General features: G+C 60.8%; 34 protein-coding genes and 4 pseudogenes. 30 read left to right on the plus strand and 8 right to left on the minus strand.

Annotated features, from left to right (window positions below; translation table 11 throughout):
- Window positions 1-79: 79 nt before the first annotated feature.
- Window positions 80-313 (plus strand): annotated as a pseudogene (locus E4P82_RS23980) (transposase); the annotation flags it as partial.
- 4 nt (window positions 314-317) lie between these two features.
- Entirely contained in the window at window positions 318-2,033 is a 1,716-nt protein-coding gene (locus tag E4P82_RS09015; RefSeq protein ID WP_281383670.1) for a putative bifunctional diguanylate cyclase/phosphodiesterase, read from the plus strand.
- Between the two features lie 160 nt (window positions 2,034-2,193).
- Here E4P82_RS09015 and E4P82_RS09020 read toward each other — a convergent pair whose 3' ends face one another.
- From E4P82_RS09020 to E4P82_RS09030, 3 genes are all read right to left on the minus strand, one after another.
- Window positions 2,194-4,131, minus strand: a complete 1,938-nt coding sequence (locus E4P82_RS09020) for a transglycosylase SLT domain-containing protein (RefSeq protein WP_169248571.1) — start codon at window positions 4,129-4,131, stop codon at window positions 2,194-2,196.
- Between the two features lie 68 nt (window positions 4,132-4,199).
- On the minus strand, window positions 4,200-6,884 hold the full coding sequence (locus tag E4P82_RS09025) for a calcium-translocating P-type ATPase, PMCA-type (RefSeq protein ID WP_169248572.1): 2,685 nt from the start codon (window positions 6,882-6,884) through the stop codon (window positions 4,200-4,202).
- A gap of 304 nt (window positions 6,885-7,188) precedes the next feature.
- A complete protein-coding gene (locus tag E4P82_RS09030) occupies window positions 7,189-8,109 on the minus strand; it encodes a lytic transglycosylase domain-containing protein (RefSeq protein WP_169248573.1) in 921 nt (306 codons plus the stop codon).
- 282 nt (window positions 8,110-8,391) lie between these two features.
- Here E4P82_RS09030 and pap point away from each other — a divergent pair, with 282 nt between their 5' ends.
- The 4 genes from pap to E4P82_RS09050 all read left to right on the plus strand — a co-directional run bounded on the left by pap (window position 8,392) and on the right by E4P82_RS09050 (window position 14,511).
- On the plus strand, window positions 8,392-9,906 hold the full coding sequence (gene pap / locus E4P82_RS09035) for a polyphosphate:AMP phosphotransferase (RefSeq protein ID WP_169248574.1): 1,515 nt from the start codon (window positions 8,392-8,394) through the stop codon (window positions 9,904-9,906).
- A gap of 22 nt (window positions 9,907-9,928) precedes the next feature.
- Window positions 9,929-12,178: a polyphosphate kinase 1 gene (gene ppk1, locus E4P82_RS09040; protein ID WP_169248575.1), complete on the plus strand. Its 2,250-nt coding sequence runs from the start codon at window positions 9,929-9,931 to the stop codon at window positions 12,176-12,178.
- Between the two features lie 16 nt (window positions 12,179-12,194).
- Complete coding sequence (locus tag E4P82_RS09045) at window positions 12,195-13,118, plus strand: CHAD domain-containing protein (RefSeq protein WP_169248576.1); 924 nt, start codon at window positions 12,195-12,197, stop codon at window positions 13,116-13,118.
- A gap of 106 nt (window positions 13,119-13,224) precedes the next feature.
- Window positions 13,225-14,511 (plus strand): MmgE/PrpD family protein, encoded by a 1,287-nt coding sequence (locus tag E4P82_RS09050; RefSeq protein WP_169248577.1) that lies wholly within the window; start codon window positions 13,225-13,227, stop codon window positions 14,509-14,511.
- A 109-nt stretch (window positions 14,512-14,620) separates the two neighbouring features.
- On the opposite strand, the gene E4P82_RS21480 is transcribed toward E4P82_RS09050, so the two are convergent.
- Complete coding sequence (locus E4P82_RS21480) at window positions 14,621-14,839, minus strand: hypothetical protein (RefSeq protein WP_211203089.1); 219 nt, start codon at window positions 14,837-14,839, stop codon at window positions 14,621-14,623.
- Here E4P82_RS21480 and E4P82_RS09055 point away from each other — a divergent pair.
- Window positions 14,778-15,116 carry a hypothetical protein gene (locus tag E4P82_RS09055; RefSeq protein ID WP_169248578.1) on the plus strand — a complete coding sequence of 113 codons (339 nt, stop codon included), beginning with the start codon at window positions 14,778-14,780 and terminating at the stop codon, window positions 15,114-15,116. The two genes, E4P82_RS21480 and E4P82_RS09055, sit on opposite strands and share 62 nt — an antisense overlap.
- A gap of 18 nt (window positions 15,117-15,134) precedes the next feature.
- Here the strand turns inward: E4P82_RS09055 and E4P82_RS09060 are convergent, their stop codons facing one another.
- Window positions 15,135-15,818: an alpha/beta hydrolase gene (locus E4P82_RS09060; RefSeq protein WP_169248579.1), complete on the minus strand. Its 684-nt coding sequence runs from the start codon at window positions 15,816-15,818 to the stop codon at window positions 15,135-15,137.
- A 133-nt stretch (window positions 15,819-15,951) separates the two neighbouring features.
- Between E4P82_RS09060 and lptM the strand changes: the two genes are divergently transcribed.
- From lptM to E4P82_RS09090, 6 genes are read left to right on the plus strand one after another with little or no spacing between them, the layout of a single operon-like run.
- Entirely contained in the window at window positions 15,952-16,098 is a 147-nt protein-coding gene (gene lptM / locus E4P82_RS09065; protein WP_169248580.1) for an LPS translocon maturation chaperone LptM, read from the plus strand.
- A 3-nt stretch (window positions 16,099-16,101) separates the two neighbouring features.
- Window positions 16,102-17,349, plus strand: coding sequence for a diaminopimelate decarboxylase (lysA, locus tag E4P82_RS09070; protein WP_169248581.1), 1,248 nt, complete (start codon window positions 16,102-16,104; stop codon window positions 17,347-17,349).
- 58 nt (window positions 17,350-17,407) lie between these two features.
- On the plus strand, window positions 17,408-17,830 hold the full coding sequence (locus E4P82_RS09075) for a CoA-binding protein (protein ID WP_169248582.1): 423 nt from the start codon (window positions 17,408-17,410) through the stop codon (window positions 17,828-17,830).
- A gap of 47 nt (window positions 17,831-17,877) precedes the next feature.
- Complete coding sequence (locus tag E4P82_RS09080) at window positions 17,878-19,452, plus strand: bifunctional GNAT family N-acetyltransferase/carbon-nitrogen hydrolase family protein (RefSeq protein WP_169248583.1); 1,575 nt, start codon at window positions 17,878-17,880, stop codon at window positions 19,450-19,452.
- Between the two features lie 50 nt (window positions 19,453-19,502).
- Window positions 19,503-20,333, plus strand: coding sequence for a diaminopimelate epimerase (dapF, locus tag E4P82_RS09085; protein ID WP_169248584.1), 831 nt, complete (start codon window positions 19,503-19,505; stop codon window positions 20,331-20,333).
- Between the two features lie 34 nt (window positions 20,334-20,367).
- The gene (locus tag E4P82_RS09090; protein ID WP_169248585.1) at window positions 20,368-21,102 is read left to right on the plus strand and encodes a DUF484 family protein; all 735 of its coding nucleotides are present in this window, start codon (window positions 20,368-20,370) and stop codon (window positions 21,100-21,102) included.
- Window positions 21,103-21,109: 7 nt separating this feature from the next.
- Here E4P82_RS09090 and yihA read toward each other — a convergent pair.
- Window positions 21,110-21,767: pseudogene (gene yihA / locus E4P82_RS09095) on the minus strand (ribosome biogenesis GTP-binding protein YihA/YsxC).
- A gap of 179 nt (window positions 21,768-21,946) precedes the next feature.
- Here yihA and E4P82_RS09100 point away from each other — a divergent pair.
- The 15 genes and pseudogenes from E4P82_RS09100 (at window position 21,947) to msrB (ending at window position 38,712) form a co-directional block, all read left to right on the plus strand.
- Entirely contained in the window at window positions 21,947-22,555 is a 609-nt protein-coding gene (locus E4P82_RS09100) for a c-type cytochrome (RefSeq protein ID WP_169248586.1), read from the plus strand.
- 257 nt (window positions 22,556-22,812) lie between these two features.
- Window positions 22,813-24,180, plus strand: a pseudogene (locus E4P82_RS09105) (cytochrome c biogenesis protein ResB); the annotation flags it as partial.
- 205 nt (window positions 24,181-24,385) lie between these two features.
- The gene (locus E4P82_RS21995) at window positions 24,386-24,817 is read left to right on the plus strand and encodes a cytochrome c biogenesis ResB family protein (protein ID WP_246327465.1); all 432 of its coding nucleotides are present in this window, start codon (window positions 24,386-24,388) and stop codon (window positions 24,815-24,817) included.
- Window positions 24,818-24,845: 28 nt separating this feature from the next.
- The gene (gene ccsB / locus E4P82_RS09115; protein ID WP_169248588.1) at window positions 24,846-26,024 is read left to right on the plus strand and encodes a c-type cytochrome biogenesis protein CcsB; all 1,179 of its coding nucleotides are present in this window, start codon (window positions 24,846-24,848) and stop codon (window positions 26,022-26,024) included.
- A gap of 51 nt (window positions 26,025-26,075) precedes the next feature.
- Window positions 26,076-26,708 carry a thiol:disulfide interchange protein DsbA/DsbL gene (locus tag E4P82_RS09120; RefSeq protein ID WP_169248589.1) on the plus strand — a complete coding sequence of 211 codons (633 nt, stop codon included), beginning with the start codon at window positions 26,076-26,078 and terminating at the stop codon, window positions 26,706-26,708.
- Between the two features lie 9 nt (window positions 26,709-26,717).
- Window positions 26,718-27,536, plus strand: a complete 819-nt coding sequence (locus E4P82_RS09125; protein ID WP_169248590.1) for an endonuclease/exonuclease/phosphatase family protein — start codon at window positions 26,718-26,720, stop codon at window positions 27,534-27,536.
- A gap of 24 nt (window positions 27,537-27,560) precedes the next feature.
- Complete coding sequence (locus E4P82_RS09130) at window positions 27,561-28,457, plus strand: fructosamine kinase family protein (RefSeq protein ID WP_246327466.1); 897 nt, start codon at window positions 27,561-27,563, stop codon at window positions 28,455-28,457.
- A 172-nt stretch (window positions 28,458-28,629) separates the two neighbouring features.
- Window positions 28,630-29,775: a succinylglutamate desuccinylase/aspartoacylase family protein gene (locus tag E4P82_RS09135; RefSeq protein WP_169248591.1), complete on the plus strand. Its 1,146-nt coding sequence runs from the start codon at window positions 28,630-28,632 to the stop codon at window positions 29,773-29,775.
- A gap of 204 nt (window positions 29,776-29,979) precedes the next feature.
- Window positions 29,980-30,831, plus strand: coding sequence for a PstS family phosphate ABC transporter substrate-binding protein (locus E4P82_RS09140; protein WP_281383672.1), 852 nt, complete (start codon window positions 29,980-29,982; stop codon window positions 30,829-30,831).
- The gene (locus E4P82_RS09145; protein WP_169248593.1) at window positions 30,828-31,406 is read left to right on the plus strand and encodes a hypothetical protein; all 579 of its coding nucleotides are present in this window, start codon (window positions 30,828-30,830) and stop codon (window positions 31,404-31,406) included. The genes E4P82_RS09140 and E4P82_RS09145 overlap by 4 nt, the downstream gene beginning before the upstream one ends.
- Window positions 31,336-33,801 carry a response regulator gene (locus E4P82_RS09150; protein ID WP_169248594.1) on the plus strand — a complete coding sequence of 822 codons (2,466 nt, stop codon included), beginning with the start codon at window positions 31,336-31,338 and terminating at the stop codon, window positions 33,799-33,801. The genes E4P82_RS09145 and E4P82_RS09150 overlap by 71 nt, the downstream gene beginning before the upstream one ends.
- Before the next feature lie 148 nt (window positions 33,802-33,949).
- Window positions 33,950-36,088 (plus strand): putative bifunctional diguanylate cyclase/phosphodiesterase, encoded by a 2,139-nt coding sequence (locus E4P82_RS09155; protein WP_169248595.1) that lies wholly within the window; start codon window positions 33,950-33,952, stop codon window positions 36,086-36,088.
- Between the two features lie 192 nt (window positions 36,089-36,280).
- Entirely contained in the window at window positions 36,281-36,523 is a 243-nt protein-coding gene (locus tag E4P82_RS09160) for a GlsB/YeaQ/YmgE family stress response membrane protein (RefSeq protein ID WP_169248596.1), read from the plus strand.
- Between the two features lie 131 nt (window positions 36,524-36,654).
- Window positions 36,655-38,236 (plus strand): annotated as a pseudogene (locus E4P82_RS09165) (cation:proton antiporter domain-containing protein).
- 71 nt (window positions 38,237-38,307) lie between these two features.
- A complete protein-coding gene (gene msrB, locus E4P82_RS09170) occupies window positions 38,308-38,712 on the plus strand; it encodes a peptide-methionine (R)-S-oxide reductase MsrB (RefSeq protein WP_169248597.1) in 405 nt (134 codons plus the stop codon).
- A gap of 39 nt (window positions 38,713-38,751) precedes the next feature.
- Here the strand turns inward: msrB and mepA are convergent, their stop codons facing one another.
- Complete coding sequence (mepA, locus tag E4P82_RS09175) at window positions 38,752-39,606, minus strand: penicillin-insensitive murein endopeptidase (protein WP_169248598.1); 855 nt, start codon at window positions 39,604-39,606, stop codon at window positions 38,752-38,754.
- Window positions 39,607-39,948: 342 nt separating this feature from the next.
- Between mepA and E4P82_RS09180 the strand changes: the two genes are divergently transcribed.
- A complete protein-coding gene (locus E4P82_RS09180) occupies window positions 39,949-40,314 on the plus strand; it encodes an effector-associated constant component EACC1 (protein ID WP_169248599.1) in 366 nt (121 codons plus the stop codon).
- 28 nt (window positions 40,315-40,342) lie between these two features.
- On the plus strand, window positions 40,343-41,263 hold the full coding sequence (locus E4P82_RS09185) for a CHAT domain-containing protein (RefSeq protein ID WP_169248600.1): 921 nt from the start codon (window positions 40,343-40,345) through the stop codon (window positions 41,261-41,263).
- Here the strand turns inward: E4P82_RS09185 and E4P82_RS09190 are convergent.
- On the minus strand, window positions 41,239-41,675 hold a 437-nt coding region (locus E4P82_RS09190), incomplete at its 5' end, for a transposase (protein WP_211203087.1). The two genes, E4P82_RS09185 and E4P82_RS09190, sit on opposite strands and share 25 nt — an antisense overlap.

A 41,675-nucleotide genomic window follows, 5' to 3' on the forward strand; every position in this document is an offset into this window, starting at 1 on the left:
GTCAAAAAAATCTGGGCGGATGGTGGTTATAGAGGTGAAAAGTTTGTTCAATGGGTCAAGGAACAGTTTGACTGCATTTTTGAAGTTGTTGAAAAAAAAGAAAACGGATAAGGGATTTCAGGTTTTACCTCGGCGATGGGTTGTAGAGCGAACCTTTGCTTGGCTCGGGCGATCTCGCCGCTTAAGCAAAGATTACGAACGGAAACCCACATCGAGTACGGGCCATGTTTATATGGCCTCAATTCGACTCATGCTGCGAAGAATTTGTAAAGAACGAGTATTATTACAAGGGACTGCTTTAGAGGTAGCTTAGGTAATTGAGTTTTTTCACAGCTTCTTACGCGATCGAACAGAATCCGATCTCCGTGCTGATCACCGACATCAACGGTGTCATCGAGTACGCCAATCCAAAATTCTCCGAAGTCAGCGGTTATCTACTGGAAGAAATTCGAGGAAAAAATCCCTATTTTCTACAAACCAACACCTTGAGCGCCGAAGAATATCAACGCATGAGCCAGTTGGTCATCAATGGTGGTGTCTGGCAGGGGGAATTGTGCAGCCGCCGCAAGAACGGCGATTTCTTCTGGGAGTCCACGCATATCTCCGCGATTCGAAATCCATACGGCGCGATTAGCCATTTCGTGTGGTTGCGCGAAGACATATCGGATCGCAAGCGTGCCGAGGAGCGTATTCGCTTTCTGGCTTATTACGATAATCTGACCCACTTGCCAAACCGATTGATGTTGCAGGAGCGTTTGCGGGAAGCGATAGAAATCTCCCGAATGCACTCGTGCTTGTTGGCGGTGATATTCCTGGATTTGGATCAATTCAAACGAATTAACGACTCGCTGGGCCATCGAGCAGGCGATTTGCTGCTGCAACAGGTGGCTAATCGGCTACAAGAGTGCCTGCGATTCAGCGATCAGGTTTATATCGCTCGCCCGGATACCCCTTTGCCTCAGGATTTGCTGGCCCGACTCGGAGGTGATGAATTTGTCATCGTGTTGACCGAGTTCAATCACACCGACGCGGTGACCCGGGTGGCGCGCAGGGTGTTGGATGTCATGGCCAAGCCGTTCGTGGTGAATAACAAGGAAGTATTCACCAGTTGTAGCATCGGTATCGCCCTGTATCCATACGATGGCGATGATATGGAGGTTCTTCTAAAGCATGCCGACACCGCGCTTTACCACGCGAAGGATCGTGGTCGGAATAATTATCAGATGTTTTCCCCTTCGATGAACGTGGCCGCCACCCAGCGCCTGGTCCTGGAAAGCCATTTGCGCAAGGCGCTACAAAATCAGGAAATGACCCTTTACTATCAACCACAGGTTGTACTGGATAGCGGCCGAGTTACTGGAGTGGAAGCATTGCTGCGCTGGAATAGTCCGGAATTGGGAATGGTATCCCCGGCCGATTTTATTCCGATCGCGGAAGAAACCGGTTTGATCGTGTCAATCGGGGAGTGGGTGCTACGAACCGCTTGCACCCAAGCCCGCGCTTGGCAGACGATGGAAGGACTTTCTGATTTGCGCATGGCGGTTAATCTGTCGCCGCGGCAATTTTCCGATCCCCATTTCCTCAAGCGAATAGCAACGGCCTTGCAAGAAACCGGATTGCAACCGGAACTGTTGGAGCTGGAAATTACCGAAAGCCAACTGATGCAAGAGGGCTTGTTGGAATGTTTGCAGTCACTCAAAGAGCTTGGAGTCACGTTGAGTATCGACGACTTCGGAACGGGTTATTCCAATCTGAGATATCTGCAGCGATTTCCTCTTGACCGACTGAAAATCGACAAGTCCTTCGTGAAGGATATTGACTGTAAATCCAATCACGACACCATTGCCGCCACGGTGATCGCCATGGCGCGTAGTTTACGCTTGAGTGTCATTGCCGAAGGTGTGGAGACGAAGTGCCAGTTAGCCGGTTTGCGCGCGCTGGATTGCGATGAGATACAGGGGCATTATTGCAGTCATCCGCAGCCGCCCGAAAAAATTCTTGGAATATTGAAAAGCCACTTCAAGTTCGATTGACTCGTGCCCGAGTCAAGAGTCGTGTCCTGATGGAGGGAGTGACTCACAGGCACTGACACGGTGAGCGTCAGGTGGTTTGCCTGAATGAGTGAGTAGCCGACGCGCGAGCGGAGATCTCCCCAACCCCCATTCGATTTTTAGGGGTGCCGCCGTGGCATGTCTAGCCAGCTTGTCGGTCGGGTTCCGGCGGTAGCACCGGTTTCATCCTGGCGCCAAGAGTGGTTTTTGGATCTCCTTCCAGGCCCAGCAGGTGCCGATAGACTGCGGCGTATTCCATGACCCGCTGTACATAGGTTCGGGTTTCCCGGTAGGGAATGGTTTCCGCCCAGACATCGGCGGGCACCGGATGGTCGGCGGGTAACCACTGCATCACTTTGTTGGGACCGGCGTTATAGGCGGCGGTGGCCAGTGTCGGGTTGTCCTGCAATCGTTCCAACATCCGGCGCAGATAGTGCGCGCCGTAACGAATATTGGTCTTCGGTTGGCGCAGGTTGGGCATATCGACGGCATCCTGCAAATCCTGGGCAATTTGCTGTCCGGTCGCGGGCATCATCTGCATCAACCCCAGCGCTCCAACCGGGGAGCGGGCGTCGGCACGGAAAGCGCTTTCTTGTCGGATGACCGCATAGATCCAGGCCGGGTCCATGGCATCGGCCTTGGCATTTGCCACGACCTCGTCGTGGTAAGCCAGCGGAAAGCGCAGTTCCAGATCATCCCAATGTTCGGCACGGGCAATGGTAATGATGGCCTGGTGATACCACCCCCAACGATGAGCCAGTCGCGCCGCCTGTTTGAGCGTCGCTGGATCGAACGCTTGGGTGGCCTGTCGCCATTCGGCGTCGGCTTCCCACTCGCGGCCCAGAATGTACAATTCCCGCGCCCGTTGCAGACCGGGGGAACGGGCCAGCAGTGCGTCCAGTTCAGTGGGCGAAACCGACAGCGGCGTATTGGTCATGGCATAGGAGACGCCGAGCCGATCGGCGGCCAGAAAACCGTAATAGTCCCGTTGATTGGCAATGCGCCGATAGATGGATTGGGCGGGTTCGATCTGGCCGAGCGATTCCAGCGCCCGAGCTCGCCAGTATTGCCAGCGCGGACTATCGCGTTCTTCGGGAGGCAGGCGATCGAGCCAATGCAGGGCCGCCGGCCAGTCGCCTTGTCGTAAGCAGACCCGGATTCGCCATTCCCGCACATCCTGATCGACCACCGTCTCCGGCAAGGCCGCCAATCGCGCCAGTGCGCTTGGGTGGTAGTCGCTGGCGATCCACAGCGCCAGTAACCGCTCCTCGATGGCTAGCGGCGGAGCCAGCGACAGGTCGCGTGCCTTGAGCGTATCGAGCGCGGCCAAGGCCGCCAGCGCATCGCGCCGCCGCCAGCGACTCAGGCCGTCCGCCAGAATCGCGGGAACGCGCGGATCGCCGGCCTTGAATCGGGTAGCGTCGAGAACCAGGGTTGGATCGTCGGCGACCGCCAGCCAAGTGTCCGCCAACTCCTGGTCGGTGACCGACATGTCCGCTCGTAAAAACCGCGCAAGCCCCATGTCCCCCGCCGTCATCGCCAGCGCGAAGCGTTGCCAACGGAGTTCGGATGTGGGATTGCCTTCGGCCTGCCAAACCGTGATCACGGGATCGCAGGCGCTGGGCAGCGAACTACCGCGCCGCCAAAGCGTGGCGAAGTCCCGCAAGGCGGCTTCGCTTTGGCCCGCGTTCAGCAACGCTTGCCGCCGCCAGCATTCGAAAGTCGGGTCGCGGCCGGGAACGGCATCGCGCAGGTAATCGTCCCAGCGGCGGGCGCTGGCGAGTTGGCGCAACCAGGCGTTGCGCAAGCGATTGGCCAGTGGCGTATCGGAATAGGTTTGCAGGAAGTCCCGAACTTCGACCGTTGGGAATTCCGTCAGCCGCCGGGAAAGATCCCGGTAACGCAGGTAGGGATACAGTGGATAGTCACGCAACGCCGCATAGTCCACCGACGCGCCCGCTTGCAGCGATTGTTCGGCGATTTGAAAAGCTTCCCGCCGTGTTCGCCAAGAGTCCGTGGCGCCGACATCGCCGCCGAGCCCGATAGACAGAGCGATGACGAGTAGAAAAGGTATGAACATCCCCCTCCCGGCAACGGGAGAGGGACAGGCGCGAAAGTCATTCTTCAAGCACGGAACTCACGATTGCATCAGGTTTCCAGTCGCACTGGGTTGCCGAACCACTGATTCCGGGCGATCTTGCGCACGAGATCGACCGGAATGATCACGACGGCCAGCAGCAGCACATAGACCCATTCCTGCATCGATAAACCGACCGAGCGTAATATCTCGCCACCATAGGTGATGAAGAAGATCTGAATCACCATGATCGACGGGATAATGATGGAGAACAAGCGGTTGTCGAGCAGGTGTTCGAACAGGTTCAGCCCTTGGGTACGGGCGTTGAAGGTGTTGAAGACCTGAATGAACACGAAGAAGGCGAAGAAGGCGGTCAGGAACTTGGCTTGCGCCGCGTCGGAACCGATCTCGTGGCCGCCGGAAAATAGCGTCCGGGTCAGGTTGCTGGTGAGGAACAGAATACTGATGAAGGCGATGAACGCGCCGTTGATCAGGATCGACGACCACATGTCGGTATTGATCAGTTGTTCGTCGCGCCGCATCGGTTTCTCCAACATGTAGCGTTCCAGCGCGGCTTCGCCGGCGAAAGCCAGCCCGGCCAAGGTGTCCATGATGATGTTCAGCCACAGCAACTGGGTCATGGTCAGTGGTAGGTCGAAGCCGAAGAACTGGCCTAGGAACACCACCAGGATGGCGGAGACGTTCACCGTCAACTGGAAGATCAGGAACTTGCGGATCGATTTGAACAGGGTGCGTCCGTACAGTACCGCCTTGGTCAAGGAGGAAAAATTGTCGTCGAGAATGACGATGTCGCCGGATTCCTTGGTCATCTCGGTACCGCTGCCCATGGCGAAGCCGACATCGGCGTTTTTCACCGCTGGCGCATCGTTGACGCCGTCGCCGGTCATCCCAGCCACCAAATTCAATTCCTTGGCCAGCTTCACCAAGCGGCTCTTGTCGGTCGGGAAGGCGCGCGCCACTACGTAAAGATGCGGCAGTTTCTGTTTCACTTCCTCATCGGACAGTTGGGACAGCTCAGCCGAAGTGAGGACAATCGCCTGTGGATCGTCTTCCAGCAGACCGACGTCCTTGGCGATGGCCTGGGCGGTTTCCTTGGCGTCGCCAGTGATCATGATGACGTGGATACCGGCGTTCTTGGCGGTTTTCACCGAGGCATAGGAGGTCTCACGCAGTTCGTCGCGCATCCCGAACACGCCGACCAGGGTCAGATTGGCCGGCAGCGCCTTACTGTCGTCGATCGGCGTTTCGCTCACCGCCACCGCCAACAGGCGCATGGCCCGCGAGGACAGCTCGCGCATGGCCGCTTCCAGAGTGCTGCGATCGCTGAGATCGACGGTATTGCCTTCCGCGTCCAGACAACGCGCGCAGTTTTGCAGAATCACTTCCGGCGCACCCTTGACCAAGGTCAACGCCCGATCGCCGGTGACTTGCGTGGCGGAGAATTTGCGAGTGCTATTGAAGGGAATGAGATCGACGATATCCACATTGCCGGTTTGCGCCAGATAGGGTGTCACGAAACGCAACAACGCCTGCTCGGTGCGGTCGGCGCCGACCATTTTCGGATCGTTCGGGTCGCTGGCATCGATCACCGCGCTGGTGTTGTTGCGCAAGGCGAACCCGGTGGTATCGCGCAGCGTCTGGGGAATGTCGTCCAATTTTTCGTACCGCGCGCCCACGCCGGTGAGAAAGGCGCTGACCGACAGCCGGCCTTGGGTCAGGGTGCCGGTCTTGTCGGTGAACAGGATATTCAGGCTGCCGGCGGTTTCGATGCCCAGCAACTTGCGCACCAGCACCTTGACGCTGAGCAGTTTCTTCATGTTGATCGCCAGCACCATGGCGATCATCATCGGCAAGCCTTCCGGTACCGCCACCACCACGACGATGATCGCCAGAATCGCCGCCGTCACGAAATCCTTGACGATCACTCCGCTGGCCTGTGCCCAGTAAGCGTCGAAACTTTCGGCTTGCAGGAACATGTTGTTGAACATGAAGGCCAGGAAAATCAGGGTAGCGCCGACATAGCCGAAGGTCGAGATATGCCCGCCCAGCACCGTAAGCTTGTGTTGCAGCGGCGAGAGGCGATCCTCGGCCGATAGCAGTTCCTTCATGGTCTGGCCATAGCGGGTCTGGTCGCCCACTGCACTGGCTCGCATCACGCATTCGCCATCGACCAGCAGGCCGGCGCGAAACAAGCGGTGTTCTTCGGCATCGGTCGCCGGATCGGCGCCTTCCGGTAAGGCCGTCTTCTTGACCGGCTCCGATTCGCCGGTCAATGCCGCTTCGTCCACTTCGGCATGGCCGGCGATGAGCAGACCATCGGTCGGAACCGTGTCGCCTGGCTGCAATAGAACGTGATCGCCGACGACCAGATCGTTGATCGAGATTTCAGTTAGATGGCCGTTACGGAACACCTTGACCAGGATCATCGAGGCTTCTTCCAGCAGTTTCTGGAAAGACTGCTCGTTGCTGTGTTCCGACCAGGTGGCGACGAAGGTGGCGATCACCACCGCAAAGGCAATGCCGACGCTTTCGTACCATTCGGCATAACCAAAGACCGTTAGCAGGACCGTGATCAGCAAGGCGGCAATCAGGATGATGATGATCGGGTCTTTCAGGTTGCCCAGCAGCTTATCCCAGAAGGTTTCAGCCTCCTGGCTGGCCACGGCATTGGAACCGTGCTGGGCGCGGGAAGCTTCCGCTTCCTGATCGGTCAACCCTGAATAAGTGAATTTCATGGTGGTTCTTCAACTTGAATGAGTTTGGAGATAGCGCGAAGCGGGTAGCGGCGTGAAATCTTGGGCACAAGCCCTGGATGCAGTCGTCCCGCAAGTTCGATTCTCTCGGGCGTTCCACGGTTCCCGCGATGGAAAACCCTCATTGCGGGGGATTGGCGCGGGCGGTCGTGGTGAGATGGAGCTCGGTTTATCAAAGCTGGGGGGAGGGATAAGAGCCTGCCATACTGGGCGGCTGAGAAATAATCCCGCCAAAGCGCCATCGGGCAACGGTGCTTTTGCGGGAATGACAGGCCGTTTATACCGTTTATCGATCGTTGCCGGCAAACAGAGAATTGCTGGGTGTGACCGTGGGGCGGCGCGTGCTGCTGTTGCCGACGATCACCTGCTGGCCGGTGGGGCGCAGGTAGGTGGTTTGCGGGGTACGCATGGTCCGGTTAGTGCGCGGCGTAATGATGGTCACGCCCCCTCCGGTTCGGCCTGGGTAGTATCCACCGGCGTTGTTCAATGCCAACGAGCCGCCGCTGGCGCCAGCATAATAGAGACCGTCGGTTCGGTATTGCTGGTAGAAACTCAAGACGCGGTCGACGTAAGTTTGGGTCTCCCTGTAAGGAGGGATCTGGTTGCCGTATTTTTGCACCGCGCCTTCGCCGGCGTTGTAAGCGGCCACCGCCAGCCGGGTATCGTTGAACTGGTCCAACAGCCAGCGCAGGTAGCGAGCGCCACCGTGCATGTTGGCAACCGGATCGTAGGCGTTGCTCACCCCGAATCGCTCGGCGGTGCCCGGCATGAGTTGCATCAACCCCATGGCGCCCTTGGGGGATACCGCCCAGGGGTTGTAAGAGGATTCGGCGCTGATGACAGCGTGCATGAGCGCCGGATCGAGCCGGTATTGCGCGGCGATGCGATTGACGTCGGGCGTGTAGCGCTGGCGATTGTTTTCGCCGGTGCGGGATAGCCTGGCGCGGCTGGCACGGCTGGTGTAGTTGCGCGGAGTGATCAGCTTGCCGCCAGGGCCGTACAGATTGCTGGGGGCGAAGCTGGAACTCTGGGCTGCTTTCTTGCTGTAGGCTGGCGTGCGCATCACCAGCTTGTAGCGGGGGTCGTTGGGGACGTTGCTCAGATGCCGTACCCCGTTACTGTCCACGAAGGCGTAGATATCCGCTTGGGCGGGTCCGGCCAGCGCCAAGGCCACCGGAACCAAACCGGCCAATAGCAGCCGCTTCATCAGGTTCTCCTTTTATTATCGAAAAGCTTAGTCATTGGTAAGTGACGACCGGGCGGCCGTCTTGACTCAAGCGGGAGAGTCGAGCGTCTGTCGGTTGATGGAACTAAGATTAACATAATCCGCGCGAACTACACGTTTGCGAGCGCGCCCCGCAAGCCCGCGCGGGGCCTTTCTGGAATCAATACGCTGAATCGTCTAGAGAAAATAAAATATTCCGGTGGACGCCGTCCGGTAAATCCGGCCCGCCCGTTGGGTTTCGCTCCCAGCCTGTAAGAGGTCACGATGTTCAGAACCGCCGAACTGCAACGCAAGCTGCCCAAAGGGGATTATCACCAACAGATCCCCCAGTTGCGGCAGGAGTTGCTGATGATGCAGATGGAATTGCGGGAGGCCGATTTTCCGGTGATCGTGGTATTCGCCGGAGTGGACGGCGCCGGTAAAAGCGAAACGGTCAACAAGCTGCACGAGTGGATGGATTCTCGTTGGCTGGTTGCTCGCGCCTTCGGCGAGCTTTCCGACGAGGAGCGCGATCGCCCGGAATACTGGCGGTTCTGGCGGGAGTTGCCGCCCAAGGGACGCATCGCCTTGTTTCTCAGCTCCTGGTATTCGGTGCCGATTCTCGACCATGTCTACGGCCGCGTCGGCCTGGCCGAGTTCGACGAGCGGCTGGCGCGGATCAAGTCGTTCGAGAAAACCCTGGCCGACGATGGCGCGCTGATCCTGAAATTCTGGATGCATTTGTCCAAGGACGCGCAGAAGGAGCGCTTGCGCAAATTGGAAAAGAATCCGCTGTTGCACTGGCAAATTTCCAAGCGCGACTGGCGACACTGGGAACTGTACGATCAGTTCGTCGCCGCCGCCGAACGCACGATCATGAAGACCAGCACCGGCTTGGCGCCCTGGAAGATCGTCGAAGGTTACGACGCCCGCTACCGGAGCATTTCGGTGGCGATCGCCATCCGCGATGCCATCCGCTTCCGGCTGGAAGAGGCCAAGACGCAAGCGGCCGGTGCCGCCGTTCACCTGCCCGAGCCGTTTCCGTCGGAGTCGGGCCTGCCGCCGGTCACCATCTTGTCACGGTTGGACATGGACAAGAGTCTGTCCAAGGAAGACTACACCGCCGGCTTGAAGCGCTACCAGAGTCAACTGAACCAACTGCAGCGCGCGGCTCGGGAGCGGCGGATTTCCACCATTCTGGTCTTCGAGGGTTGGGATGCCGCCGGCAAGGGCGGCAGCATCCGCCGCATCACCACCGCCCTCGACGCCCGCGACTATCAGGTGATCCAGATCGCCGCGCCCACCGACGAAGAAGCCGCGCACAATTACTTGTGGCGGTTCTGGCGGCACCTGCCGCGCGCCGGCCGGGTCACCATTTTCGACCGCAGTTGGTACGGGCGGGTGCTGGTGGAGCGGATCGAGGGCTTCGCCGGCACCCGTGAATGGCAACGCGCCTACGCCGAGATCAACGACTTCGAGGCGCAGTTGGTGGAAAGCGGCATTGTACTGGTGAAGTTCTGGTTGCACATCACCCCGGACGAGCAGTTGCAGCGCTTCAAGGAGCGCGAGCAAATCGCCTACAAGGCCTGGAAACTGACCGATGAGGACTGGCGCAACCGCGAGCGTTGGGCCGATTACGAACTGGCGGTCAACGATCTGGTGGAGCGAACCAGCACCCATCAGGCGCCGTGGTCGTTGATCGAAGCGAACGATAAGCGCCATGCGCGCGTCGAAGTGCTACGCACGCTCTGCGAGCGGTTGGAGACCGCGCTTGCCGGTCAACCGAAACCACCAAAATGAAAATCTGGAAGGTATGTTTGCCATGACCGAATCCACCGAATCCGTCGCGCATGACGCCGAAACCGTGGAAAGTAAACCGCGCGCGCGTCGCGAGCGGCACGACGAACAAATCACGGTCGAGGAGACGGTCGCGCCGTCACCGCCCGCGATCGATCCCGACGCCCCCGAATGGTATCTGAACCGCGAGCTGACCTGGTTGGCCTTCAACCAGCGGGTGCTGCACGAAGCCCAGGACGCGCGTAATCCGCTGCTGGAGCGAGTCAAGTTTCTGGCCATCGTCGGTTCCAATCTGAACGAATTTTTCATGAAACGCATCGGCGGCCTCAAGCAACAGATCGGCGCGCGGGTCCGGGAGCTGACGGTGGATGGCCGTAGCCCCGAGCAGCAGGTGAGCGAGTGCCTGGTGGTGGTGCGCGATATCGTGGAGCAGCAGCGGTTGCTGGCGTCCGAGTTGCATCGTCTGCTGAAGGAGCAGGGCATCGTTTTGCGCAGCCACCAGCGGCTGACCGAGGAACAGCGCCAGCAGATGCGCGAGTACTACCTGCAAAACATCTTTCCCTTGGTTACGCCGCAGACCATGGACCCGGCGCACCCGTTCCCCTTCATTTCCAACTTGTCGCTCAATCTGCTGGTGACGGTGCGTTATCCCAACGACGATGCCAGCGGGCTGGCGCGGATCAAGGTGCCGGTCGGCTCCGGCATTCCGCGTTTTCTCAAGGTCGGCGACGAGGAACTGTACGTACCGCTGGAGGATGTGGTCGCCAACAATCTCGATCTGCTGTTTCCCGGCATGGTGATCGAAGGCTGCGAGCTGTTCCGCGTCACCCGCAACGCCATCACCGAGCGCGACGAGGACTTGGCCGACGATTTGCTGGTGATGATCGAAACCGAATTACGCGAGCGCAAGTTCGCTCCCATCGTTCGATTGGAAGTACAAAAGGACATGGACCCCGTGCACCGGGGCATGCTGGCCGCCGAACTGGGTCTGGACGAAGCCAGCGAGGTGTTCGAGGTCGACGGCATGATGGCGTTGCGCGACCTGTTCCAGATCGTCGGCGTCAACCGACCCGACCTGCACGATCCGCCGCACCATCCACTCGATCATCCCAAGCTGAGCGACAAGCGCAGCATTTTCCACATCATCCGCGAGGTCGGACCGATCCTGTTGCAGCATCCCTATGAGTCGTTCGCGACCTCGGTGGAGCGATTTCTATTGGAAGCCAGCTTCGATCCGAAGGTGCTGGCGATCAAGATGACCCTGTACCGCACCTCGGAAGATTCCAAGATCATCGATTATCTGGTCGATGCCGCCCAGAACGGCAAGCAGGTGACGGTGGTGGTGGAGTTGAAGGCGCGTTTCGACGAAGCGGCCAACATCCGCTGGGCCAACCGACTGGAAGAGGCCGGCATCCATGTGACCTACGGGGTACTGGGGCTGAAGACGCACAGCAAGGTGATCCTGGTGGTGCGGCGCGACTACAATGGTCTGCGCCGCTATGCCCATATCGGTACCGGTAACTATCACGCCGGTACCGCCCGGCTGTACAGCGATCTGGGCTTGTTGACCTGTGATCCGGCCATCGGTGAGGACCTGACCGAGCTGTTCAACTATCTGACCACCGGTTATGTGCCCAAACGTCTGTACCGCAAGCTGTTGCCGGCGCCCAAGATGCTCAAGCCGGCGCTGCTGACCAAGATCGAGCGGGAGAGCGAACATGCCAAGGCCGGTCGGCCGGCGCGAATCCAGTTCAAGATGAACGCGCTGGAGGACAAGGACATCACGGCGGCGTTGTATCGAGCGTCGCAGGCCGGTGTCCCGGTGGATTTGATCATTCGTGATACCTGCCGATTGCGACCCGGTATCGCGGGGTTGTCCGAGCAGGTGCGGGTGGTGAGCATCGTCGGCCGGTTTCTGGAGCACACCCGGATTTACCATTTCCTGAATGGAGGGGCCGAGGAATATTTCATTGGTTCGGCCGACTGCATGAAGCGCAATCTGGAGAGTCGGGTCGAGGTGGTGGCGCCGGTGGATCTCCCGGAGTTGCAGCGAGAATTGCAGCAAATTCTGGATATTCAACTCAACGACCGGCGTGACGCCTGGGATATGCAGTCCGACGGCACCTACATTCAGCGCATGCCCGGCGAGGGCGATGATCCGCGTGGTTCCCAACAGATACTGATCGAACTGGCCGAGCGCCGACAAAAGGAGGCTCGGCGCTTGAAGAAGCGTAAACCCAAGGGCATCGCCCGGCGGCCGATCTTTGAACGCTGACCCGCAGTTGCGGTCCGTGAGCGTGCCAGTCGTCACCCACGTCAAGGCCAGTCCGCTCGCCCTGACGGTCGATACCACCAGCGAGGAAGCCTTCATCGCCATCGTCGGCGCCTGTCTGACACACGCCGAGGCCAACCGGCCGGCGGTGCTGGACGAGCAAGTCGAGGGTGTCCATCAGATGCGAGTGGCGTTCCGTCGACTGCGCTCCGGTCTCAAGATCTTTCGGCCGCTCATCCCGCGTGAGGTCAGCGCCGAACTGGTAGCGGGTATCCGCTGGCTGAACGGTTTTCTGGGACCAGCCCGCGATTGGGATGTATTTCTGGAAGAAGGCATGTTACCGGTGTTCGCGCGCTTTCCCCGCAAGCGCGGTCTGCATCTGTTTCGGGCCAGGGCCGAGACCCTCCGTCGGAGCCACTATCGAAGCTTACGCGCGGCGCTGGAAGAACCCCGTTATCCCCTACTGTTGCAGCAGTTTGCCGGCTGGTTGGATTGCCGCGCCTGGCGGGAGAACCTGACTGACCGGCAGCGAGAGCACCTGGACAGGCCGGTGCTGAAGTTTGCCACCCCGCTGTTGGAAGACGATTATCGGCGAGTGCTGAAGCGAGGCGAGGATTTTGCCCGGTTGACCGCCGAGGAGCGGCACGCGCTGCGGATTCGCATCAAGGAACTGCGCTACGCGATGGATTTTTTCGCCAGCCTCTACCCGGTGCCGTCGGTCAAACCCTTTCTGGGCGCCTTGGCCAAGCTGCAAGATGATCTTGGGGTAATGAACGACATCGCGGTCACACGGCGATTGCTGGACGAGGCGCGGTTGAACACGGTGTCCGCCGCCCGACAGGTGATCGATGGTTGGTATGGTTGCCGGCTGGATGTCCATGAAGACCAGTTCGCCGAGTCCTGGCGGCGCTTCGTGGAATGCGAGCGACCCTGGAAGGAGTGACCTGGCCGCCTTTCCGCGCGGTGGCTGAGTTTATGGCAAAGCATGAACGTGACTGGCCGCCGGCGCGACGTCCGGCGGCCAGTTCGTTCCTTACGGGAGAACAACCATGTCTGGACCGACCTTGACCCAACAGTTGACCGAACTGATTACCGACAAACCGGTCGTGGCCACCGATTTGGAACAGGCGGCGTTGCTGACGTTGGATGCGATGGCCAACGCGCTGGGTGCGCGAACGACCGAACCGGGCGCGATCCTGCTGCGTTGGGCCGACGAAACCACGATCGCCGACGCCGCGCGGCGCGCTTTCCTGTTGGGATCGCTGACCCACATTTTGGAAACCGACGATCTGCACCGAACTTCGGTGGTCCATCCGGGTTGCGTGGTGGTGCCGGCGGCCTGGGCGGTGGCGGCGCGGGAAGGCATTCGCGGCCATGCCATGCTGAGGGCGGTGTTGTGGGGATTCGAGGCGGTGACGCGAGTGGGGATGGCGGTTGGTCCGACCCATTATCGGCTTTGGCACAACACCGCCACCTGCGGTCCCTATGGTTCGGCCATGGCGGCGGCGGCGTTGTTGCGGTTGGATCCGCCGGCCACGGTCCACGCCCTGGGCAATGCCGGCGCGCAGTCTTTCGGGCTGTGGCAGTTTTTGGAGACCGGAACGATGACCAAGCACCTGCACGCCGGACGGGCGGCGGAGGCGGGGGTGTTGGCGACGGATCTGGCCCGGTTCGGCTTCACTGGTCCGCCGGCCATCTTGGAAGGGGCCAAGGGTTGGTTTGCCGCCACCTGTCCCGACGCCGACCCCGCTGCGGTGACACGCGACCCGAACGGTCCCTGGCAGTTGCTGCTTACCTCGATCAAACCCTGGCCGTCCTGCCGGCATACGCATCCGGCCATCGACGCGGCTCGCGAATTACGGCATCGTTGCCCAGTCGGCGCCATCGAGCGGGTGGAAGTGGAGAGTTATCCGGCGGCGCTGGAGGTTTGCGATCGGCCGCTGCCTCGGAGCGATTACGAGGCCAAATTTTCGTTGCAGCATTGCGTGGCGGCGGCGCTGGCGCGGGATGCCGTGGATTTCGCTGCTTTTGCCGAGCCGGCGCGGGCCGAGCTGGCGGCATTGCGCGGGCGGGTGACCCTGCGGGTGGCCGAACCCTATGCCGCCGTTTATCCCTCGGCCTGGGGGAGCGCGGTGACAGTCGTATTGCGCGATGGCGAACGGGTCACGGTCGGACGCACTCATGCCAAGGGCGATCCCGAAGCGTCGTTGACGCCGGTCGAATTGATCGCCAAGGCGCGGATGTTGATGGTTCATGGCGGAATTCGCGAACCGGACCGGCTCATCGATGCAATACTGGCGTTATCCGATGATTCGGCGCTACCGGAGCTGCCTTAAATTTGAGCAAATATTTCAGTAGTGCAACAAAAATTAATTATAACTTGTTGTTTCTAAATCAAAATGTTGTTTTTTTGCCGAAAAACAACGAAAAATAAGTGTGTTTGCTCTAAATTTTTTTGCTAGAATTGCAACCGTGCAGCAGGCATCTTTGCTTCTCCTCAGTCTGCTGCACATCCTCCTTTGGTGGTTTTTTGGCCGGACGCTCTTTTGTCCGGCCCTTTTTGTTTTCAGGGTGCCGAAACTGATTTGAGGCCAAGACAGGCATGATCGGGTTCCGCCGCATTCCGCCCAAACCACCCGGTTGCGAGTTGTGCGGCAGGCTCATGTCCGCGCTGACTCGCCATCATTTGATTCCCCGTACCCGCCATCGCAAGAAGCGCACCCAACGCTTGTTCGAGCGTGAAGAAGCACGCACTCTCATTCTGTGGATTTGCCGACCCTGCCACGATCATATTCATGGCGTGCTCAGCGAGAAGGAAATGGCGGCGGGCTACCACAGCCGCGAAGCGTTGCTGGCGCATCCGGCGATTCGCCGCTTTGCGGCGTGGATCGGGACCAAGCCGGCGGGTTTTATGCCGGTGGGGCGAAGTCCGAAGCGCTAGCTGGTTGGTCGGGAGCGTTCAAGCCCTGGAAACGGCCAGCACTCGTCCCAGCCAGCCAGCGATATCTTGGATTTCCTGCCAGCACACTTCGTGGCCCATACCGTAATCCTGCCATTCCACTTGGTAAGCCAAGCTCTCCAGCAACTCGGCGCTTTGCCGGCCGTAACGTAGTGGAATGATGGCGTCGTAGTCGCCATGGGCCATGAAGATCGGCGTTTGCCGATTGGCGGGCCGCCGTTCGCCGTTCAACTGGCTGGCCAGGGGAAGGTAGCAGGACAAGGCCAGAATGCCGGCCAATTGATCAGAATAACGCAGCGCGGTATGCAAGGCCATGGCCCCGCCTTGGGAAAAACCGGCCAGCACGATGCGCTCGGTGGGGACGCCGCGTTTCTTTTCGCGTTCGAGCAACTCGTAAATCGCCCGCTCGGAGGCGTACACGCCATCGGGGTCTTCCTGACGCGGCAGATCCATGCTCAGCACGTCGTACCAGGCCCGCATCCGCATCCCGCCGTTGACCGTGACCGGGCGGATCGGTGCGTTGGGAAAGACGAAGCGGACGCCCAGTTCCGATGGCAGGCGTAGTTCCGGTACGATGGGCTCGAAGTCATGAGCATCGGCGCCCAGCCCGTGCATCCAGATTACGCTGGAGCGGGCGGTGCCGGCGGGTTCGATCTCAACGGTGGTCAGAGGCATATCGGTCATGAACAATTCTCGTGGATTGGCGGTCAGGCGGCATTACCGGGGAAAGCGGCCTGGCTTGTCAAGCCACGTCGTTCAGGCGATTGCGCGCTATACTGACGACGATTTTCATGTCCGACCTCAGGATATTGTCTCGATGCCTAGATTTCACCCCGGACGGGTGCTGACAGGGTTGCTGTTGGTGGCGTTGCTGGCCGGCTGCGGCCAGAAGGGTCCGCTGTATCTGCCCAAACCCCAGCCGCAACCGCCATCGTCCGAGCAGCCCTCCACCGTGAAGCCTTGAATCATGGACCATTTCGAATACCGCGACGGCCGGTTGCATGCCGAGGACGTGCCGGTCGCCGACATCGCGGCGACGGTTGGCACCCCTTGCTACATTTATTCCCGCGCCACGATCGAACGCCACTGGCGCGCTTTCGATCACGCCTTCGGTGAGCATCCCCATCTGGTTTGTTACGCGGTCAAGGCCAACAGCAACTTGGCGGTGCTGAACGTGCTGGCTCGGCTGGGGTCCGGTTTCGATATCGTGTCGGGCGGTGAGCTGGAACGCGTGCTTGCGGCTGGCGGCGATCCCGGAAAAATCGTGTTTTCGGGGGTCGGCAAGCGCCGTGACGAACTGGAACACGCCCTCGAAATGAAGATCCGCTGTTTCAACGTCGAATCCGAAGCAGAGTTGGCGCTGTTGGAGCGCGTGGCGGCGGAACGAGGCCAGCGGGCGCCGGTGTCGCTGCGCATCAATCCGGACGTGGACGCCGATACGCACCCTTATATCTCCACCGGACTCAAGCAGAACAAGTTTGGTATTGAGGTGGAGCGGGCGTTGGCGGTTTACGCGCGGGCCGCCGCCTCGCCGTATCTGGAAGTCGTTGGCGTGGATTGTCATATCGGTTCGCAGTTGACTCGGGTGGCGCCGTTCGTGGACGCGCTGGAGCGGGTGCTGGCGCTGGTGGGGCGACTGGAAGCGCAGGGGATTGCGATCCGTCATCTCGACTTGGGCGGCGGGCTGGGCATTCGCTATCGCGACGAGGAGCCGCCGCTGCCGGCCGAGCATGCCGCCGCTCTGTTGGAACGCTTGCGCGACCGGCCCCACGAAATTCTGATCGAGCCGGGCCGGGCCATCGTGGGCAACGCCGGCATTCTGGTGACGCGGGTGGAACTGCTCAAGCAAGGTGACGAAAAGAGCTTCGCGGTGGTGGACGCGGCAATGAACGATCTGTTGCGGCCAGCACTGTACTCGGCTTGGCAGGCGATTATCCCGGTCGAACCACGCGCGGTGGGTGAGCCGCATCGCTACGACGTAGTGGGACCAATCTGCGAAACCGGCGATTTTCTCGGCAAGGACCGGGAATTGAACATCGAGCCGGGCGATCTATTGGCGGTGCGCTCCGCCGGTGCTTACGGTTTCGCCATGAGTTCCAACTACAATTCCCGGCCGCGCGCCGCCGAGGTGATGGTGAACGGTGGCCGTTTCCAGGTGGTGCGCCAGCGGGAAACGGTGGCGGAGTTGTATGCCGGCGAAGCGGTATGGTCGTGAGTCCGCAGTTTCACGGTCTGGTGCTGGCTTCGTGGAAGTCCCACAAGGAACCGATTTCATGAACTCCCGTTTTACCAATCCCTCCATGGATGAAATCCGCACCCTCCTGAGGCGTATCAAGACCATCGCCGTAGTTGGGCTGTCCGCCTCGCCGCGCCGGCCTAGCCACGGGGTCGCCAAGGCATTGCAGGGTTTCGGTTATCGCATCATCCCGGTCAATCCCGCCTTGTCGGAAGGATTGGGCGAGAAGGTCTATCCGAGTCTGCGCGATTTGCCCGAGCCGGTGGATCTGGTGGATGTATTCCGCGATCCTTCCCACGTCGCCGCCATCGTCGACGAGTGCATCGATCTGAAGCTGCCGGCCCTCTGGCTACAGGATGGCGTGATCGATTCAACGGCGGCGTTGCGGGCACAAGCGGCTGGATTGACCGTGGTGATGGATCGCTGTATTTACCGCGACTACCTCCGGCTGGTGGCATGATCGCGTCCGCCGTTTCCAACCTCTAACCGCGCAAGCTCGATTTTGCAATGACCGATCAAACTTCCGAAAACCCGATTCAGCATCGAACCCTCGAACACCCGGTCCAGCACCGGCTGAAACTACGCAACCTGCGTCTGTCCGACTATGGCGATGTCGAGGAGATCATGGAAGCGGTCTACCCCAGCATGGACGGGGCTTGGAGTCGCGAGCAGTTCGCTTCCCAGATCGCCCGGTTTCCGGAAGGGCAAATCTGCATCGAGGACAATGGCAAGGTAGTGGCGGCCACCATCAGCCTGATCGTGGACTACGGTCGCCATGGTGATCGTCACACCTACAATCAGATCATCGGTGACGGCTACCTCACCACCCACGACCCCAACGGCGATACCTTGTACGGGGTGGATGTCTTCGTGCATCCCGATTATCGCGACATGCGGCTCGGTCGGCGGTTGTACGACGCCCGCAAGGAACTGTGCGAGAAGCTCAATCTGCGCGCCATCATCGTCGGCGGCCGGATTCCCGGCTACGGCAAGTACGCCCACGACATGACCCCCCAGCAGTACGTGGAGCAGGTGCGGGCCAAGGAGCTGGTGGACCCCATCCTGACCTTCCAGTTGGCCAACGACTTCCATGTGCGCAAGATCGTGACCGGCTATCTGCCCGACGATACCGAGTCCCAGGCTTACGCCGTGCTGCTGGAATGGCTGAACATCTACTACGAAGATAAAGAGGTCCTGATCGGCGGCCGCAAGTCGGTGGTGCGGGTTGGGGCGGTACAGTGGCAGATGCGGCAGACTGTCTCGCTGGACGATATGTTGCAACAGGTCGAATATTTCGTAGATGCGGTGGCGGGCTACAAGACCGACATCGTGTTGTTCCCGGAATTCTTCAACGGCCCGCTGATGGCGCAGTTCAACCAGCGCAATACCGCCGAAGCGGTGCGGCAACTGGCCGAATACACCGAACCGCTGCGCGATGCCATCGCCCAGTTGGCTGTCGCCTATAATGTCAACATTATCGCCGGCAGCATGCCGGAATATGGCAGCGGTGTGTTGTACAATGCCACTTATTTGTGCCGGCGCGATGGTACCTGGGATAAGCAGTCCAAACTGCATATTACTCCCGACGAGCGGTCCTACTGGGGTCTTCAGGGTGGCGACTCGCTCAGGGTATTCGAGCTGGATGTCGGCAAGATCGGCATCTTGATCTGCTACGACGTGGAATTTCCGGAACTGCCGCGTTTGCTGGCCGATCAGGGCATGCAGATTCTGTTCGTGCCGTTCTGGACCGACACCAAGAACGCCTATCTGCGAGTGCGGCGTTGCGCGCAGGCCCGAGCCATCGAGAACGAATGCTACGTCGTGATTTCCGGCAGTGTCGGCAACCTGCCGCGAGTGGAGAACATGGACATGCAGTACTCTCAGGCGGCGGTGTTCACCCCGTCCGACTTCGCGTTCCCGCACGACGCCATTGCCGCCGAAGCCACGCCGAATACGGAAATGACGCTGATCGTCGATCTGGATCTGGACAATCTCAAGGAGATGCGCATGCATGGCAGCGTGCGCAACTTCCGCGACCGGCGGCTGGATTTGTACAAGATTGCATGGACGGGGAGGAGTTGATGTTGTGAATCATAAAAATACATTCGCTTGATCTGGTCGAGGTTAAGGCGATGAAACTGCACTTCACCAAGATGCAAGGACTTGGCAACGATTTCGTGGTGATCGACGGCGTCAGCCAGCCGGTGGCATTGACGCCGGAGTACATCCGCCGGCTCGCGAATCGCCACTTTGGCGTTGGTTGCGATCAACTTCTGTTGGTCGAGCCTTCCGATCGGGAAGATGCCGATTTTCGCTACCGGATCTTCAATGCCGACGGTGGGGAGGTAGGGCAGTGCGGCAACGGTGCCCGTTGTTTCGCCCGTTTCGTGCGCGATCGGAGGCTGAGCGACAAGAGCGACCTGTGCGTGGCAACCGCGACCGGTCTGCTGCGCTTGACGATCCAAGCGGACGACCGGGTGACGGTGGACATGGGTCAGCCGCGGCTCGACCCGGCCGACGTGCCCTTTTTCGCCACCGAGCGCGCGCCGCTCTATCCGATCGCCGCCGACGGCATCGAGCTGGAAATCGGCGTGGTGTCCATGGGCAACCCACACGCGGTACTGCGAGTGGACGATGTGGAGCGCGCGCCGGTGGCCCATCTGGGGCCTTTGCTGGAACGGCATGGCCGCTTTCCCCAACGCGCCAACATTGGGTTCATGCAGGTGATCGCGCCTGATCAGATTCGGCTACGGGTCTACGAACGCGGTGTCGGCGAAACGTTGGCCTGTGGCAGCGGCGCCTGCGCGGCGGTGGTCGCCGGCCGGTTGTGGGGTCTGCTGTGGCCCAGCGTGCGAGTCGAGCTGCCCGGCGGTGCGTTGGATATCCACTGGGCGGGCGAGGGTGAGCCGGTGACCATGACCGGACCGGCGGTAACGGTATTCGAAGGCTGGATCGAGCCATGAGCGCGAGGCGGCCAACCGCAAGGTGGATCGAACGATGAGCGACGAACAGGCGGTACCGGGTCCGACGGAAATCGAGCGCGTCGTGGTCAACTGGTTGCGCGAGCATCCCGAGTTTTTCATCCGTCATCCCGACCTGGTGGAGAGCCTGCGGGTGCCTCATCCCTGCGAGCCGGCGGTGTCGTTGCTGGAGTACCAGAACCGTTTGTTGCGGGAGCGTGGCCAGCGCTTGCATGGCAAACTGTTGGAACTGGTCGCCATCGCCCGCGACAACGACCGGCTGGCGGAACGGGTCCAGCGGTTGGCGTTGGACCTGCTGGATGCGCCGAACGAATTGGACGGGCTGCTGTATCGCATAAAGGCGGTACTACGGGACGAATTCAACGCCGATTGCGTCGCCCTGTGTCTGGAAGCCGCGCTCGTCGCCGGCTCGGGGGCGGAAGAATTCCTGCGCCCGGAGGCGCTCGCCCTGTTCGAAGGCTTGCTGCAGGTTGGCAAATCGCGCTGCGGTCGTTTGCGTCCGGAGCAAGCCACCGCCCTGTTCGGCGATTGCGCGCCGCAGGTGGCTTCGGCGGCGCTGGTGCCCTTGGGCGACGGCCGGTGGCGTGGACTGCTGGCGCTGGGTAGTTGGGACGAGCAGCGCTTCCATCCCGGTGCCGGCACGCTGTTTCTGGGGCGGGCCGGCGAACTGGTCGGTCGGGCATTGGGGGCGCGTCTGTTGGCCGACAGGTGGCGGACTCGGTCCGACCCGTCCTCGGCGCATGAAGGCTGAGGTGTTTTCACGGTTCGTCCCGATACCCCAACCAGTGATCCAGTCGTGCGTGGGCTTCGCCGATGCCCTGGCCGGTCAGCGCCGAGAACAACTGGGCGCTGGCGCCCGGATAATTCGTTGCCAGCCGCCGTTTCAACTGGGCCAGTGCCGCCAGCGCCGCGCCCCGGCTGAGTTTGTCCGCCTTGGTCAACAGGATGTGCGCCGGCAGTTCGCGAGCGGCGCAGCCGTCCAGCAGTTGGCGATCCATGTCGGTCAGTGGATGGCGGATATCCATCAGCAGCAGCAGGCCGCGCAGCGCCGCGCGCCCGGTCAAATAGCGTTCCAGTAGTTCTCCCCAGTGCCGGCGAATCGAGTCGGGAACCCGGGCATAACCGTAACCCGGCAGATCGACCAAGTAGCGATCCGGCTCCACCAGAAAAAAAGTTGAGCAGTTGGGTCCGGCCGGGCGTTTTGCTGACTCGGGCCAACTGCCGCTGGCTGGTGAGAAGGTTGATCGCGCTGGATTTGCCGGCGTTGGAGCGGCCGGCGAAGGCCACTTCCCGGCCGGTATCGGGCGGAAGCTGGGCCAGGGCGTTAACGCTATACAGAAAACGGACGCCACGCCAGCGGCCGGTGGTCGGCACGGCTCCGGTGGAGATATAAGTAGTATCGTTGGGGTTTCTCATTGAACTCAAAGGCCGAAACTGATATATAAAACTGCCGCTTTCGGGACGGGACCGATTCAGGCAAACACCAGTTCCGTTACCGCCGAGCGAGGCTTGGCCACCGGCCCGCGTTGCTCTGTTCCGCGCCGGCGGCAGGTCGCCTGAACCGAATACCGTCATCGTACAGGAGCCTTCCAAAAATGAAAAAACTCGTTGTGATCGCCGCGACCTGCGCATTGCTCGGTTCCACAACCGCCGTGTTGGCCGCTGGCGACGCCACCGCCGGTAAGGCCAAGTCCGCCACCTGCGCGGCTTGCCATAGTCCGGACGGCAACAGCACCAATCCCCAGTATCCCAAACTGGCGGGACAAAGCACCGACTATCTGCTCAAGCAATTGCAGGAATTCAAAAGCGGAGCCCGCGCCAACCCGATTATGGCCGGCATGGTCGCGCCATTGAGCCCACAGGATATGGAGGATCTGTCAGCCTATTTCGCGTCCCAGCAGGTCACCCGCGCTGCGGCCGATCCGGCTCTGGCGCCGGTGGGCGAGGCACTGTTCCGTGGTGGGGATCTCAACAGCGGCGTTCCGGCCTGTTCGGCTTGCCACGGTGCCACCGGTGCCGGCAATCCGGCCGCCAAATTTCCAGCGCTGGCCGGCCAGCACGCGGAATACGCCGAGATTCAGTTGAAAGCCTTCCGCGCCATGGAGCGCTCCAACGACGCCGGTCAGATGATGCGCGTCATCGCGGCGAAATTGACCGACCCGCAAATCAAGGCGGTTTCGTCCTACGTGCAGGGCCTGCAATAAGTCTTGGGTGAGCCGAGCCGGATATCCGCCGGTTTCGCATGAGGGTGGTCGTTTGGCCACCCTTTTTTCTGTCACGCCGTCCGGCCTCGACAGCGATCAGGTTCAAACCGGTTCGGAATGCCTGAACCGATGCCGCCCGGTCGGGTCGAACAGGCTTCCCGCACGTTTTCCCGAACCATACCGTGAACGAAACCGCCGCGCATCAATCCGATCACCGCCGTACCCTGGGCTGGGTGTTGCTGGAATTTTTCGGTTCCATGAACCTGGCGATCACTCTGCTGGTGGTGGTGGCGGTCGCCTCGGCGATCGGCACGGTTTTGCAGCAGAACCAAGCTTATCCGGATTATGTGCTCAAATTTGGGCCATTCTGGTTCGAGGCGTTCCGGCGGCTGGGGCTATACGATATCTACGGCGCTGGCTGGTTCGTCGGTATCCTGGCGTTCCTGATTTTGTCCACCAGTGTTTGCCTGTACCGTCAGGTGCCGGGGATGCTGCGGGAGATGCTGCGGTTCCGCGCCAATGTTCAGGCTCGTTCGCTGCGCGGTTTCCACCAGCACGCCGAGTGGCGGCTGTCGGATCACGGCCTCGACGCCACGCAGAGCGCGGTGACCGAGGTGCTGCGGGCGCGAGGCTACCGCTGGCGCGCTCACGATGGCGGCGAGCATCGAGTGGTGGCGGCGATGAAAGGCCGCTACAACCGTCTCGGTTATCTGTTCACGCACGCCGCGGTGGTGATGATCGGTATCGGTGGCCTGCTGGATGGCAATCTATGGCTGAAACTGAAGGAATGGCGCGGCGAGATCGTGCTGGAAACCCGCGACCTGGCCGCCCGCGACATCCCCCCGGCCAGCCGGCTGGCGCCCGGCGCGGTGCCGGCATTTCGCGGCAACGTGATGCTGCCCGAGGGCGCCGCAGCCAATTTCGTGTTCGTTCGCGCGCGCGACGGTTTTGTGCTGCAGGAACTGCCGTTCGCTATCGAGCTGAAGGATTTCCAGGTTGCCTACTACGATACCGGTCAGCCGAAATCTTTCGTCAGCCAAGTGCTTATCCATGATCGGGAGCATCTGGGCGAGCAGCCCATGGAAGCGACCATCCGCGTCAACCACCCGCTCACTTATCGCGGTTATTCGATTTACCAGTCCGACTTCGGCGACGGCGGCTCCAAGCTGGATCTGCGCGCCTGGCCGTTGACCGTGGCCCGGCTGGAGCCGACCGAAGCCAAGGGTACGGTGGGCAGTTCCCTGAAAGTGGGCGGCTCGAATGGAGCGCTGACCCTGGAGCTGGACGACTTCCGCCTGTTCAACCTGCTGCCGGAACCCGACGCCCGACCCGGCGAGCGCAAGTTCCGCAACTTTGGTCCCAGCATTGGCTTCAAGCTGCGCGACGCGGCCGGCGAGGCCCGAGAGTACTTCAATTACATGGCGCCGGTGCAACTGGAAGGCCGCTGGTTTTTCATCAGCGGCATGCGGGCCCAGCCCGGAGAGCCATTCGCCTATCTGCATATTCCGGCAGACCCGAACAACAGTCCCGAACGCTTCCTGCGCTTCAACGCCCGCTTACGCGATTCCGACTGGCTACAAGGTATTCTGGCCCGTGCCGTGCCGGTGGCGGACGAGAGCCAGGAATACCGCCGCGACCTCGAACGAGTGCGGTTGAGCTTGGTCGAACTGTTCGCTCAGGGCGGAACCGCCGCAGTGGCGGAGCGGGCCAAGACGGTGGTGCCGGCCGAACGACTGCGGGAGGCGAGTGCGCTGTATCTCAATATCCTGCGCGATACCCTGGCCCAAATTTTCATCGAAGTACTGCGCGAGGAGGGGGTCGACGTCGAGCATGGCGTCGGCGAGCGCGAGGAGACGTTTTTTCAACGACGCCGTGTCGGCGCTGTCCGCGCTGCCGAGCTATGCCTCGCCCTTCTACCTGCAACTGAGCGGTTTTCAACAGGTGGAGGCTTCCGGCTTGCAGGTTACCCACAGTGGTGGAGTCAGCGTGGTCTACACCGGCTTTGCTTTATTGGTCATCGGTGTCTTTATCATGTTTTATACTTCGCATCGCCGGGTGTGGGCTTGGCTGGCGATCGAGGAGGGGATGACCCGGCTGATTCTGGCCGGGACCGGCAACCGCCGCCAAGCCGAATTTGCCCGTGAGTTCGCCGGGTTGCGGGCGATGTTCGAGCGGCGGCTGGGACCATCCGAGGAAGAACGATTCGCTCCGTCCGCTATCCCGTCTCCAGACGCGCTAGCAGCGGATGCCGGAGCGAAGTAGCGATAGCGATGAGAGGAGCGGAATGGCAATGGCGGTAACGCGCGAAGCGCTGTTGGAGCAGTGGGAGCAGCCGGCCTTTTGGCGCTGTTTGACGATCGGGGACGGTCTGTGGATGCTGCTGGCGGCGGCCGGCTCGATCCTGGTCTGGTGGCTCTATCGCTCGTACATGGATGGCTACGAGATCGCCATCCAGGCCGGTAGCACCCTGGGGCTGATCGCTTGGGGGCTGTACTGGAAACCGGTGCGGTTGCTCGCCCTGGCGGTGGCGGTGCTGGCGACGCTGGCGCTGTGGCGCTACGGCGCGGATTACGCGTTGCGCCACAGCGATTTCTGGCTCAAATACTTTCTGGAAAGCCAGGTCGCGTTCATGTGGATGAGCGCCTTGTACGTACTGGCCACCGTCACCTATTTCGTCGCGCTGCTCGGCCGTTCCGACTTCATCGGCAAGACCGCGACCGCCCTGACCTGGACGGCGACGATCATGGGTTTGACCGGCCTGCTGGTGCGTTGGCGCGAATCCTATCTGCTGGGGGCCGACATCGGGCACATCCCGGTCAGCAATTTGTACGAAGTGTTCATCCTGTTTGCGTTGATTACCGCGCTGCTCTATCTCTTTTACGAGGATCGCCACCGTACTCGCGCCATGGGTGGTTTCGCCCTGCTGGTGATCAGCGGAGCCGTTGCCTTCCTGCTGTGGTATACCTTCGACCGCGAAGCCCAGCACATTCAACCACTGATTCCGGCTTTGCAGAGCTACTGGATGAAGATCCATGTGCCGGCCAACTTCATCGGCTACGGCGCGTTTTCCTTGGCGGCGATGCTCGGGGTGGCCTACCTGCTGCGATCCGGCGTCGAGGCGCGTTGGCCGGATGGCTTGCTGGCGCGAGTATTGCCACCGCTGGAGTTGCTGGACGATGTCATGTACAAAGCCATCGCGCTGGGGTTCGCCGCCTTCACCATCGCCACCATTCTTGGTGCGCTATGGGCGGCCGAGGCCTGGGGTGGTTACTGGTCCTGGGATCCCAAGGAAACCTGGGCACTGATCGTCTGGCTAAACTATGCAGCCTGGCTGCACCTGCGGTTGACCAAGGGCTGGCGCGGTACGCCGATGGCTTGGTGGGCGGTGATCGGCCTACTCGTGACCTTGTTCGCTTTTCTGGGGGTCAACATGTTTCTGTCGGGGCTGCATTCCTACGGCACGCTGTAAAGCCGGTCCGCCACCCCGTTTCCGTCAACCGAAATCGAGAGAATTCCCGCGATGCCGAACCCATTTCGTCGCCTGCTGCCGATCATACTGGCTTGCGCGTTGCCGCTGGCCGTTGCCCACGCCGCCGATCCGGCCACGCCGCCGTTTGAGGAGGGTAAGGATTATGTGCGTCTATCGACGCCGGTGCCAACAGATACGCCCGGCAAAATCGAAGTGATCGAGATGTTCTGGTACGGTTGCCCACACTGTTTCGACCTGGAGCCGAGTGTGCGGGAATGGCTGAAACACAAGCCCGACAACGTCGCCTTCGTGCGGATTCCGGTCGCGTTTGGCGCAAGTTGGGAGCTTGGCGCCCGCGCCTACTATGCCGCCGAGGCTTTGGGTGTGCTGGACCGGATTCATGAGCCCTTGTTTGAGGCCATGCATCAGCACAAGCTGAAGGACGAAGATGACCTGGCGGCGTTCTTCGCCGAGCACGGAGTCGATCAGGATGCCTTCCGCAAGGCCTACTCCTCGTTTCAGACCGAGACCCAGTTGCGCCGTGGTAACCAATTGGCACAGCGTTACGGGGTGCGAGGCGTGCCGGCGGTGATCGTCAACGGCAAGTACGATGTGCGCTCGCCGCGCATGTTCGAGGTCGTGGATTTCCTGATTGTCCAGGAAGCCGCCGCGCCCGGAGGCTAGCGGCGCGCGATGAGCGACCAAGGCGAACCGCGCCGCTTGCGGCTGCTCAGCTACAACATCCAGAGCGGGTTGACCACCCGCAAATATTCCCAATATTTCACCCGTAGTTGGAAACATCTGGTGCCGGTGCCGTCGCGGATGAGCAACCTGGACGGTATCGCCCGGGTGTTGACCGACTACGACCTCGTGGGCCTGCAGGAAGTGGACGCCGGTAGCCTGCGTAGTGGATTCGTCAACCAAGTCAAATACTTGGCGGATTATGCCGGCTTCGAGTACATGTTCGATCAGTCCAACCGCCGGATCGGCATGATTTCGCAGCATGGCAATGCGGTGCTCAGCCGCATCCGGCCGACCGCCATCACCGAACACAAGTTGCCGGGGCTGATTCCGGGCCGAGGCGTGCTGGAAGTCCGGTTCGGCGCGGGGAAGGATGCCTTGCATGTGCTGATCGTTCATATGGCGCTGGGTCGGCGCGGGCGACTGTTGCAAATCGAGTTTCTGGCCAATTTGATGCGCGATTACCGGCACATCGTCCTGATGGGCGACCTCAATTGCCGGTCGGATAGCCTGGAGATGGGGACATTGTTGGCGACGGCCCATCTGTGCGAGCCGGTGCCCGGACTGCAAACCTTTCCCAGTTGGCAGCCGGACCGACATCTGGACCATATTCTGGTGTCGCCGTCCATCGCGGTCGAACGGGTGGAAGTGTTGAACCACGTTTTTTCGGATCATCTGCCGATCGCCATGGAAGTGCGATTACCGGAGGAGTGCAGGGTAAGGGAGCCAGAAGACAAGGATCGGATCGAGGAGCTGCACTCGCTCCTCTGAGATTTTCCAACAGCCTTTATTCCCTTGAATTCAGAACAGTTCTGGAATGTGTTGGAACAGCGCATCGGCGTGGTGACCGGCCGGCGTTTCGTCGCTCGACAGCGCCAGCCACTCGGTGGCGGTTGCATCAATCAGGCGTGGCGAGTTGGGGACGGCGAACGGGATTTTTTCGTCAAGACCAATAGCCTCGCCGTTGCCAAGACCATGTTCGAGGCGGAGGCCGCCGCTCTGGCGGAACTGGCCGCGACCGGGGCCGTACGTGTGCCCTTGCCAGTCGAGCATGGTACCGCCGCCGGGTTGGCTTTTCTGGTGCTGGAATACCTGCCGCTGGGCGGAGGCGGAACGCGGGCGCTGGAGATTTTGGGTCGCCGCTTGGCCGCGCTGCACCGCATTCCCCAACCGTTTTTCGGTTGGCATCGGGACAACACCATCGGATCGACCCCCCAGCCCAATGAGCGTGGCGATGATTGGATCGCCTTCTGGCGCGAGCGGCGGCTTGGCTTTCAGTTGGATTTGGCCGTCCGCAACGGCCATGGTGGTGAACTGCGACGGCGGGGCGAGCAACTGCTGGTGCGGTTCGCGGAGCTGTTCGCTGGTTACCGGCTGGTGCCGGCGCTGCTGCACGGCGATTTGTGGGGCGGCAACGTCGGCTGCACCGTGGAAGGGGAGCCGGTCATCTTCGACCCGGCCTGCTACTACGGCGACCGCGAGGCGGATCTGGCGATGACCGAGTTGTTCGGCGGTTTTCCTGAACGCTTTTATGCCGCTTACCGGGAAGCACTACCGCTGGATGTGGGTTACCCACAACGGCGGACCCTGTATAACCTGTACCATGTGCTCAACCATCTCAACCTGTTCGGCGGCGGCTACCGTACCCAGGCCGAGCACATGATCGACCGGCTGCTGGCGGAATTAGGGTGACGAGAGGCAGGGAGCGGCAAATAGCGCGTCGGATGGATTCGATTCGGCGATGGCCCGGCGCTTCACCCGTCCGATTCGCGTCCAGCCAATCGCTCGTTTCGCCTGTTTATCGATTTCCCGGTTAACGTGATTGCCTTGGATTCACCGAACCGCTGATGCAGGAGAACGCTCGATGCCCACCGCCACCGATCACCTCGAATTGCCCGCCCCGGCACCCGGTACCCGGCGGGCGCTGCGGGTCCATCGCTACGGCACGCCCGGCGCGCGGCCCAAAGCCTATTTTCAGGCCGCCCTGCATGCCGACGAAATACCGGGTCTGCTGGTGGCACAGCACCTGCTGCGCGGGTTGGAACAGGCGTGGGAACAAGACCGGATGGTGGGTGAGGTGGTGGTCGTGCCGATCGCCAATCCAATTGGTTTGAGCCAACACTTCAACGGCCGTTTGTTGGGTCGCTTCGATGGCGAGGGCAGCGGCAATTTCAATCGCGGTTTTCCCGATCTGGCACCGCTCGCGCTGGAGCGGTTGCGGGGGCGGTTGCGCGCCGATCCGGCCGACAATGTGGCATTGATCCGCGCGACCTTGCGGACGGTGCTGGCCGAACAACGAGCGGCGCGGGAGGCGGACGCGCTCAAGCTGGCGCTATTGGGACAGGCCATCGATGCCGATTTCGTCTTCGACCTGCACTGCGACGGTGAGGCGCTATTGCACCTGTATGCATCGCGCTGGCAGGCGGACGAGGCGCGGGCGCTGGGCGCGGAACTGGGCGCGGCGGCGATTTTGCTGGAAGAGGAGCCGGGCGGCAATCCATTCGACGAAGCCTGCGCCGGTCCATGGTGGAAACTGCGCGCGGCGCTGGCGACGGAAGGCCCGGTGCCGCTGGCCTGTTTCGCGACCACGGTGGAACTGCGCGGGCAGACGGATGTGAGCGATGAATACGCGGCGGCCGACGCGGCGGCATTGCTGCGATTCTTACGGCGGCGTGGCGTGATCGCCGGCGAGCCGGAGCCGTTGCCGGAACCGCGTTGCCAGCCGACCCCACTGAATGGGGTGGACGTGCTGACCGCGCCGGTCGCCGGCGTGCTGGCCTATCGCAAGCATCTGGGCGATGCGGTATCGGCCGGCGAGGTGGTGGCGGAGCTGGTGGACCCGCTCGGCGAACCGCCTGGCGCGGCTCGCTGGGCGGTCCGTGCCACAACCAGCGGTCTCTTGTTTGCCCGCATGGGCGAGCGACTGGCTCGACCCGGACAGAAATTCTGCAAGGTGGCGGGACGGGAATCGTTGAGTTACCGCCAATCCGGGAAGTTGCTGGAAGATTAGGCCAGCGATAGTGCTGCGGCGACCCGGCCAGACGACGGTCTCGGCGGGCGGGTTTCGCCGCTTTTGGGTGGAATCGGGGGAAATCGCGCGGCGCGCGCGCGCCCCACTGGAGGATGCTCACAGAGGTTTGGCACAATTCGCCACAAAGTTACTATGCTTGCGCACAACACTAAGATCAGCAAGGCATTCGATAGGGGAAGCATGATGAGACCCACCGTTTGGAACAATAAAATCCATGTCCTTGGTCTTGTGTTACTGCTGGTGGCGAGTTTGGCGAATGCGGCGGATCCCGCCCGAATGGAAACGCTGACCGTTGGCGGAACGGGCTCGGCAATGCCGCTGATCGGGCAATTTGCCCAGGCGTATGGCAGCCTTGAACCAAACGTCAAGGTGCGAGTCGTCGACCCGCCGCTAGGCAGTAACGGCGCGATTCGCGCGGTGCTCGCCGGTGCGGTCGATCTGGCTGTACTCGGTAAGCCGCTGACCGAGGCCGAAAAAGCCCAGGGCTGCCAAGACTGGGAACTCGGCCGTACCCCCTTTCTCGTGGTCACCGAGAGGAAATTGCCACTGCCCGGTTTCACCGTCGAGCAACTGGCGGCGATCTACAGCGGCAAGATGACGACCTGGAGCGATGGTTCGCCCATTCGGCTCGTGGTGCGCAACCTGTTCGAATCGGACACGCTCATTCTGCGCAAGATGTCGCCGGACATGGATCGGGCGGTTGACGTCGCCCTGGCACGGCCTGGCATGTTGGTCGCCGCCAATGATCTGGAGAACATAGATCTGCTGGAGAGGACGCCCGATTCGCTCGGCACGAGCAATCTGGCTTTGGTGCAGGCCCAGAATCGCAAGCTCAATGCCCTGCCCATCAATGGCAAGGAGCCGACTCTGGCCGCCATGCGCCAGGGAACCTATCCTTACTCCAAGAGTATTTACCTCGCGCGCGGCCCCAAGTTGTCGCCGGTGGCCCAGGGTTTTCTGGAATTCATCCTGTCGGCATCCGGGAAGGAAATACTGGACCGCGCGGGTTACGTGCCAGCCCCGTCTCAGCCGTGAAAGCGCCTTCCAGCATCGAACGTCTGCTGACCTGGATGGCCGGCGGTCTGGCGGTGCTGGTCATGGTGGCGCCGCCCACCGCGTTTTTTCTCTGGTCCTATCAGAGCCGAAGTGGCGCGTTGCAAAGCGAGTCTCAGCTTCTTGCCTCGGTCGTTACGGAGTTTGTCAACCAAAGCACCAACTTGTGGCGCTTCCAGCCCGAACGGTTGACGTCGCTGCTGCAACAGTATGGCAATCAGCGGTACGGTTCCGCCGTGATCGACCAGGATGGAACAGTAATTGCTTACCGGATGCTGGAGCTGGATAGACCTACGCTCACCCACTCTCACCCGATTTACGATTTCGGCGTCGAGGTTGGCGAAGTGCAAGTGGTGGCCTCGTTGCGTGACCTGCTGACGGAAACCGCTTGGATCGTCCTCGCCGGAACGATACTGGGCATCGCACTTTTTTTTTCCGCTGGGATTTGTCCCGGCCCGCGCCTTGCGGCGAACAACGCAGGCGCTCGTGGACAGCGAAAACGCTTACCGGCAGCTCGTCGAGTTGTCGCCCGATATGATTTTCATCAGCCACGATGAAAAAATCATCTATATCAATACCGCCGGCGCTCGGATGTTTGGGGCGGATTCTCCTTCGGCCTTGCTTGGCGCATCGGCCTGGGATCGGTTGCATCCAGATTGCCACGAAGTCGTGCGGGAGCGAATACGGAACCACACGATTGAGACAGCCCTCACTCTGCTGGAGGAGCGCTGCGTGCGGATGGATGGCACCGTGTTCCCCGTGGAGATGGCCGCCGCTCCGTTCGTATACCGGGGCAGGCTGGCTTTGCAAGTCGTCGCGCATGATCTGTCCGACCGCAAGCAGACGGAGGAGGCGCTGCGGAATGCCAAGGAAGCCGCCGAGGCAGCCAATCGGGCCAAGTCGGAGTTTCTGGCAACGATGAGCCACGAGATTCGCACGCCCCTGAATGGCGTGTTGGGCATGACGGAGCTGCTGCGGGATACGCCCTTGAACACCCAGCAGCAACGATTCGTGGACATGATCTTGCGCTCCAGCCATGCTTTGTTGGCGACCATCAACGATATCCTGGACTTTTCCAAGATCGAGTCGGGCCGGATGGAGTTGGAAGTCGTGCCCTTCGACTTGAGGGAACTGATGGAAGAGACGGCGGCGCTGCTGGCTGAGCGGGCACATGAAAAGGGTTTGGAACTGATCAACGACTTGCCGTTCAGTCTACCAGCCTCGGCGCAGGGCGACCCGGTACGCTTGCGACAGATCCTGGTCAATCTGGTGAGCAACGCCATCAAGTTTACCAAGCGAGGCGAAGTGGTCATGCGGCTACGCGTGTTGGCCCAGGATGCTGCGGGATTGCGTCTGTGCTTCGAAGTCCAGGATACCGGTATCGGGATTGCTCCAGCGGCGTGTACTCGGATTTTCGACGCCTTCACCCAGGCGGACGGCTCCACCACTCGTCATTATGGCGGTACCGGACTAGGGCTGGCCATCGTTCGGCGGCTGGTGCGGTTGATGGAGGGGGAGATCGGCGTGGACAGCACGCCCGAGGTGGGTTCCCGGTTCTGGTTCACCCTCCTGTTGTTACAACCGACATTACGGCCGGCGGCAAGCATGCGGTTACCTTGGCCGGCGCAGCAAGAGTTGCGAGGCTTACGGGTGCTGCTGGTGGACGACAATGCCACTAATCGGGAGATGATGCGGCGACAGACGGCGGCTTGGGGCTTGGTCAGCGACGAGGCGGAAAATGGAACCCAGGCCCTGCTTCGATTGCGGGACGCCGCGCGGGCCGGCAAGCGCCATGACTTGGCATTCCTGGATCTGCGGATGCCCGAGCTGGATGGCCTCGAATTGGCGAGGGAAATCCGTGCCGATCCCACGCTGGCCGGAATCAAGCTGGTGCTATTGTCCTCCAGTGGGATGGATACCTGGACCGGGCAGGCGACGCAAGCCGACATACAAGGCGTTTTATACAAACCGGTGCGCCAAGCCGAACTGTATAAAATTCTGTGCCGATTGCTGGGGCGAGCGGCTGATCCGAATAGTCGGCTCCGGGCATTGCCCACCACGGGTTCGTCCCAATTCACCGGCTGGGTTCTGGTTGCCGAGGATAACCCGGTCAATCAGGAAATGGCCTTGGCGGTACTGCGCGCGCTGGGTTGTCAGGTTGAGGTGGTGGCCAACGGTCAGGAAGCGGTTGAAGCCGTGGCTCGAACCCAGTATGACCTGCTTTTCATGGACTGCCAGATGCCCGTGCTGGACGGTTTTGCCGCCACCGCCGCCATCCGCCACTGGGAACAAGTCCAGGGTCGACCGCGTCTCCCGATCATTGCCCTGACCGCCAACGTCGTCAAAGGCTTCCGGGAACAGTGCCTGGCGGCGGGGATGGATGATTATTTGAGCAAGCCTTTCACCCAAGAACAATTGGTCACCGTGCTGGATAGCTGGTTGCTCGTTGAGGAAAGCAACTCGCTGATGCCCGCTTCGCGGTTGCCGCCCGTTTCCTCGCGGTCGCCAACGGCGAGCACGGCGATAACGGCCGTTGACCCTGAAGTCGCCGCGCCGGTCAATCCAAACCGCCAGTCTTCGCCGGGGCGGACCGTATCCCCGCTGGACGAGCGGGCGCTGGCCCAAATCCGCGCTTTGCAGCGACCTGGCCAGCCCAGTGTGCTGGGTGGCGTCATCGACCTCTATCTGGACAACGCGCCCACCTTGCTTCAGCAAATGCGCGAGGCCATCACCGCCGGGGATGGCGAAGCGTTGTGCCAGGCCGCTCACGGGTTCAAGTCGAGCAGCGCCACTCTCGGAGCGACTCGGTTGGCGGCCGTGTGCGAGGACTTGGAGCGCCGAGGGCGGAACCGATGTCTGGAAGATACCTCCGCCTTGCTATGGGAGGCGGACCGCCGTTATATGCGAGTGCGGGAAGCACTGGCCGTGGAGATGGAGAGAGAACGGCGATGAACTGGCATTTGTCAGCGCATGATGATGAATCGACCAATCCCCTTGAGCGCAACACTTTCGCCAGTTTGATCCGGGGTCGTGGCGGGTGGGTTCGAATCGATGCCGTACTGTTTTATTGTCGTCGTATTCGGCCAAGATGGAGTCGCCGATGAGTATTGATACCGTTGCCGCGCCAGCCAGGATTTTGGTGGTGGACGACGATCCCGTGACCCGTTTCCTGGTGATCGGAGCCCTGGAGCAGGCCGGTTTTTATGTCGAACAGGCTGAGAATGGTCGTCAGGCACTCACGGCTTGCGAGCGGATCGACTTCGATCTCATCACCTTGGATGTCATGATGCCCGAGCTGGATGGATTCGCGACCTGCGTCGAACTGCGCCAGCGGCCCAGGGGAGTGCAGGTACCGATCCTGATGATGACCGGTCTGGACGATTATGAATCCATCAACCAAGCGTTCAAGGCCGGTGCAACCGATTTCATCACCAAGCCCATTAACTTTGTCCTGCTCGAATATCGGGTCCGGTATCTGCTACGGACCAGCGCGGCGATGGTCAGCCTCTACGACAGTGAACGTCGGCTTGCCACCGCCCAGCGCATTGCGCGGCTGGGATATTGGGATTGGAGCCATGATCAGGAGTTTCTTCATCTGTCGCGGGAAGTTTGCGAAATGCTGGGGCTCGATCCCCAAGCGCCCGAGGTTCCATTCCAGGTGATTCTCAAATGCGTGCATGAAAAGGATAGGAAAATCCTGGATCAATGGTTTGAGGAGATATGGCAGGGCGGACAAGCCAGGGCAATCAGTCACCGACTGGTGGATGCCAGCGGTGGCTTGCGTTATGTCCAGCAACAGATCGAGGTCGTCCTGGATGTGTCCGGTCGCCCTGACCGCTTGTATGGCACCCTGCAAGATGTCACCGATCTGCGTCAGGCGGAGGAACGGATTTGGCAATTGGCTTTCACCGATAGCCTCACGCAACTGCCCAACCGCGAGCTATTCAAGGATCGTCTCGATACGGCGCTCAAGCTGGCCAGGCGCCACGGTCGCCAGCTCGCACTGTTGTTCCTGGACCTGGACAATTTCAAGCGCATCAATGATACCCTGGGGCACAATGTGGGCGATCACCTGCTTCAGGCGACGGCCGAGCGGCTGAAGTTGAGCATTCGCGCCAATGATTCGGTGGCGCGGAACCCGATGGAAGAGCAGGACGAGAGCATTGCCCGATTGGGAGGCGACGAATTTACCGTGCTGCTGCCCGAGATTCAGCGCAGCGAGGATGCCGCCAACATTGCCGAACGGATTCAGGAGCGCCTGTCGCAACCGCTCGCCCTGGATGGTCACGAAATCATCGTGACCCCCAGCATTGGCATTGCCGTCTTCCCGCAAGATGGGGAGACGTCGGAAGCATTGCTCAAAAGCGCCGACATGGCCATGTATTCCGCCAAGCGCCAGGGCCGAAATCTCTATCGATTTTACAATGCCGCTTTGAATGAAGCCGCTCACAAGCGCCTGACGATGGAAACCCAGTTGCGCAGGGCGATCGAGCGAAACGAACTCTCCCTGTATTACCAGCCCCAGCTCGATCTTCCGAGTGGTCGCATCTGTGGCGTCGAAGCCTTGGCGCGCTGGACGAATGAGCTGCTGGGAACGGTGCCTCCCCTCGAATTCATTCCGCTCGCCGAGGAAACCGGGCTGATCATCCCCATCGGCGAATGGGTCCTGCGCACCGCCTGTCGGCAAGCCAAGGCTTGGGGGTGCGGGATTGATCCGATGCGAATGGCGGTCAATATTTCCGTGTTGCAGTTCGTGCAGCCCGGTTTCACGGGACTGGTGGCGCAGATTTTGGGGGAAACCGGTCTCGAACCGGCGGCGCTGGAACTCGAAATCACCGAAAGTTTGTTGATGAAGGACCCGGAAGGGGCGTTGCGCACGCTTCGGGCGCTCAAGAACCTGGGTGTGCAATTGGCGATCGACGATTTCGGCACTGGCTATTCGAGTTTGAGCCGTCTCAAGCAACTACCGCTGGATCGACTGAAGATCGATAAGGGGTTCGTCTGCGAAGTTGATTCACAGCCCAACGATGCCGCCATCGCCACTGCGGTGATCGCCATGGCCGAAAGCATGGGGCTACGGGTCATCGCCGAGGGCGTGGAGAGCGAGGCCCAGTTTCAATTTTTCAAGGCCAAGCACTGCGATGAAATCCAGGGATACTATCTGAGCTGGCCGCTGCCCGCGGCTGAAATCACCACGATGCTTCAAAAGCGGTTTGCTCCACATGATGAAGGTGAGTGATTTTCCCAACAGACTGGCGAGCTTGGAAGCGTTGGGCGAGTGCTAGCGGGACACAGCAATTGAAAAAGCGCGGAAAAATTGCGGGATGAGGGGGGATGGGCGATACGACGCGCCTGAGCAATTTTCGCCGGTGGCCGCCATCATGCGCTATGATCGATAAGACCACAAGCCACTATTATACAGGATAACCTTATGGATTTGATTGGATTTCTGATTATTGGCCTGATCGCTGGCTGGATCGCGAGCACCTTCATGCGTGGCGGCAGCATGGGACTGGGCGGCAATCTGGTGATCGGCGTGATCGGCGCCTTTGTTGGCGGTTTTCTGTTCCGCTTGCTCGGTTTTGCCGCGGTCGGTCTGATTGGCCAGCTCATCACCGCCACGGTGGGTGCCATGGTCTTGCTGTACGTGGTGCAAGTGCTCAAGAAAGCCTGAGGTTTTGTAACGCCTCGATTCCGGTTGTTGGAAAGCGACGCAACCGGCTCCGCCTGACGCCGGACGAGACAGTATCGTACCGGTCCCGCCCATGTTTTCATCGGATTCCGATCTGGGAGTTTTGCTGACCAATGGATGCTTTCTGGATTGCGCTTGCGTTTTTTCTGGGATTGTTGTTTCGCTATTTGGGTTTGCCGGCGCTGGTTGGCTATCTGGCGGCGGGGTTCGTACTGAATGCCCTGGGTCAGAGAGGCAGCGAGCTGCTCGAACAGATCGCCCATGCCGGGGTATTGCTGCTGCTGTTCAGTGTTGGCCTCAAGCTGCGGATCAAAAGTCTGACTCGTCCCGAGGTTTGGGGTGGCGGGCTGTTGCATCTGGCGATCAGCGGCGTGTTGCTGGGGGGGGGTGCTCGCGGTTTTGGCGCTGCCGCCGGGACAGGCGTTGCTGCTGGCGATCACCCTGGGTTTTTCCAGCACGGTGCTAGCGGCCAAGAGTCTGGAGGAAAAGGCGGAACTGCGCGCTTTTCACGGCCGGGTGGCGATCGGCATTCTGATCATTCAGGATTTGGCGGCGTTGGTATTGATGACGGTGGCGGGCGTGGGGGCGCCGTCGCTGTGGGCGCTGCTGGTGCTGGGATTGCCGTTGTTGCAGCCGCTGGTGATGAAATTATTGGATTGGAGCGGCCATGACGAATTGCTGGTGTTATATGGACTGGCGCTGGTGTTGCTGGTCGGCGGCTTGGGCTTCGAGCATCTGGGCCTGAGTTCGGAATTGGGCGCGCTGCTGTTGGGGGTTTTGCTGGCGAGTCATTCCCGGGCGATGGAACTCTCCAAGGCCTTATGGTCGCTCAAGGAAGTGCTGCTGGTCGGTTTTTTCCTGCAAATCGGGTTGGAAGGTTGGCCCAGTCTGGCCACGCTGGGCGGGGCGTTGTTGCTGGCATTGCTGTTGCCGCTCAAGGCGGCGCTGTTTTTCTTCATCCTGACCGCCTTTCGGCTACGTGCTCGTACCGCCTTCCTGACCGCGCTGGCGCTGGCCAGCTACAGCGAGTTTGCGCTGATCGTGGTGAAATTCATGGTCGGTAACGGTCAATTGGGTTCCGAGTGGTTGGTGCTGCTGGCCCTGACCGTGGCGTTGTCCTTCGCCATCGCCGCGCCATTCAACCGCTTTGCCCATATCCTGTACGAGCGCTTGGAACACCGGCTAGCGCGGTTCGAGCGGGCCGACCGCCATCCCGACGAACAACCGGTGTCGCTGGGTAGCACTCAGATTCTGATTCTCGGCATGGGCCATGCCGGCACTTCCGCCTACGATTTTCTGAAGAAGCGCCAGCATGTTCCGGGCCAGCCCAAGGTGCGGATGGTGTCCGGCATCGACTCGGATCTGGTCAAGGTCGAACGGCATCTCCATGAAGGCCGGCGGGTGGTCTACGCCGACGCCGAGGACCCGGGATTCTGGCATCGCTTGCGATTGGACGGTCTCAAGGCGGTGGTGTTGGCGATGCCGGACCCGGAGGCCAAGAACATCGCCACTCGCCAGTTGCGGCGGCACGGCTTCGAGGGAGTGATCGGCGCGATCAGCAGCTACCCCGAAGAGGCGGAAGCTCTGAAGGCGGCGGGCGCCGACATGACGTTTCTGGCATTCAACGAGGTCGGCGTGGGTTTGGCCGAGCATGTCTGGGAGGCTTTGGAGAAACAGGCCGGCCAGCGGGACTGAGCTTGGTTCGACACCAATTCGGGCGGTCGTGGTCTATCGGGCGTAGGTCCCAACTCACATGAGGAGCAGCCATGAGTTACAAGATCAGCAAATCCGATGCCGAGTGGCGGGCGCAGTTGACCCCGGAGCAATATCGAATCTGCCGCCAGAAGGGGACGGAACCGGCCTTCACCGGCGATTATCACGACTGTCATGAACCGGGTGTTTACCGTTGCACATGCTGCGGCGCCCCGCTGTTCGATGCCGAGACCAAGTTCGATTCCGGCACCGGTTGGCCGAGCTTTTGGGAGCCGGTGGAGGCGGAGAAGGTGGCCACCGCCGAGGATCGCGGTTTGTTCATGCGCCGCACCGAGGTGTTGTGCGCGGACTGCGGGGCGCATCTGGGCCATGTATTCGACGATGGCCCGGCCCCGACCGGTCAGCGCTATTGCATCAACTCGGCGGCGCTGAAATTGGGGGATAAAACGGAAGAGTGACCCGGTGGTGACCGAGGCATGGCCCGCCGGGAAACCGGTTTATCGCTGGGCGGTGGTGCTTTCCAGCACAAAACCGCAGGCCGCCGGTAGTTTGTCCGCGGACGGCGGCTCGGCTTTCCGGTGGGGACGCGGTGACAGTATCGACTGCACGATGTCTTGCACCCAACTGGCCAGATTGGTGTCGCAACCGTCATTGAGCGGGATCGGTTTTTGCGATGTGCATTGATCGGAATCGGGCGGGCAAGCCAACCGGACGTGAAAGTGAGCGTCGTGTCCCCACCATGGCCGCAGCTTGTACAACCAGCTTCGGTCGGTTTCGCGGGCGCACAATGCTTGTTTGATGATCGGATTGACGAAGATCCGTTCTACTTCGGGCGCCAGCGCCGCTTGTTTCAGCGCGTCCCGATAGCGCGGCGACCAGCGGGCGTCGTTCAATTCGCCATCCCCGGCGCGCACCATCGACACCATCTCGACCTGCTCGACTTCGCTGCGTGAGAATAAGCGGTCGCGCGGCGGCTGCAGGAACCAGATATCCACATCCAGCCCGCTCTGGTGGCTGCGATGGCCATTCGGCATCGGACCGCCGCGCGGTTGCCCCAGATCGCCGATCAGCAGCCGCCCGCCGTGCGCCGCCGTTTGCCGGCCCAGCCGCTCCACCAGCCGCACCAGCAGAGGGTGACCGTAATAGCGGTTGCGGCTGGGACGCATGACCTGGTAGCCGTCGCCCACCAGCGGCAGCGCCACTGCTCCGGTGATACAGCCGGCGGCGTAGGAGCCGATCACCTGTGGCGGACCCGCCAGCGGATAGCTGACCCTGCTCCACGCGTTGCCGGCCCAGGCCGGTGCCCATCCCCACAGCAACAGAATCAGTAATGCGGCGGATCGGGTCGTCATGCTATTTCCCCCTCAAAATAAAATCAGATTCCTTAAGCTTATCATCGCCAGGGGCAGCGTGCCCAAGAGGCTAAAGCTATCGCCGATCTTAGTGGTGAGAACGTGTGAAGTCACCGGTTCCCATGGTGCGATTGCGGCAAAGCCCCTGGTATCGGGCGTTGTACCTGAAACTTGGTGACGAGGCGCGACAGCGGGATTTTCACAAGCTGCGTGAATTGGGATTGATTTGTCTTGATTTGATCGGATTTGCTTGAGGCTGTCAGACTTGAGTTTCAAATGAAGCTGTGAGCACCGTTATGTTACGGTACAACAAATCAGGGTTGTTCCAGCGAGCGCGTCGTCATGCACATCTATCTCACCAGCGATGATTCCAAGCCATTGGCGCAATTGGCTGCCAGCCTGAATCAAGATCTGCAAGCCGCTGGCTTGATGGAACACTTCACTTGGCGTTCCGAGGCTGCCGAGCCGGTGAAGGGCGAGCCGATCAGTACCGCCATGATCATTCTGGCGATGGTCGGCGCGGGTGGCGCGCTGACGATGGCTGTGGGCAAGGGCGGCTTTCTCACCCGTTTGGCCGAGGTGCTGGAAACTTGGATCAAGCGCAATCAGGTGGAAGTGACGGTGCAGGCCAAGGGTCGGAAGATCGCCATGTCCGGTTCAGCGCGTCATATCGAAAAGCTGTTGACCAAGGCGCTCGAAGATCGCTGACGGCTGTTTCCACGGAGAAGGAAAATCCATGCGACTCTTTACGCTCCAAGTATTTTCTCAAACCGCTACCGAACAACGGTTGAGGTTGTTGGACGACCAGGGAAAGCTGTTCGGCGAGCGTTCCTTGTCGCAAGCCGATATCGAGCGATTCGTCACCGAAGTCGAGAAGGACTACCGCGCCAACAAGTTGGATTTGAGCGCTTTGGGTCGCCGGCTGTACGAGTGGCTGGATGGCCCCACCGAGCGCTGGTTGGCGACGCTGCGAGCGCAACATCCCGATCTGGCGCTGCATGTCGATGTCGAGAGCCGCCTGCGCCATTTGCCGTGGGAATTGCTCTACGGCGACGCTTATCTTTGCGGCCATCCCCATCACCGTTTTACCCCCGTCCGACAGGTGAACCATCGGCGCGATTCCGGCCAGCCGGCCAACCGGCCGCTGCGGGTGTTGTTCATGGCGTCCTCACCGGAGAATGTGTTGCCAGTGCTGGATTTCGAGACCGAGGAGGCGCGGATTTTGGAGGCGACCCGCCGCCGGCCCCTCGAATTGATGGTGGAGGAAAGCGGTAGCCTGGAGGGTTTACGGGAGCAGGTGACGGCGGTGGAGGCGGGCTATTTCGACGTATTTCATTTGACCGGCCACGCCGATATCCGGGCAGGCAAACCCATTTTCATCCTTGAAGATCCGCTGGGTTTCAAGCGTGAGGCCGATGCCGACCAACTGGCCGAAGCCTTCGGTCACCATTGGCCGCGTTTGCTGTTTCTGTCCGGTTGTCGCACCGGCCAATCGCTGGAACAGGGCGAACTGCCTTCGCTGTGCGAAGCGCTGGTGCAGGCGGGTGCGCCGGCGGTGCTGGGTTGGGCCTTGCCGGTGGGGGATCGGGACGCCAGCCAAGCCGCCGCCTATCTGTACGAACAACTAGTACCTCACCCGACCTGGATTGACGGATAGAGGCGTTTGAGTTTGATGCGTGCATCTGCGGTGGTGAAGCGCCAGTTCACCGGCCGAGGATCGGCATTGCGAGCCTGTTGCCAAGCGGCGACCTCTCGGACCAGGGTGGTGGCGTCGGGGATACGGCGATTCAAGCACTGTTGGCTCAGGACACTCAATTCGATCTCGGCCATGTTCAGCCAACTGCCGTGCTTGGGGGTGTGATGGATTTCCAGTCGTTCGAGGAGACGCCAAGCAACGGCGGGTTCGAAAGCCTGATAGAGCGCAGCCGGTTTATGGGTATTGAGGTTATCCAGGACCAGGACCACTTTGTCGGCATGGGGATAACGTACTTCCAACAAGTCCTTGACGATTTGGGCGAAATCAACGGCGGTGCGTCGATCAGTCGCAGTGACATACCGTTGCCGGTGAG

The sequence above is a fragment of the Candidatus Competibacter phosphatis genome (assembly GCF_012939995.1).
Classification (GTDB): Bacteria; Pseudomonadota; Gammaproteobacteria; order Competibacterales; family Competibacteraceae; genus Competibacter; species Competibacter phosphatis.

Excerpts from the sequence above, each read along its gene's own strand:
- E4P82_RS09025 (WP_169248572.1), bottom strand. The coding sequence starts at position 6,884 with ATGAAATTCACTTATTCAGGGTTGACCGATCAGGAAGCGGAAGCTTCC.
- E4P82_RS09155 (WP_169248595.1), top strand. The coding sequence starts at position 33,950 with ATGAGTATTGATACCGTTGCCGCGCCAGCCAGGATTTTGGTGGTGGAC.
- E4P82_RS09030 (WP_169248573.1), bottom strand. The coding sequence starts at position 8,109 with ATGAAGCGGCTGCTATTGGCCGGTTTGGTTCCGGTGGCCTTGGCGCTG.
- E4P82_RS09050 (WP_169248577.1), top strand. The coding sequence starts at position 13,225 with ATGTCTGGACCGACCTTGACCCAACAGTTGACCGAACTGATTACCGAC.
- lptM (WP_169248580.1), top strand. The coding sequence starts at position 15,952 with ATGCCTAGATTTCACCCCGGACGGGTGCTGACAGGGTTGCTGTTGGTG.
- E4P82_RS09180 (WP_169248599.1), top strand. The coding sequence starts at position 39,949 with ATGCACATCTATCTCACCAGCGATGATTCCAAGCCATTGGCGCAATTG.
- E4P82_RS09160 (WP_169248596.1), top strand. The coding sequence starts at position 36,281 with ATGGATTTGATTGGATTTCTGATTATTGGCCTGATCGCTGGCTGGATC.
- E4P82_RS21995 (WP_246327465.1), top strand. The coding sequence starts at position 24,386 with ATGGCGTCGGCGAGCGCGAGGAGACGTTTTTTCAACGACGCCGTGTCG.
- E4P82_RS09055 (WP_169248578.1), top strand. The coding sequence starts at position 14,778 with ATGATCGGGTTCCGCCGCATTCCGCCCAAACCACCCGGTTGCGAGTTG.
- dapF (WP_169248584.1), top strand. The coding sequence starts at position 19,503 with ATGAAACTGCACTTCACCAAGATGCAAGGACTTGGCAACGATTTCGTG.
- E4P82_RS09120 (WP_169248589.1), top strand. The coding sequence starts at position 26,076 with ATGCCGAACCCATTTCGTCGCCTGCTGCCGATCATACTGGCTTGCGCG.
- E4P82_RS21480 (WP_211203089.1), bottom strand. The coding sequence starts at position 14,839 with ATGAGCCTGCCGCACAACTCGCAACCGGGTGGTTTGGGCGGAATGCGG.
- ccsB (WP_169248588.1), top strand. The coding sequence starts at position 24,846 with ATGGCGGTAACGCGCGAAGCGCTGTTGGAGCAGTGGGAGCAGCCGGCC.
- ppk1 (WP_169248575.1), top strand. The coding sequence starts at position 9,929 with ATGACCGAATCCACCGAATCCGTCGCGCATGACGCCGAAACCGTGGAA.
- lysA (WP_169248581.1), top strand. The coding sequence starts at position 16,102 with ATGGACCATTTCGAATACCGCGACGGCCGGTTGCATGCCGAGGACGTG.
- E4P82_RS09140 (WP_281383672.1), top strand. The coding sequence starts at position 29,980 with ATGAGACCCACCGTTTGGAACAATAAAATCCATGTCCTTGGTCTTGTG.
- E4P82_RS09060 (WP_169248579.1), bottom strand. The coding sequence starts at position 15,818 with ATGACCGATATGCCTCTGACCACCGTTGAGATCGAACCCGCCGGCACC.
- E4P82_RS09075 (WP_169248582.1), top strand. The coding sequence starts at position 17,408 with ATGAACTCCCGTTTTACCAATCCCTCCATGGATGAAATCCGCACCCTC.
- E4P82_RS09100 (WP_169248586.1), top strand. The coding sequence starts at position 21,947 with ATGAAAAAACTCGTTGTGATCGCCGCGACCTGCGCATTGCTCGGTTCC.
- mepA (WP_169248598.1), bottom strand. The coding sequence starts at position 39,606 with ATGACGACCCGATCCGCCGCATTACTGATTCTGTTGCTGTGGGGATGG.
- E4P82_RS09020 (WP_169248571.1), bottom strand. The coding sequence starts at position 4,131 with ATGTTCATACCTTTTCTACTCGTCATCGCTCTGTCTATCGGGCTCGGC.
- E4P82_RS09125 (WP_169248590.1), top strand. The coding sequence starts at position 26,718 with ATGAGCGACCAAGGCGAACCGCGCCGCTTGCGGCTGCTCAGCTACAAC.
- pap (WP_169248574.1), top strand. The coding sequence starts at position 8,392 with ATGTTCAGAACCGCCGAACTGCAACGCAAGCTGCCCAAAGGGGATTAT.
- E4P82_RS09090 (WP_169248585.1), top strand. The coding sequence starts at position 20,368 with ATGAGCGACGAACAGGCGGTACCGGGTCCGACGGAAATCGAGCGCGTC.
- E4P82_RS09135 (WP_169248591.1), top strand. The coding sequence starts at position 28,630 with ATGCCCACCGCCACCGATCACCTCGAATTGCCCGCCCCGGCACCCGGT.
- msrB (WP_169248597.1), top strand. The coding sequence starts at position 38,308 with ATGAGTTACAAGATCAGCAAATCCGATGCCGAGTGGCGGGCGCAGTTG.
- E4P82_RS09080 (WP_169248583.1), top strand. The coding sequence starts at position 17,878 with ATGACCGATCAAACTTCCGAAAACCCGATTCAGCATCGAACCCTCGAA.
- E4P82_RS09185 (WP_169248600.1), top strand. The coding sequence starts at position 40,343 with ATGCGACTCTTTACGCTCCAAGTATTTTCTCAAACCGCTACCGAACAA.